At 39.2% G+C, this 57,671-nt stretch carries 56 protein-coding genes and 1 pseudogene (1 of these 57 running past the window's edge); 5 read left to right on the forward strand and 52 right to left on the reverse strand.

Translation table 11 applies throughout. The features are described from left to right. The 33 genes and pseudogenes from IEO70_RS02810 to IEO70_RS02970 form a co-directional block, all read right to left on the reverse strand. Window positions 1–1,039, reverse strand: a 1,039-nt coding sequence (locus tag IEO70_RS02810) for a transposase (RefSeq protein ID WP_190996832.1), incomplete at its 3' end; no start/stop codon positions are given. Between the two features lie 216 nt (window positions 1,040–1,255). After that, window positions 1,256–2,125, reverse strand: a complete 870-nt coding sequence (locus IEO70_RS02815) for a 3-hydroxyacyl-CoA dehydrogenase family protein (protein ID WP_190996833.1) — start codon at window positions 2,123–2,125, stop codon at window positions 1,256–1,258. Window positions 2,126–2,181: 56 nt separating this feature from the next. After that, window positions 2,182–3,318 (reverse strand): acyl-CoA dehydrogenase family protein, encoded by a 1,137-nt coding sequence (locus IEO70_RS20300; protein WP_190996834.1) that lies wholly within the window; start codon window positions 3,316–3,318, stop codon window positions 2,182–2,184. Between the two features lie 41 nt (window positions 3,319–3,359). Further along, complete coding sequence (locus IEO70_RS02825) at window positions 3,360–4,412, reverse strand: phosphotransferase family protein (protein ID WP_190996835.1); 1,053 nt, start codon at window positions 4,410–4,412, stop codon at window positions 3,360–3,362. After that, window positions 4,387–5,601, reverse strand: a complete 1,215-nt coding sequence (locus tag IEO70_RS02830; RefSeq protein ID WP_190996836.1) for an acyl-CoA dehydrogenase family protein — start codon at window positions 5,599–5,601, stop codon at window positions 4,387–4,389. The genes IEO70_RS02825 and IEO70_RS02830 overlap by 26 nt, the downstream gene beginning before the upstream one ends. 80 nt (window positions 5,602–5,681) lie before the next feature. Continuing rightward, complete coding sequence (locus IEO70_RS02835; RefSeq protein WP_190996837.1) at window positions 5,682–7,229, reverse strand: acyl-CoA synthetase; 1,548 nt, start codon at window positions 7,227–7,229, stop codon at window positions 5,682–5,684. A 58-nt stretch (window positions 7,230–7,287) separates the two neighbouring features. Then, on the reverse strand, window positions 7,288–8,055 hold the full coding sequence (locus tag IEO70_RS02840; RefSeq protein WP_190996838.1) for an SDR family NAD(P)-dependent oxidoreductase: 768 nt from the start codon (window positions 8,053–8,055) through the stop codon (window positions 7,288–7,290). Window positions 8,056–8,208: 153 nt separating this feature from the next. Beyond that, window positions 8,209–9,351 carry an amidohydrolase family protein gene (locus IEO70_RS02845; RefSeq protein ID WP_190996839.1) on the reverse strand — a complete coding sequence of 381 codons (1,143 nt, stop codon included), beginning with the start codon at window positions 9,349–9,351 and terminating at the stop codon, window positions 8,209–8,211. 48 nt (window positions 9,352–9,399) lie between these two features. Continuing rightward, entirely contained in the window at window positions 9,400–9,750 is a 351-nt protein-coding gene (locus tag IEO70_RS02850; protein WP_190996840.1) for a Rieske (2Fe-2S) protein, read from the reverse strand. Between the two features lie 103 nt (window positions 9,751–9,853). Continuing rightward, window positions 9,854–10,585 carry an SDR family NAD(P)-dependent oxidoreductase gene (locus tag IEO70_RS02855; protein ID WP_190996841.1) on the reverse strand — a complete coding sequence of 244 codons (732 nt, stop codon included), beginning with the start codon at window positions 10,583–10,585 and terminating at the stop codon, window positions 9,854–9,856. A 274-nt stretch (window positions 10,586–10,859) separates the two neighbouring features. Beyond that, window positions 10,860–11,840 (reverse strand): MBL fold metallo-hydrolase, encoded by a 981-nt coding sequence (locus IEO70_RS02860; RefSeq protein ID WP_190996842.1) that lies wholly within the window; start codon window positions 11,838–11,840, stop codon window positions 10,860–10,862. Between the two features lie 70 nt (window positions 11,841–11,910). After that, on the reverse strand, window positions 11,911–13,056 hold the full coding sequence (locus IEO70_RS02865; protein ID WP_190996916.1) for an acyl-CoA dehydrogenase family protein: 1,146 nt from the start codon (window positions 13,054–13,056) through the stop codon (window positions 11,911–11,913). 38 nt (window positions 13,057–13,094) lie between these two features. Continuing rightward, the gene (locus IEO70_RS20305) at window positions 13,095–14,234 is read right to left on the reverse strand and encodes a thiolase family protein (protein ID WP_190996843.1); all 1,140 of its coding nucleotides are present in this window, start codon (window positions 14,232–14,234) and stop codon (window positions 13,095–13,097) included. Between the two features lie 14 nt (window positions 14,235–14,248). After that, complete coding sequence (locus IEO70_RS02875; protein ID WP_190996844.1) at window positions 14,249–14,659, reverse strand: Zn-ribbon domain-containing OB-fold protein; 411 nt, start codon at window positions 14,657–14,659, stop codon at window positions 14,249–14,251. 133 nt (window positions 14,660–14,792) lie between these two features. Then, window positions 14,793–15,557 carry an SDR family oxidoreductase gene (locus IEO70_RS02880; protein ID WP_190996845.1) on the reverse strand — a complete coding sequence of 255 codons (765 nt, stop codon included), beginning with the start codon at window positions 15,555–15,557 and terminating at the stop codon, window positions 14,793–14,795. 62 nt (window positions 15,558–15,619) lie between these two features. Then, window positions 15,620–16,396, reverse strand: coding sequence for an SDR family NAD(P)-dependent oxidoreductase (locus tag IEO70_RS02885; RefSeq protein ID WP_328820853.1), 777 nt, complete (start codon window positions 16,394–16,396; stop codon window positions 15,620–15,622). A gap of 31 nt (window positions 16,397–16,427) precedes the next feature. After that, window positions 16,428–17,186: pseudogene (locus tag IEO70_RS02890) on the reverse strand (SDR family NAD(P)-dependent oxidoreductase); the annotation flags it as partial. Window positions 17,187–17,335: 149 nt separating this feature from the next. Then, window positions 17,336–17,944: a TetR/AcrR family transcriptional regulator gene (locus IEO70_RS02895; RefSeq protein WP_190996847.1), complete on the reverse strand. Its 609-nt coding sequence runs from the start codon at window positions 17,942–17,944 to the stop codon at window positions 17,336–17,338. Between the two features lie 216 nt (window positions 17,945–18,160). Continuing rightward, entirely contained in the window at window positions 18,161–19,747 is a 1,587-nt protein-coding gene (locus IEO70_RS02900) for an AMP-binding protein (protein WP_190996848.1), read from the reverse strand. Between the two features lie 42 nt (window positions 19,748–19,789). Further along, complete coding sequence (locus IEO70_RS02905) at window positions 19,790–20,212, reverse strand: Zn-ribbon domain-containing OB-fold protein (RefSeq protein WP_190996849.1); 423 nt, start codon at window positions 20,210–20,212, stop codon at window positions 19,790–19,792. A 2-nt stretch (window positions 20,213–20,214) separates the two neighbouring features. Beyond that, a complete protein-coding gene (locus IEO70_RS02910) occupies window positions 20,215–21,384 on the reverse strand; it encodes a thiolase C-terminal domain-containing protein (protein ID WP_190996850.1) in 1,170 nt (389 codons plus the stop codon). Window positions 21,385–21,445: 61 nt separating this feature from the next. Further along, window positions 21,446–22,249: an SDR family oxidoreductase gene (locus IEO70_RS02915; protein WP_190996851.1), complete on the reverse strand. Its 804-nt coding sequence runs from the start codon at window positions 22,247–22,249 to the stop codon at window positions 21,446–21,448. Next, window positions 22,242–22,856 carry a TetR/AcrR family transcriptional regulator gene (locus IEO70_RS02920; protein WP_190996852.1) on the reverse strand — a complete coding sequence of 205 codons (615 nt, stop codon included), beginning with the start codon at window positions 22,854–22,856 and terminating at the stop codon, window positions 22,242–22,244. Before IEO70_RS02920 ends, IEO70_RS02915 begins: the two co-directional genes overlap by 8 nt. A gap of 76 nt (window positions 22,857–22,932) precedes the next feature. Next, entirely contained in the window at window positions 22,933–23,694 is a 762-nt protein-coding gene (locus IEO70_RS02925; protein ID WP_190996853.1) for an SDR family NAD(P)-dependent oxidoreductase, read from the reverse strand. Window positions 23,695–23,752: 58 nt separating this feature from the next. Then, entirely contained in the window at window positions 23,753–24,826 is a 1,074-nt protein-coding gene (locus tag IEO70_RS02930; RefSeq protein WP_235973467.1) for a phosphotransferase family protein, read from the reverse strand. Window positions 24,827–24,892: 66 nt separating this feature from the next. Beyond that, window positions 24,893–26,128 (reverse strand): acyl-CoA dehydrogenase family protein, encoded by a 1,236-nt coding sequence (locus IEO70_RS02935; protein WP_190996854.1) that lies wholly within the window; start codon window positions 26,126–26,128, stop codon window positions 24,893–24,895. Window positions 26,129–26,184: 56 nt separating this feature from the next. Beyond that, window positions 26,185–28,119 (reverse strand): oxidoreductase, encoded by a 1,935-nt coding sequence (locus IEO70_RS02940; protein ID WP_190996855.1) that lies wholly within the window; start codon window positions 28,117–28,119, stop codon window positions 26,185–26,187. A 42-nt stretch (window positions 28,120–28,161) separates the two neighbouring features. Then, window positions 28,162–29,463, reverse strand: a complete 1,302-nt coding sequence (locus IEO70_RS02945) for a TRAP transporter large permease (RefSeq protein WP_190996856.1) — start codon at window positions 29,461–29,463, stop codon at window positions 28,162–28,164. Next, the gene (locus tag IEO70_RS02950) at window positions 29,460–30,014 is read right to left on the reverse strand and encodes a TRAP transporter small permease subunit (RefSeq protein ID WP_190996857.1); all 555 of its coding nucleotides are present in this window, start codon (window positions 30,012–30,014) and stop codon (window positions 29,460–29,462) included. Before IEO70_RS02950 ends, IEO70_RS02945 begins: the two co-directional genes overlap by 4 nt. 57 nt (window positions 30,015–30,071) lie before the next feature. After that, window positions 30,072–31,187: a TRAP transporter substrate-binding protein DctP gene (gene dctP, locus IEO70_RS02955; RefSeq protein WP_190996858.1), complete on the reverse strand. Its 1,116-nt coding sequence runs from the start codon at window positions 31,185–31,187 to the stop codon at window positions 30,072–30,074. A gap of 569 nt (window positions 31,188–31,756) precedes the next feature. Further along, window positions 31,757–32,770, reverse strand: coding sequence for an aliphatic sulfonate ABC transporter substrate-binding protein (locus IEO70_RS02960; RefSeq protein WP_190996859.1), 1,014 nt, complete (start codon window positions 32,768–32,770; stop codon window positions 31,757–31,759). Window positions 32,771–32,799: 29 nt separating this feature from the next. Then, window positions 32,800–33,585, reverse strand: a complete 786-nt coding sequence (locus IEO70_RS02965; RefSeq protein WP_328820854.1) for an ABC transporter permease — start codon at window positions 33,583–33,585, stop codon at window positions 32,800–32,802. Next, a complete protein-coding gene (locus tag IEO70_RS02970) occupies window positions 33,518–34,363 on the reverse strand; it encodes an ABC transporter ATP-binding protein (protein ID WP_190996860.1) in 846 nt (281 codons plus the stop codon). Before IEO70_RS02970 ends, IEO70_RS02965 begins: the two co-directional genes overlap by 68 nt. 188 nt (window positions 34,364–34,551) lie before the next feature. On the opposite strand from IEO70_RS02970, the gene IEO70_RS02975 reads away from it, so the two are divergent. Further along, complete coding sequence (locus IEO70_RS02975; RefSeq protein ID WP_190996861.1) at window positions 34,552–35,205, forward strand: Crp/Fnr family transcriptional regulator; 654 nt, start codon at window positions 34,552–34,554, stop codon at window positions 35,203–35,205. A gap of 199 nt (window positions 35,206–35,404) precedes the next feature. Here IEO70_RS02975 and nadE read toward each other — a convergent pair whose 3' ends face one another. The 10 genes from nadE to IEO70_RS03025 form a co-directional block, all read right to left on the reverse strand. Then, window positions 35,405–36,235, reverse strand: coding sequence for an ammonia-dependent NAD(+) synthetase (gene nadE, locus IEO70_RS02980; RefSeq protein WP_190996862.1), 831 nt, complete (start codon window positions 36,233–36,235; stop codon window positions 35,405–35,407). 107 nt (window positions 36,236–36,342) lie between these two features. Further along, window positions 36,343–37,869 carry an acyl-CoA carboxylase subunit beta gene (locus tag IEO70_RS02985; RefSeq protein WP_190996863.1) on the reverse strand — a complete coding sequence of 509 codons (1,527 nt, stop codon included), beginning with the start codon at window positions 37,867–37,869 and terminating at the stop codon, window positions 36,343–36,345. Between the two features lie 13 nt (window positions 37,870–37,882). Beyond that, on the reverse strand, window positions 37,883–38,656 hold the full coding sequence (locus IEO70_RS02990) for an enoyl-CoA hydratase (RefSeq protein WP_190996864.1): 774 nt from the start codon (window positions 38,654–38,656) through the stop codon (window positions 37,883–37,885). Between the two features lie 149 nt (window positions 38,657–38,805). Beyond that, complete coding sequence (locus IEO70_RS02995) at window positions 38,806–39,951, reverse strand: acyl-CoA dehydrogenase family protein (RefSeq protein ID WP_190996865.1); 1,146 nt, start codon at window positions 39,949–39,951, stop codon at window positions 38,806–38,808. 91 nt (window positions 39,952–40,042) lie between these two features. After that, a complete protein-coding gene (locus IEO70_RS03000) occupies window positions 40,043–40,510 on the reverse strand; it encodes a staygreen family protein (RefSeq protein WP_235973468.1) in 468 nt (155 codons plus the stop codon). Between the two features lie 77 nt (window positions 40,511–40,587). Then, the gene (locus IEO70_RS03005; protein WP_190996866.1) at window positions 40,588–41,103 is read right to left on the reverse strand and encodes a hypothetical protein; all 516 of its coding nucleotides are present in this window, start codon (window positions 41,101–41,103) and stop codon (window positions 40,588–40,590) included. A gap of 98 nt (window positions 41,104–41,201) precedes the next feature. After that, window positions 41,202–42,593, reverse strand: coding sequence for an alanine/glycine:cation symporter family protein (locus tag IEO70_RS03010; RefSeq protein ID WP_206711481.1), 1,392 nt, complete (start codon window positions 42,591–42,593; stop codon window positions 41,202–41,204). Between the two features lie 220 nt (window positions 42,594–42,813). Beyond that, entirely contained in the window at window positions 42,814–45,261 is a 2,448-nt protein-coding gene (parC, locus tag IEO70_RS03015) for a DNA topoisomerase IV subunit A (RefSeq protein ID WP_190996867.1), read from the reverse strand. A gap of 3 nt (window positions 45,262–45,264) precedes the next feature. Beyond that, a complete protein-coding gene (gene parE / locus IEO70_RS03020) occupies window positions 45,265–47,241 on the reverse strand; it encodes a DNA topoisomerase IV subunit B (protein ID WP_328820855.1) in 1,977 nt (658 codons plus the stop codon). Window positions 47,242–47,560: 319 nt separating this feature from the next. Next, window positions 47,561–47,980 (reverse strand): CoA-binding protein, encoded by a 420-nt coding sequence (locus IEO70_RS03025; protein WP_190996869.1) that lies wholly within the window; start codon window positions 47,978–47,980, stop codon window positions 47,561–47,563. 160 nt (window positions 47,981–48,140) lie between these two features. Between IEO70_RS03025 and plsY the strand changes: the two genes are divergently transcribed. Together plsY and IEO70_RS03035 are read left to right on the forward strand one after the other, a co-directional pair. Then, the gene (gene plsY / locus IEO70_RS03030) at window positions 48,141–48,728 is read left to right on the forward strand and encodes a glycerol-3-phosphate 1-O-acyltransferase PlsY (protein ID WP_190996870.1); all 588 of its coding nucleotides are present in this window, start codon (window positions 48,141–48,143) and stop codon (window positions 48,726–48,728) included. A gap of 408 nt (window positions 48,729–49,136) precedes the next feature. Beyond that, complete coding sequence (locus tag IEO70_RS03035; RefSeq protein WP_190996871.1) at window positions 49,137–49,424, forward strand: HesB/YadR/YfhF family protein; 288 nt, start codon at window positions 49,137–49,139, stop codon at window positions 49,422–49,424. A 41-nt stretch (window positions 49,425–49,465) separates the two neighbouring features. Here the strand turns inward: IEO70_RS03035 and IEO70_RS03040 are convergent, their stop codons facing one another. The 6 genes from IEO70_RS03040 to IEO70_RS03065 form a co-directional block, all read right to left on the reverse strand. Next, complete coding sequence (locus tag IEO70_RS03040) at window positions 49,466–49,894, reverse strand: acyl-CoA thioesterase (protein ID WP_190996872.1); 429 nt, start codon at window positions 49,892–49,894, stop codon at window positions 49,466–49,468. Window positions 49,895–50,058: 164 nt separating this feature from the next. Further along, window positions 50,059–50,202 carry an acid-soluble spore protein N gene (locus tag IEO70_RS03045; RefSeq protein WP_190996873.1) on the reverse strand — a complete coding sequence of 48 codons (144 nt, stop codon included), beginning with the start codon at window positions 50,200–50,202 and terminating at the stop codon, window positions 50,059–50,061. Between the two features lie 57 nt (window positions 50,203–50,259). Continuing rightward, the gene (locus IEO70_RS03050) at window positions 50,260–50,391 is read right to left on the reverse strand and encodes an FbpB family small basic protein (RefSeq protein WP_190996874.1); all 132 of its coding nucleotides are present in this window, start codon (window positions 50,389–50,391) and stop codon (window positions 50,260–50,262) included. Between the two features lie 142 nt (window positions 50,392–50,533). After that, window positions 50,534–51,040, reverse strand: a complete 507-nt coding sequence (locus tag IEO70_RS03055) for a redoxin domain-containing protein (RefSeq protein ID WP_190996875.1) — start codon at window positions 51,038–51,040, stop codon at window positions 50,534–50,536. A 128-nt stretch (window positions 51,041–51,168) separates the two neighbouring features. Then, window positions 51,169–52,122: an MBL fold metallo-hydrolase gene (locus tag IEO70_RS03060; protein WP_190996876.1), complete on the reverse strand. Its 954-nt coding sequence runs from the start codon at window positions 52,120–52,122 to the stop codon at window positions 51,169–51,171. A gap of 27 nt (window positions 52,123–52,149) precedes the next feature. Beyond that, window positions 52,150–52,902 (reverse strand): SDR family NAD(P)-dependent oxidoreductase, encoded by a 753-nt coding sequence (locus IEO70_RS03065; protein WP_190996877.1) that lies wholly within the window; start codon window positions 52,900–52,902, stop codon window positions 52,150–52,152. A gap of 94 nt (window positions 52,903–52,996) precedes the next feature. Here IEO70_RS03065 and IEO70_RS03070 point away from each other — a divergent pair, with 94 nt between their 5' ends. Further along, window positions 52,997–54,544, forward strand: coding sequence for an amidohydrolase (locus tag IEO70_RS03070; RefSeq protein WP_190996878.1), 1,548 nt, complete (start codon window positions 52,997–52,999; stop codon window positions 54,542–54,544). Window positions 54,545–54,650: 106 nt separating this feature from the next. Further along, the gene (locus IEO70_RS03075; protein ID WP_190996879.1) at window positions 54,651–55,436 is read left to right on the forward strand and encodes an IclR family transcriptional regulator; all 786 of its coding nucleotides are present in this window, start codon (window positions 54,651–54,653) and stop codon (window positions 55,434–55,436) included. A gap of 66 nt (window positions 55,437–55,502) precedes the next feature. Here IEO70_RS03075 and IEO70_RS03080 read toward each other — a convergent pair whose 3' ends face one another. The 3 genes in view from IEO70_RS03080 to IEO70_RS03090 are tightly spaced (at most 34 nt apart) and all read right to left on the reverse strand, a layout consistent with a single transcriptional unit that may run on beyond the window. After that, complete coding sequence (locus tag IEO70_RS03080; RefSeq protein ID WP_190996880.1) at window positions 55,503–56,228, reverse strand: enoyl-CoA hydratase/isomerase family protein; 726 nt, start codon at window positions 56,226–56,228, stop codon at window positions 55,503–55,505. A 26-nt stretch (window positions 56,229–56,254) separates the two neighbouring features. Beyond that, a complete protein-coding gene (locus IEO70_RS03085; protein WP_190996881.1) occupies window positions 56,255–57,034 on the reverse strand; it encodes an enoyl-CoA hydratase/isomerase family protein in 780 nt (259 codons plus the stop codon). A 34-nt stretch (window positions 57,035–57,068) separates the two neighbouring features. Beyond that, window positions 57,069–57,671: the 3' end of a CoA transferase gene (locus tag IEO70_RS03090; RefSeq protein WP_190996882.1), read on the reverse strand. 1,233 nt of this gene lie beyond the right edge of the window; the window shows 603 of its 1,836 coding nt (coding positions 1,234–1,836); its start codon lies off the right edge, out of view; the stop codon is at window positions 57,069–57,071.

Below are 57,671 nucleotides of genomic sequence, written 5' to 3' on the forward strand. Positions count from 1 at the left end.
CATAATTCTGTTCGCTACCATATCCGGCATCCGCGACAATGTGCTTCGGCAATTCAAAATAATGCTGCTCGATTTGATCCAAGAAAGGGATTAAGGTACGGGTATCGGTCGGATTCGGAAAAATACTGTAAGCAAGCGCGTATTGACCTTCTGTTGCGATTTGGACGTTATAACCTGCTTTCAGTTGGCCATTCTTCATATAATCATCTTTCATCCGCATAAATGTCGCATCCGGGTCTGTCTTCGAATAGCTGTTACGTTCGCCGAAGATTTCAAAGTCCCTCTGATATTTCTGTTTGCGTTCAATATAGTCCATTAATTGCTTACGAGCTTGCTTAGGGAATTTTCGTTCGCTTCTCAACGCTTTTCGCTCAGCCACATCCGCTGATGCTTCAATCTTTTTGTCATACTCGGAAACGACATGATCTACTTGTTTCACCATTTGGGTGAGTTCTTCTATTGATAATTGTTCCTCGTTTTCTCTTTCCAATTCAGGCAAGATTTCTTTCTCGAACAGCTCGGTGTATAGTTGGTTCGACTTTTCAATCAGCCCTTGATGATATTTTTCAACCGATTTCTTCCAGACGAAGGTGAATTTATTCGCATTCGCCTCGATTTTTGTGCCATCAATAAAAATAGCTTCCTGATCAATCACTTTTTCTGATACCAGTTGGCAACGGAATTGGACGAAACATTGGCGGATTAATTCTTTTACTTCCGGATGGATGCGGAAACGGTTAATGGTGCGATAGCTCGGTTCATATCCTTGCGCCAGCCACATCATGCGGATGCTGTCTTTCAATAGTCCTTCGATTTTACGTCCTGAAAAGACAGATTGCGAATAGGCACATAAGATAATTTTTAGCATCATTCTTGGATGGTAGGCAGGACACCCTGTATTTCGGAGAAATGGTTCCAGTGCTTCTTGCGGGATACTTTCTACTAAATGGTGGATAGAAAAAGCAATATCGTTATTTTGTAATTTTACTTCTAAATCTAAAGGCAAAACTAATTGATTCATGTTATAATCTTTAAACATAAGGACACTTCTTTCTATTAAAATTTTTGGGGTCAGATACTTAAATTTTAACAGATGGTGTCCTTTTTGTTGTAAAAAAAGTATAGCCGGTGGCCCTTTACTTACGTAAAATGCCACCGGCTATTTCTTGTTTAGAGGAGGGTTTTGTCCCAGCCTCTTGAACTTTTAAATAATATAATAAATTTTTACACCAGATAATTCCAAACATTAAAAAAATCAGGAGGTATATTCATAAAACCCTTTGCCAGTCTTTCGACCAAATTCTCCGTTAAAGTATTTTTCAGAAATTACTTTTTGCGGTTTTTTATTTTCATCCCCTGTTTCTTCGTACATTAACTGGCGAATATAGTAATTCACATCAATACCAGTTAAATCTAAAAGAGCAAAAGGTCCTATTGGATGATTTAATGCCTTAGTACATGCCAGGTCAATTTCCTCAACTGTAGCAATCTCGTTTTCTAACAAATATATAGCTTCATCTATGAGTGCTCCCAAAATACGATTAGCAACAAATCCTGATATCTCTTTCTTCAATAAAATTGGTGTCTTATTCATTTTCTTAACCAATTCTACTGCTGTTTCAGCTGTTAAATCAGAAGTGTGCTCTCCTTTTACGACTTCCACTAATTCCATCACAAGGACAGGATTAAAGAAATGAAGATTACATACTTTATCAGGACGATTAGTGATATCAGCAATTTTAGAACTTACAATTGTTGAACTATTTGTCGCAATAATCGCATGAGGCGGAGCTAAACGATCAACTTGCGCAAAGAGATTACGTTTAATGTCTAATTTTTCCACAATCGCCTCAATAACGAAGTCTGCCGATTGTACCGCTTCCTCAAGTGAAGTTACAAAGTGTAAGCGGGAGAATGCGTCATTTACTTCTTGGGAAGATAATTTCCCTTTAAGTACCCTCTTTTCCATTTGGAAATGCAGGAAATCTTCAGCTTTCTTAAGGCTCTCTTCTTGGATATCTTGTAAATAAACGTCTAATCCTGCTAAAGCCGTGACCATTGCAATTTGCGAGCCCATAGCTCCGGAACCAATAACTGCAATATTTTTAATTTCTGTCAACTTCATATACACCCCTTTTAAAATTAGGATTTCCTCTTAATTTATCCATCAGTACTAAACTCTTAAAGAATCGATTTTGCTACATTTTCGATTATTGATTCTTCTTTTTGTAAATCAAGTCTGGCGATTCGTATTTCCTTATACCATCTTTCAATTGGCAAATCTCCAGCGAACCCTGCCCCTCCATGAACTTGTAGAATATCATCAATAACTTTTGATACAGCTTCAGTTGCATGCAGTTTAGCCATTTGAGCACTGAGTTTCCAATCCATTTCTTGCGCTTCCACTTTCCTGGCGGCATCTAAAACCATTAACCGGGATGATTGAAGAGTTATCACTGCTTTCGCTAGTATGTTTCGGATAGTTGGAAATTCAGCTAGCGGTTTGTCGCGGGTAATTCGTCGTTTAGCGTACTTCACCCCATAATCTAATGCATTCTCCGCAACACCAATCGATCTAGCGGCAAGCAGAACCTGCGATTCTGCAAGCCACTGCTTTAACAGAATCAATCCTTCGCCAACAGCACCAATTCTTTGCTCGTCAGAAATATGATAATTTTCAAGAAGAAGGCTGTGGGTAGTTTGAGTATCCATTAACACCGTTTCTTTTAATTCCAATCCATCAGTGGAATCGAGGATAAACAACGTAGGATTTTGTTCTCCGTTGTCTAATTGGCAATTAACTAGAATAACCCCAAAAGAACTTTGATTCAAATTTTGGATATAGGCCTTTTGACCATGAATAATCCATCCATCCTCATCCTTTATTGCGGCAGTATTCAATTTTTCAATGTCATTATCTTCATGTTCCTCCCACAAAGCTACAAAACAGTTCTTCCCTTGCTTAAGTGCCGGCTTAACATATTTTTCTACTTGTTCAGCTGAACACTTGTCTAAAAAACTCGGTAAATCACTTCCAAATGCATCAGCGGCTGGATGATAGAGTCCAAATCGATGTTTGGCTGCTTCCTCCATTAAAATAGTCTTTGCAACAAAGGAAAGTCCATGTCCGCCCCATTCCTTCTTGGCAAACAACCCATATAATCCGATGTTATGAGCATCATCTTTTAAGGACATAAGTACGTCTTGAGGTAAGTACTTCTTAAAAGACAATTCAGCTGCTATAACCTTTTCTCTAATGAATAATTGCACAGTCTTTTTAAGAATCTCTATCTCTTTTTCTATTAATAACTCCGTCACCACTTTTCCTCCTCTTTTATTGATATCTTCCCTCTAGAACGTTAACGGAATATCTCTTTTCTCTGAGCTTTTGAAGCTAGTTCCAGAAGATTATTGATACCAATATTTAATCTGCTAAAACGCTCATCCTCCGCCTCCCCTATTTTCCAACGATAATAAATTTGTTGAAGAATCACTGCAATCTTATAAAAGGCAAACGTCAGATGATAATCTATATTTGAAACATCCCGGCCGCTTTTTTGGGCATATGACTCCAGCATTTCTCTTCTTGAAAAAAAGCCATCGTTAGAGGTAACGGAGTTCAAGCCTGTATCTCCCTCACCCGGTTCTTTCCAATAAGCAATGGCCGTTGCCAAATCAGTAAGGGGATCACCAATTGTACTTAATTCCCAATCAAATATACCAACCACTTCTCCGGGATTGGAGGCTGAGAACATCATGTTATTCAGTTTAAAATCATTATGGACGATAGTTGGAGCAGGCGAAGGCGGAATGTTGTTGATCAACCAATTCTCCAATTGATCTACGGATGGAGTATCATTGGTTTTGGAAAGATGAAATCGTTTAATCCAGCCATGAACCTGGCGGCTTACATACCCTTCTGGATAACCAAAAGTGCTCAAGCCTGCAGCTTCATAATCGACCTCGTGTATCCGAACCAAACTGTCAATAACGGCATTTGATACCATTGCCCCGGTGTCAATTCTCTTTTCAAATTCTTCCGGAAGTTTATCGTCCAGTACAATCCCATCCTTTTTCTCCATCACGTAGAAATGACGATCCATGATTGTAGTATCTTCACAGTAAAAGTATGGTCGAGGCACCAGAGAAAGATAACGATTCAGTTTGCTCTGAACTTCAAATTCTCTTTTCATATCATGAGCTTTTGGAGGCAATGGTCCAAAAGGCGGTCTCCTTAAAACTGCTTGCCAGTCCCCCTTACTGATAAAGTAAGTTAAGTTTGAGTAACCCGCTGAGAACGGTTTTACTTGAAGCGGAGAATTTGGGAGGTTTGGTATCTGTTCCATTATAAATTGATCTACCTTCCCCCAATCTAACTTGCTTTCTTTACTTTTGGATTGTTGTGGGTTCATAATATCTCTCCTTCGATTGAAACTCTTTTAAAACTTGTCGGGCAACAACCATTCGATGAACTTCATCCACCCCATCATAGATACGGGCTGCTCTCGCTTCACGATAAAACCCTTCTAAGGGAGTATTAGGAGTTAAACCATGCAACCCTAATACTTGAATTGCACGATCTATGACATTATTTAAGACTTGAGCACCATAAAATTTGATGAGAGAAACTTCCTTTCTTGCTTGGTCACCCTGGTCCATCTTCCAAGCTGCCTGTAATGTCAAAAGTCTAGAGGCTTGAATTTCCGCTTCTGAATCAGCAATAAAGTTTTGAATTGTTTGTGAGTCTGCCAAAGTCTTTTCCCCATCCTGTTTCGTTGAGGCATAAGCAATCATTTCATTTAGTGAACGACGAGCCACACCCAACCAGCGCATCGCATGAGTAATTCTCCCAGGACCTAGCCGTAATTGGGCCAGCTTGAATCCTTCACCACGCTTTCCAAGTAAGCTCTCCTTAGATATACGGCAATTATTAAAACGTACTTCACAGTGCCCCCCTATATAATGATCTCCCATAACAGGCACTTCACGTACTATTTCAAACCCTGGATTATCGGCGTCTACCAAAAAAAGGCTCGTTCTGTGATAGGGATCAGCGTCAGGGTCTGTGACCACCATGACGATAGCAAAAGCTGCCCCTTCAGCACCAGTGGTAAACCATTTCTTTGCATTAATAATCCATTCTTCACCATCCTTAACGGCTGTACCTTGTAAAGTTCTAGGATCTGAGCCGGATACGTCTGGTTCAGTCATAGCAAAGCATGATCGAATTTCATAGTTTGCCAAGGGATTTAAATATTTTTCCTTTTGTTCGTCTGTGGCCACGTGAACTAAAATCTCACCATTTCCAGCATCTGGTGCCATAGACCCAAAAACATATGGTCCTATCGGACTTTGACCAATTACCTCCGAAAGCAGACCGAGGGAAACAAACCCCATCCCCATCCCGCCAACTTCCTTTGGCAGGTGTCCGGCCCATAGTCCGTTGTCCTTAACTATTTGCTGTAACGGTTTTAAAATATCATCTGGCAAACCACGATGTGGAATCATATATTTCTCATTTGGGAAAACATATTTATCCATAATCTCTGTTGCTTTTTCGATCATTTTCTTTTGTTCTGCACTTTCGACAAAATTGAACATAACTAACCAATCTCCTTTTACTGGATTTACAGTTGCTTAAAAAAATTAATGTAGTGTTTAACGATTCTCCTTTTATACAACTAAACCGTCTGACTATAGTTTCTCAATTTTGTCTTCAATATTTTACCTGATGCATTTTTGGGCAGCTCATCAATAAACTCAACACTATGCGGTTTCTTATATCGAGCAATCTTTGAGGTACAGAAATTTATTACTTCTTGTTGGGTTAAAATGACTCCTTCTTTTAAAACTACATAGGCTTTTACCGTTTCCCCCCACTTCTCATGCGGCACACCAATGACTGCAGCTTCGACGATAGATGGATGAGTATATAACACATCTTCTATTTCCTTTGGATAAATATTTTCACCGCCGCTGATGATCATATCTTTTTTTCTGTCTACAACGGTCACATATCCTTCTTCATCAAATTTCACCAAATCCCCGCTATGGAGCCATCCTCCCCTGAGTGCATCTTCAGTTGCAACAGGGTTTTTATAGTATTCTTTCATCATCGTTGGACCGCGATAAATGATCTCCCCTACTTGGTTTGGAAAGCAATCATTCATATTCTCATCTACCACCCTGACATCCAAAATAGAAAACGGAAGTCCCACGGAACCAGTTTTTATTAGTGCGTCATTTGCTTTTAAGGTTGCTGTACTTCCGGACGTTTCTGTATGACCAAAAGTATCAAAGATACCCGCATTAGGGAAAGAAGCCATTAGTTCCTTCTTCAGTTCTAGAGGGGTTGATGCTCCAGCGGTACAAATAATACGCAAACTATCAACATTGTATTCTTTAAAATCAGAAACCTTAATCAGCATATTCCACATGGAAGGTACCATGAATGCATAAGTTACCTTTTCCGCTTCAATCGTTCTTAAAATATATTGCGGATTAAAACTCCGAAGCAAAACGGAAGTTCCGCCAATTAGCATCATCATGGTTAAGGCTGAGACTCCTCCAATGTGAAATAGCGGGGTAGAAATAATTTGAACTTCATCCTTAGTTAAACCACATTCCAGTACCATATTAACAGCATTCATATATACATTTTTATGTGTCAAAACTGCACCCTTCGGTTTACCGGTGGTACCAGATGTATAAACTATGAGGAAATCATCATTGTCACTTAATTCTTCCATTCTTAAAGAATATGTCTTTTTAAAAATATCGTGATACGATATGAATGGACTTGCGTCTATATCATTATTAACAATGACGACTTCTTCTAGCAGTGGGAGTTTTTCTATCATCTCTTCTATGTTCTGCATAAAATCAAAGTGTGCAATCAACATCTTAGCATCTGAATTTTGTAGTATGTATGTAACCTCCGATTTATGCATCCTGAAATTAACAGGGATAACAATAGCCCCGATTTTAGCCAATGCGACAAAACATTCTGTAAACTCAATAGAATTATAGAGCAATAAAGCGACTTTATCTCCTTTTTTAATTCCATTTATTTGAAACCAACCCGCAAGTGTACTGACCCGACTTTTGAGTGTTGCATAGGTGATTCTTCTATCTCCATCAATAACGGCTACTTTGTCAGGAAATTTATAAATAGACTTATTTAATAACTCATCTACCAGCAATTCCTTCGATCTTAGATATTCAATCATGCAAACACCCCTACTTAGAGTTTAGTACAGCAGAAATAACCGATTCACTCTATTTGATTTACCGAACCGTCCAAGCACTGTCTACGGTTAGTACTTCACCGTTAATAAACTTAGATTCATCAGAAGCAAGGAATAACGCTGCGGCAGCGATATCTTCCGGAACTCCGCTATTAAATGGACCGACGCTTTTGAACACTTCCATTCCGTAGTTGTCTACACGCGAAGGATCTTTTTCTGTCATTCCAGTTATGATCGAGCCTGGAGCAATCGCATTCGCACGGATTTTGCCGTTATTATGACCGTAAAATGCAGCTATGTGCCGTGTTAGACCTATGAGCGCATGTTTAGACATGGTATATGCTGCTCCGCCACGGGCGCCAAGAAGTCCTGCAATAGAAGACACATTAATTATCGTTCCTGCTTTTTCTTGCTCTCTAAATAATCTAACGGCACTGCGTGATGCATAGAACGGACCATTTATATTAACGGCCATTACACGTTCGTATAATTCATTTGTGCAATTTTCAAGTGAAGTCAGATTATCAGAAATTCCAGCGACGTTAGCTAAAATATCCAAGCCTCCAAATTCTTCTTTCGCTTTCTTTATCATTGCCTCTACATCTGCTTCCCTGGCTATATCCGTTTTAATAGCAACAGCTTCACCGCATGCAGATAATATATCTTCAAGCGTCTCATTCATGTTATTTTCGTTCCAATCAGCAAGAATAACTTTAGCCCCTTCATTCGCATATAACTTTGCAATTGCTCGACCCATGCCAGAGCCAGCCCCGGTAACAATAGCTACCTTGCCTTCTAATTTTCCCATAGATTTTTCCTCCAAAGTCAAATATAATTCACTTCATATTGCCAAAGGCAATGTGCACATTAGTTTTGAAAATTAACGCCTTGCTTGACTCACTTAAAGTGAAGCCAAACGAGGCGTTTATGTTATGTTTTTCTATGTTTAAGTAAAGTCAAATTAAGTATTACTTGATGCATTTTCAATAATTTTAATATCTTTTTCTGTAAGTCCTAAATAGTTAACTGGGTTTTCAAAAAGAATTTTTCTTCGAATATCTGAGGGGATTTTAGTAAATGCTGCCGTAGGAGAATCAAATTCCCAATGAGGGTAATCACTTGTAAAGATTAGTCGGTCCGTTCCAACCATTTCTATTAGTTTAAGGATATTGTTGTGATCCTCAACTGACTCGATAAATGGCTGTGTTCCAAACCAAAAATGTTCTTTTACATATTCACTTGGGTAACGTTTTACCCATGGTGTTTCAAGTCGTAAAGCTTTCCAATGCGTATCCATTGTATACATCATATTCGGCACCCAGCCAAAGCCGCCTTCAACAAAAGCAACCTTAAGCTCTGGAAACTTTTCAAAGACTCCTCCAAAAACCATACTTGCCATTTGTGCCTGAAATGTTAGGCAGTTTAGTGTTTGATATTCACCGTAATATTTTTGGGCGCCTGTTGCATGATACTTATTTTGCCCGCCAGGCAAGGAGACGTGGAAGGTACATACTAAATTGTTTCGGACGGCCGCCTCCCAAATAGGATCGTAAAATTTATCCCCATACCCTCTATGAGGTGAGTGAATAGCCAGACCTACCTGTTTCATTTGAGGATGTCCGCCAACACGATCTATCTCACGTGCAGCTGCCTCTGGATCTGCCGCTGCAATCGAAACAGTTCCTTTAAAACGCGGATCTTTGGATAACCAAACATCAATTAACCAATCGTTTAAAGCTGCCCCTATTGCTGAAGCCCAATGATCCTGAGGTAAACTATTTAAACAAAAAGTACCGTTCGGATATAATACAGCCATATTCACTCCGTGTTCATCAAGCAGTTGTTTTTTCAAAAATTCAACAGATGAACCGGGATACTCACCATTTTCGCCCCACGAATCTTTTCTCACTCCTCCGTTTGCGACGATGGCATAACTAATATTCATCACTTGTTTAAACTGTGAAGCTGAGCGGGCAAAGTTTTTCCAATGGGGATCCATATATGCAACCAATTCATCAAAAGACGTTTCTTGAACGTGTACATCACAGTCAATCACTTTCAAAGACTTCCGTTTTTTAGTTAATTCGCCTTGTTCCATAGCCATAATATTACCTCCTGTTTATTAATGATTATTTATACGATTTATTCAAACCTAAATATCAATTAACACCTCGTCATTTGTAACTTCTACGTTATAAGTCTTTAATTTATATTCAGAATCAAACAATGATACGCCGGTTGTTACATCAAACTCATAATGATGCCAGGGACAAGTGATGATTTGTCTGTCCTTTCCATAACAATAATGACCTACTTCAGATGTTGTTAAAGTGGTCCCTTTTAAATGTCCTTCCCCCATCAATGCTGCTTGATGAGGACAGATACCGCTTACAGCATGAAATTCATCTCCATTTCTAACCAAAACAATTTTTCTATTTCTAATTTCAAACGATTTCATTTCTCCCGATGCCAGTTCATCTACTTTACAAACCAATTGCTTCATATTTGTTTACACCCCTTTATAAAGGATTAAATTAAACCTACTGAAATTGTAAATTACGACAATTAAACTGCCGCAATCTATTGTATTTCAAGATAGTTACAGATTACTTAAATTCAGGTGGTTGCCCCCACCCATTTACCTCGATAATGCTTCTTACGATCGCCCGGCTTCCAGGCTCACATAAATAACCAACAACATCAGCTACATCTTTTGGATGCATCCAATCGGTTGTATCAGCTTCAGTTCCGTTGGCTAACTCTGTAAGTACATTACCAGGGCAGAGAGCTATTACACGAATTCGGTATGGCTGACATTCATCAGCCATACATTTGGTCATCCCTACAAGCGCGTGTTTAGAAGCTGCGTAAGCAGAGCGGCCGCGGGCACCCCGCAGTCCCCAAATAGAGGCAATATTTACAATAAGACCATTATGCTGTTCCATCATATTCGGGAGTACCTTTTGGCTCATTAAAAAGGCTCCCCGTACATTGACCGCAAATGTTTGGTCCCACTCAGAAATGTTATAATCTATTAAGGATTTTAATTTACCGATGCCCGCATTGTTAACGAGTACATCGATTACACCTAACTTACCGGAAATGGTTTTATATGCTCGATCCACATCTTCTTGAGAAGAAATATCCACTACTTCTGAAACACAAGGGAAACCTAGAGCCTGAATTTCTTCACACGTTTTATGGACATCTGGTGAGATATCACATAATCCTACAGCCATTCCTCTTTGAGCAAGATTCAGAGCAACTTCTCGGCCAATGCCTCTGGCTGCACCGGTCACTAGTGCAACTTTATATGTGCAATTACTATCATTTGACATATTATAACTCTCCTTATTGAAAACTAGAAAGCAAGATAAAAAAATATCCACATTATAAGCATTATCGAAATTCAGTTTCTGTAAGTTGAATCATGTTTCAATTATATTTATAAAAACAGTGATTTAAAGCGTTTTCATATTCACTTAGAAGTTAATTTATGAATCAGATTTCAAGTCTATTTTATTATAGACTTTCAAACCGTGTCAATTAACAATTGTTAAAATATGTAAATTTAACAATACTAACAGACAAGCTTTTTCATATTTTAACAGGTTAAAATGAACGATAATATGTTATACCATTTCTTTCAACCTCTTCGATTTCTTCACGATCTAAAAGAAAATCTAAATGTCCAGCTGTTTCATAGATAACTAGTATCAACTGTTCATTGACGGTTTTTGCAGGAAACAATTCGCTTACTATGTCAAAACCGCTTTTATCAGTTTGTTTGATTATCTCTTTAATACGGGCTGCACGTTTATCAATACCCTTTAACCGTAATTCGACAAGTTCCGGAAGATTTGTAACTTTAGGACCATGACCTGTCAGCACTGTGCTCGTTGGGATACTGGCACATTTTTTCAAATTCTCCCTATACTGGATTAATGGTCTTACCCTCTCTTGATTCCGTGAGAGAGGCGGTTCAATTGATGCGTTAGAGGAAATATGTTTAATGATATGGTCTCCAGCAATCAATAATTGATCTTTCTGCCTGTAAAAAGAAATATGGCTTTGTGCATGACCTTTAGTTTCAATGACTTGCCATTCCGGCAACCCCGGAATCATATCCCCTTCATTTAATTCGACACTCAGTTTTACATTATGACAAGATAATGTCTGAAGATTTTCAAAAAATTCTTTGCCTGCACCAAGCAGTTCAGCTGGTACACCAAATCCCCTGAGAAATCCCTCAAAAAATTCATGATGCCAATCCACAAATTGCTTCTCTGACAATAACCATGGCTTGTTGTTTGGATGACCTAAAACCGGAATAGGATTCACTTCTAAAATCCTATTTAATAGACCAACATGATCAACGTGATGATGCGTCAGCAATACTTGTTCAATATCAAAAATTGTTAGTTGTCTTTCTTTTAAGGCGTTAATCAAAGATCTCCAGTTTCTTTCTAAATTAGCCCCTGTATCAATGAGTGTTAACTTTTCTCCAAAAATTAGATAAGTATTAATCCCGCCAACAGGTGATCCGGTATCTAGTTCAATCAGCTCAACACCATGATTAGATATGTTAAACATCTATAATCCCCCTTTATAAAAACCCCCTAACAATAACTATTAAAAGAAATAAACCGGATGTAAGTCTGTATTAAAGCCCCAATCTTTTAGCAATAATCGTCTTCATAATCTCATTTGTTCCGGCATATATAGAAAGCGCTTGAACATCTCTAAACCTTCTAGAAATCTCATATTCTTCCATATATCCATATCCGCCGTGGAGTTGTAAACATTGAGCAGCTACCTTTTTCGCAAGCTCCGTAGTCCACCATTTGGCCATGGATACTTGGGTTACAACATCCTTTCCTGCCATATGGTTTACTATTAAGTCATCCACAAAAGTTCTAGCAATTTGAAGTTCTGTAGCCATTTCAGCAATTTTAAATTGAGTGTTTTGCAACTTACTAATTGTTTTGCCGAATGCTTCTCTTTTTTTCACATAATCAATCGTAATTTCCAGCACTTTCTCAGATGTTGCAACGGCACCGACAGCTACAAGCAAACGTTCCTGCTGCAGCTTTTCCATTAAATAATAGAAGCCTTTGCCTTCCTCACCCAATAAATTGGTAACTGGTACGCGAGCATCCTCAAATATGAGTTCAGACGTATCAGAAGAATGTTGGCCCACTTTTCCAAGCTGTTTTCCTTTCTTAAAACCAGGGGTATCCTTTTCAACCACAATTAAGCTAATTCCTCTATGAACGGGTTCAGCTTTCGGGTCTGTTTTACAGGCCACGACAAACAAATCTCCCACAATCCCGCTCGTAATGAATGTTTTTTCACCATTTATAATATAGTGATCTCCTTCTCGAACAGCCGTTGTCTTCAAACCTGCGACGTCAGAACCTGCCCCAGGTTCCGTCATGGCAATTCCTGAGATAATATCTCCAGTTACACAGCCTGGCAGCCATCGTTGTTTTTGTTCCTCATTCCCAAAAGTATTGATATACGGAACAACAATATCATTATGATTATTTATGCCTACTAGTCCTCCTCCTACTCGTTCTAATTCCTCGTTAATTATCACCGAATACCCAAAATCAGCATTGGCTCCTCCATATTTTTCATCAACCCATGGAGCAAGGAATCCTTGTTCGCCCATTTTTCTCCAAAAAGAACGAGGGACAATTTTATCTCTTTCCCATTGTTCAAAGTTAGGCACTGCTTCCTTTTCCAAAAATCTTCTTATAGCTTTCCGAAAAATTTCATGTTCCTCTGTTAAATAACGGCTCATAATTCTACCCCTTTTATTTTTATTAATTTAACTATTTCATCCTATATTTTCAATATTGTTACACAAGAATTTCCGCCAGCACCTTCACTATGGCTAAGTGCAACCTTTGCACCTTCAACTTGATTTTGACCAGCATCCCCTCTTAACTGGCGAGTTATTTCAACGATTTGCCCAAGGGAAGATGCTCCAACAGGTTCACCTCTTGATAAAATCCCTCCGCTTACATTTATCGGGATTCTCCCTCCAATGGATGTTTCTCCCCTTAATGCACGAGGGCCCCCTTCACCAATCGGGCAGAATCCAAGGCTTTCGGAATAAATAATTTCCGAACCAGCATCTACATCTTGTATTTCAGCTACATTAATTTCTTCAGGCCCAATCCCTGCCATCTTATAGGCAGATTGAGCTGCCCGCTCAGCAAGAGGCGGGTAGGATGTTTTTGCAGGAGCAGAAGCTGCAGGAACAAACATATCCCCTCTACGTCTAGTTTCAAGGACAGAAGCAGCTATCGTAACATAATTGCTTGTGAATTTTCGGGCTGTTTTCTTACTACAAATTACAGCTGCAGCCCCTCCATCATTTGGTGCACATAGCATATAAAGTGTTAATGGATCCGAAATCATTCTTGCATTTAATATACTCTCAATCGATATTTCTTTTCTAAACATCGCATATGGATTGTGAACAGCATATTTATGACTTTTATATGCAATGTGAGCTAATTGTTCTTTAGTTGTTCCATATTTGATCATGTGTTCATGTATACTTAAAGCAAAATACGATGGATTAGCTCCTAAACCAGTTGCTTCCTGCCAAGGGTGCCATCCAGCCCCGTGGAGGAAACCCCTTGGACTCTTTTCAAAACCTACAGCAAGAACGATCTCGTAAACTCCTGATTTTATAGCTTGATATGCTAGTCGCAGTGCCGATGCACCGCTTGCGCACGCATTTTCTACATTTACAATCGGGATTCCAGGTAAACCTAGCCTCTCTAACACATTGTGACCTGATGCCGAAACTTCATAAACATTTGCAGAAAAAGCAGCCTCAATATCCTTTATTGTCATATTGGCATCCTCTAAAGCACGTTTTGCTGCAATCGCGCCCAATTCCCGATAACTTTTATCATCGAATCGACCAAACTCATGCATACCAATACCTGCAATTACAACTTCATCCACCCAAAACCCTCCTTTTATTCAGCTGGTTTAAATTTATAAGTTAAATATTCTTTGCCATCCTCTACAAAGGCCGTATCAATAATCACATTAACTTCCATTCCAGGTACTAATCTGTCAATGGTTCTTTCCGTTGTAAGTCCAATAATTTTAATTCCTTCAGGAAATTCAACAATCCCAATGGTATAGGGAACAGTTCCTTTATACCCTGGTGGTGGTGCTGTAATTTCAGTATAGCTCCTTAATTTTCCTGTTGAATGGATTATTATAGGCTCCATCGTTTCTGTACAGCATTCCGGACAGAAGTCTTGGGTTGGAAAAACCAATTCTTCACAAACTGAGCATTTTGAAACAATCAATCCTTGGGGGGGATTCGGCCAATTAAAGAGACCATCCTGAACAGGTATTTTCTCTTTTACATTCTCCAAGTTTTATTCCTCCTTTTAATGCTTTCTATAACTGTTTTGTGCCGTTACCTCTTTTGAACAAAACGAAAGGTGAATCATGTTTCACTTATAAAGATGATAAATGATAACATTATAGCTCTATAAGTAATCCTTCCTATAAGCCTTCGACATGCGCCTTAATTCGAAGTCCTCCATCTATGCGAATAACTTCTCCATTGACCATTTCCATATTGTCAGAACAAAGTGTGACGATAACCTTAGCTACATCTTCAATTTCCATTGGACGTTTATATGGAATTTTAGTATTAGTCGCTTCTATTCTTTCTTTAAAATTCGGATTTAATTTTCGTAACGATTCAGTATTCAATGTTCCTGGTGAAATAGTATTAGAGGTAATTCCATGAGGTCCAAACTCAACAGCAAAATAACGAATAAGCGCCTCCATAGCTGCCTTTGGCACACCAACTGCGGCATAATCTTTGACTGCAAATTCGGATCCGAGACTGGTAATTGCAAAAATTCTTCCCCACTGTTTTTTTTTCATAGCAGGTGTTAGTTCTTGCGCGCCAATAAGCAGGGGGTCAAGATTGATATTAAAAGCGTGTCTCCATAAATCAGGAGATATAGTTGACAGATCTGATTTAATTGCATGAACAGCATTGTGAATAAAAATATCTATGGTTCCCATTCTTACAATCGATTCTCTGCATAACTTGACCATTTCTTCATAATTTCCTACATTGGATTTTATTAACTCAACCTTTGTTCCATAAGAAGATACTTGTTCGTATGTTTCGATTGCCGACTGTTCATCATTATAATAATTCATAACAACATTTGAACCATTTCTTGCAAAAGCCAATGCTAATTCTTTTCCTAACCCCTTTGTTCCACCCGTAATTAATACGCTTTTTTTCATTAAAGACACCCTTTCAAAAAAGCTTATACTCGTAAACAAAGAAATAGAATGGATTTTTTGTTTTAAGTTGCAAGAGCGCCCCCATCAATTGCCAAGTAGTGCCCCGTCATATGAGAAGCAAAGTCAGATCCAAGGAAAAGAACTTTATGAGCTATTTCTTCAACCTCAGCATATCTGCCATCTGGAATAGCATTTTCTCTTGATGATAAAAATGTTTCCGGATTAGATGGAGAAGCCTTTTTCTCAATTGAGCGCATCATGCGGGTATGAACAGCGCCAGGACAAATAGCATTTACCCGAATACCATCACGCGCAACTTCTAAAGCAGCTGTTTTTGTCATCCCTATTACTGCATGCTTGCTTGCTGTATAAGCTATAAATCCAGGGGCACCAACTAATCCTGCAGCCGAAGCTGTATTAATAACTGACCCGCTTTTTTGGCGTATCATTTCAGGTAAAACATATTTTAAGCCTAAAAACACACCTTTCACATTAATATCCATCACCTTATTAAACACATCTTCTGGATACTCAATTGTAGGTATGATAGCCCCTTCCCAACCAGCGTTGTTAGAGAATACGTCGATCCGTTTGTAACGAGCAATCGTTTCCTTAACATAATTTTCTGTATCAGAAGCATTAGAAACATCAGCTTGAATGAAGAATCCATTTCCTCCTTCTTTCTTTATCAAGGATACTGTCTCCTCCCCCATATGCTCGTCAATATCAACACACGCGACGTCTGCACCTGCTCTTGCAAACTGAATGCAGATAGCTCTCCCAATCCCAGAGCCTCCTCCTGTAACTAATGCAACCTTGCCTTTATAATCAATTTGCACTATGTTCACCCTCTCTATAAATTTACTACGCTTAAGCGCTATAGCCGCCATCAACATTGATAATCTGTCCGCTCACATAACTTGAAGCATCTGATACAAGGAAAGAAACGACATCAGCTATTTCTTTTAGTTTTCCTCGGCGCGATAATGGAGTTTGATTAAGAACAGTAGTCACTAAATTACGAGTTATTTCATCTCCAAAATCAAAGTTTTTATGAATGCTGTCCGTTTCGGTTACCCCTGGTGCAACCCCATTAACTCGAATCCCATCTGGGCCATATTCACGAGCTGCCATTCGAAGAAGTCCTTCAACAGCCATTTTAGGAATAGTAGACAAACCATCGTATTCAACTGTACGCCTAATCACATTTGTCAGGAAAAGTACAATCGAACCTCCTCCTTCTTGCTGGAGCAACGGTATTCCATACTTTAAAATATTATAAGTGCCAATAACATCTGTCTCGATAATAGAGCGAAATAAATCATCTTCGTATTCTGTGATTTTCTTAATCTTAAACGGTGTTCCAATCGCAGAAACAATTGAATCGATTCCGCCCCATTGTTCTTTCAGTAAGTTGTAAAAGGAAATGACAGATTCGCTGTCATTAATATCAACTTTACCAATGTTCACTTCTCCGCCTTTAGCCCGGATAGCTTTAGCTGTGGCTTCTGCTTTTTCCCTATTGGAATTATAGGCAATCATAATTGCTGCATTTTCAGCGAGTTTTGCTGAAATAGCCCCACCTTGCGCACCGCTTCCTCCAAAAATTACAATTCGCCTTTTATTATTTAAAGTATTCGTAACATTTCACCTCTTATCGGATTTTAATATATTTACACTTAATAATTTGATTATTCAGATAAAAGTCTTAAAAATGGTGCTGGAAGGGGCTACAGTGTTTACTGTATTCCCCCTTGTTCTTTCCGCATGGAAAAGAGTTAATTAGAGGATTCATTTGGCATAATCCCATACTTTATAAAATCCATTACTTCATCAATTAATTGATCATCAACTTCCTTTTCATCCCACAAAACCCATTTCAACCCAATGTAATTTGTAATGCCCATAAAACTATATACAAGCATTTCTGCATTAACTGCTCTAATCTCTCCATTTGCTATGGAATCTTCAAGACGGGCAATGTAAGGTTTTGCAAACTTCTCTATTATTCTGCGGTGAAGTTCTTTGTCAACATATTCTGCTTGCGGAAATAGACTCAGCCAGTATGGTCTTGCTTTTAGGAACTCAAAAAATGCTTTAAACCCTTCTCTTTCGATTTCAATTCTATTTTCTAGTCCTGCTGTCCGTCTTTTTAATTTATGCATCAATTCTCCTTGCATATCTAAAAGAAGAGCTTCAAAGATTTGATATTTCGATTCGAAATAAGTATAAAAGTTTCCGAGTGATACCCCCGCATGCTTAGTAATTTCTGTAATGCTGCTTTGATGGTACCCTTCTTTTCCAATTATATATTCCGCTGAGCGCAGAAGCTTATTTCTTGTTTGAATTCCTCTATTCGTTTTAGGCATTAAATGCTCATTTGACAATTGATTTCCCCCTCGATAATTATAACTTGAATCAGGTTTCAATTATAATTATAAGAGAGGATTTAGGTTTTCTCAATAATTAAATATTTTCTGCATATAGTTATTCATTGCTATCATTGACTTCTTCCTAAACCTCTTTCCGTAATTTTTATAAATCTTATTAAATGAATGACTTGATCCGCGGTTTATTAAGGGTAAAATCATTTTATTCAAAAATTAACGTAACACTTTAAAGCCGACACTTTCACGATCCCATGTATCTTCAGTTATACCTTCCTCACGCAACTTATATTTTTGTACTCTTTGAGAGGGGGTTCGAGGGAACTCTTTAACGAATCTGACAAAGCGAGGAATTGCAAAGTAAGCCATTCGCAGCTGACAAAAATTCAGCAGTTCTTCTGGTGTAAGTTCCTCTCCGTCTTTCACAATGACAACAGCCATTACTTCTTCTTCACCCAAATTTGACGGAACACCAATTGCGGCTGAATCAAGGACTTTTGGATGATCATTAAGAACTACTTCAACTTCAAATGAAGAAATGTTTTCACCGCGTCTTCTAATAGCATCTTTTTGGCGATCAAGAAAATAAATATACCCATCTTTGTCCATCCGGCCTCGATCCCCAGTGTGGAACCACAAATTCTTCCAGCTGTTTATCGTTGCTTCAGGCATTTTATAATATCCCGTAAACATGATGCCTGGCTCTTTTGGTCTGACAACAATTTCTCCAGCTACACCAGGAGGGCACGGATGGCCTTCTTCGTCATGTATTTCTACATCGTAATAAGGTGCGGCAATTCCGCAAGACCCTATGCGGAATGTTTCAGACGGGTTATTCGTTACAGTTCCAAGCTCAGTTAAACCATATATTTCACTAATTTGAACACCGTAGCGTTTTTGAAAGTCATCATAGAGATCAAGCGGCGTAGGTCCTCCAAAAGCTTTACGTACAACATGATTCTTGTCATCGGGGCGTTCTGGCTGTTTCATAAGCATGGTGATCAGCGATCCCATAAAATTAAATGCAGTTATCTTCTCTTTTCGGCAAATATCCCAGAATCTTGATGCTGAGAACTTATCATGTAAAACAACATCACAATCTGCTAATAGTGCAGCAAGAACGGTTGTATAACGGGCATTTGCATGAAATAACGGAAATACAGTAAATAATCGATCGTTTGGACCATACTTCATTACATCACAACAGTTTGAAGCATTCCTGAAATTTGATTTATGTGTAAGTACAACGCCCTTAGATGGCCCTGTAGTTCCCGAAGTAAAAAGAATAAGAGACGGGTCAGTCGGTTTGATATCTGCATCTATGTTCGCATCACTTGCTCTATCAAGAATATTATTGAAAGAATGAGCAGTAATGAAACTTGGAATGGCTTCATCATAATCTCCTACAATAATGATATGGCGGATATATGTCAGATCGTCTAGTATATCAATTAAGCGATTAAACCATTGTGAAGATATAATAATTGCTTGACACTCGGCTTTATTTAAGATATATGTCAGCAGCTTTCCCCGGAACGCAACATTAATCGGAACTTCAATTACTCCAATCTTCGCCAATCCGAGCCAAGTATATAAAACTTCCGGAGAGTTCGGAAGCATCGAGGCACAGGTTTGACCTTTCTCAAGCCCTAATCCGCTTATAAAATTGGCCACTTTATTTCCGTTGCGATTGAATTGGTCATAAGTAATTTCTGTATTTTCAAAACGAACAAATCTAGCATGTGGTTTTACTGATGCGCGATGCTCCACTACAGCCTTAAATGTTTCTACTCCACTGTACATAGTATCACTCCTCTTGTACTTTTTCTCTATTCACTATATTTATTAAGCTTTTGAAAAACCTAAGTACGTTTGAGAACCTCTCTTATAGTAGACAGCTTTCACAGGCATACCCGCATATAAATTTACACACTCTTCACTAGGAATGAACCTGCCCAAAACACGTGGACCTTCAGTTAATTGAACGGTTAAGATTGTATAAGGCACATCATCTGAAAAAGCGGGATCAAAAGCACGATGAATTCCTACCCAAGAATAGACTTTTCCTAATCCAGATGCCTTTTCCCATTTCCAGTTTGTACTTGCACAGTATGGACAACGTTGCATAGCAGGGAACCAATGCTTTTCACAGTCACTGCAAGACTGTACATAGAGTTTGTGATTATTGATCCCTTCCCACCAGAAAGCACTTTCCGGTGTTTTTTCTATATGAATCTCCTTGTTTCCTATGTTTTGTTGATGAGCCACCCTTAATCCCTCCTTAATAGTAGAGCCGAGCCGTCAACTTGGTTGCCGCTTGTTACTACGCCGATATTAGCTTTTGGAACTTGTCTAGCACCGCCGCGCCCTTGTATTTGCAGAACAGCTTCAGCTAGCGTGTTCATCCCATGTACATATCCTTCGCAAAGAAGTCCGCCGTGTGTGTTAACTGGAAGACGTCCATTAAGACCTGTTTCCCCTGCTCTAATAAACGTACCTGCTTCCCCGCGACCAACAAGACCTAATCCTTCCATGGCAAATAAAACTGAACTAGAAAAACAATCGTATAATTCCGCAAAATCCACATCGCTTGGCTTAAGTCCTGCACTATCAAATAGTGGTTTCGATAATATATTTGTGTAATTTGTTGAAATATCGTTCCATAGTAAACTATCATTCATATCAAGACCTGATCTATGTCCGCGAACATAAGCTGCACCCTCTATAACGGCTGGCGTATGCCGTAACTTACGAGCATTCTTTAATGAAGTTACTAACATGGCACAAGCTCCATCTACCTCCGAAGTACAATCTACTTTTCTGAATGGATCGGCAATCATCGGACTTTCCAAATAATCTTCAAATGTCAAAGGCTTTTTAACAATGGCACGCTCATTCAGCATAGCGTATTTTCGCTGCGCAATAGGCACAGCTGCAATATCCTCTGTCGTTGCCCCAGTTTCAATCATGTATCGTCTCGCCCACATAGCTCCATAGGCCGGCTGCCCGATGTATCCGATAGGATCACGATATTGTGCTGCATCACCTGCAACGTGCATACCACCGATACGTTTACCGCTTCGTCCGTTTAAGGCTCGAAAGACTAATACATTTTCAGCCAAACCTGCTTCAATCGCCATTGCTGCTAGCATGACAGTATATGCCGGGGCCTGACCGCCTATATTCAAATTAAGAATATAATTTTGCTTCGGCAAAGCTAACCCTGTAGCTACAGTTTCACTTGATACGGAGTCACCTAACACACTAAAACTAATAACTCCATCCACCTCTTTTAATTCCATACCGGCATCAAATACTGCTTTGGAACAGGCTTCAGTAGCAAGATCAAGAACAGATCTACCTGACTGTCTTGTAAATTCCGTATATCCTACCCCAACAATGGCGGTGTTTCCAAGAAAATCTGGTCGTTTTTTTGTCAAAAACCGTTCACTCCTAACTTAATTAATATAGAGTTTGCAAAATACCGAAAACCTTTCCTTTTTAATCTACGTTTCTAGTATATTGGCTAGCTCCTTGACCTCCATCAATCGGAATCACTACGCCGTTTATAAACGAAGCTTCTCCTGATAAAAGAAAAGCAACTAAACGGGCTACTTCTTCTGGTTTTCCGAGCCTTTTAGCCGGGATTTGATCAGCATGTTTTTTGGCCAGGAACTCCCAACCTTCGGAATTCATAGATTTAAAATTCTTTATAAGCATATTTGTTAAAATTGGACCTGGTGCAATCGCATTTACACTTATACCAAACTCGGCATATTCGATTGCAGCTGATTTTGTTAATCCAGCTACCCCGTGTTTTGCTGCTACATAGCCAGGCTTATCTGAAATCCCGCGGATGCCCGCAACAGAAGCTGTGTTAACAATAAACCCCTTCTCTTGCTTCTTCATATACTTGAGTACGTATTTTAATCCATAAAAAACAGCATTCAAATTAACAGCAATTAATTTTGAAAACAGCTCACTATCATATTCGGCTGTCGGGGCATTTTCACCAGACATACCGGCATTATTGAAAAAACCATGAATTTCACGGTATTCATCAATGGTATTTTCAACATATGTTTTCACCGATTCCTGATTGGTAACATCTGCTTGTGTAACGATAATTTGGGTATCAAGTGCACTCTCTAAAATCAGACTCTTTGTCTCATTAAGTGTTTCTAAGTTTATATCTACAAGAGAAAGTTTCGCTCCCTCAGAAGCCAATTGAATAGCTGCAGCACGGCCCAAGCCTGATCCAGCCCCTGTAATCAACACTGCTTTATCAGTAAAACGTTTAACCATGAGTTTCCCCCCTCTGCTTAACAATCCCATTTTTAATAAAGTCCATTATGTCATCTATAAACTTCTCATTAATCTCTTTTTGATCCCATAGTACCCATTTCATCCCGACATAATTAGTAATTCCCATAAAAGAATACACGAGCATTACTGAGTTTAAATTTCTAATCTCTTCATTGCTCATCGATTTCTCAATTCGATGAATATATAAATCCGCAAACTTTACTAAAACTTTACGGTGAAGTTTTTTATCGACAAACTCGGCTTGCGGGAACAAACTATACCAGTACGGTCTTTTTTTCAAAAAGTCAAATAATGCTTTAAAACCTTCTCGCTCTACATCTATCCTATTTTCTATTCCCTCAGTTCTTTCTTTAATCAGCTTTATAAGTTCCCTCTGCATTTCCCAGAGGAGGCATTCAAATATTTGATATTTCGATTCAAAATAAGTGTAGAAGTTTCCAAGTGACACTCCCGCTCTTTGTGTGATTGCAGTAATACTGCTATTGTGATAACCGTATTTTCCAATGATGTATTCTGCAGATAGCAGAAGTTTTTTCCTCGTTTGATGACCTCTATTTGTTTTTGGTTTTAAATTTGTTTGTGACAAAAAGCAGGCCTCCTCTTTACATAGTCACTCCCTTGCTTCTTTTAAAATTGGATTCTGCTGTAATAGTTCCAATATATTATTCTGAAGTTACCCCTCCATCAATGCTGATTGTTTGACCGGTCATAAAATTAGAAGCATCCGATGCCAAGTACAATGCCATGGCTGCAATATCAGAAGGTTGACCTAAATGCCTAAGCGGAATCATCCTCAACATTTTTTGTAACAGTTTTTCATCTGAGACCTCTTCTGTATTTATGTCAGTACTGATGAGCCCTGGCGCGATTCCATTCACAAAAATTCCATATCGGGCCCATTCAGAAGCAAGAGATTTAGTCAAGTGGATAACAGCAGCTTTACTGGCACCATAAGGGGCAATTCTTTTGAATGTCTTTATTCCCCCTATGGAAGAGACATTGATGATTTTGCCTTTTTCTTGCTTTATCATGATTTTAGCCGCTTCCTGACAAGAGAAGAACAGTCCCCTAATATTAATATCAAACATCGTATCCCAATCTTCTTTTGTAACTTCAATAGAAGGTTTAGTGATACTAACACCAGCATTGTTAACCAGTATATCTAATTTCCCAAATTCATCTTCTATTTGTTTATACATATTAGCAATGTCTTCTAAGTTCGCCATATCACAGCTGATTGCCATTGCATTCCCGCCTGATTGAATTACTTCTTCCGCAACCTTTTGGCAATCATTTATATTACGGCTTGCAATAATAACAGTAGCTCCTTGGGCAGCATAGGTTTTAACAATCTGTCTCCCTATACCGCGACTGCCTCCTGTAATTAATGCGATTTTATTGGTCAAATTAAATAGTTCGTTCAAATGTCTAACCTCCTCTAAATATTAATAACTGCCAAAGGCCATAAGCTCCTAAATATTTTTAAAACTTTTTTGTGGTGATGATTTCATTCGCATACTCCATCAAACTTCTAACAGAGTGATCTAGTGTGGCAAATCGGCTGTCGTTTGTCTGTCCATGAAACCATCTATAATATATTTGTTGTGTGACAACAGCAATTTTAAAATAGGTAAATGCCATGTAGAAATGAAGTGGAGGTATATCTTGGCCAGTTTTTAATGAGTAACGATGAATGTACTCATCACGAGTAATGAATCCTGCAGATGTGCTCAAAGAAGGTAAACATTCTTTTACGCTTTCCCAATCATTAGGTTGCGTCCAATACCCTAATGCGGCAGCTAAATCAAATAACGGGTCAGCAATTGTGGCCAATTCCCAATCAAATACAGCTTCTACTTTCCCGACATTTTGTTCCGAAAACATCATATTGTTAAGTTTGTAATCATTGTGAATGATTGTAGCATTATGCGAAGAAGGGATATTTTCGACGAACCATTTTCCAAGCACCTCGAAATAAGGAATATTATGTGTTTTACTTCTCTCATACCTTTTTATCCAATTGTGTACTTGTCTTTCAACGAAACCTTCAGGACGACCGAAATTCTCTAAGCCTGCTTCCCTGTAATCAATTTGATGAAGTTGTACTAGTGTATCAACAGCCGCATATGATATTTGTTTGCATTTTTCTTCTGTTACAGTAAAGCCTTGCGGAAATTTTCCATCAAAAACTAAACCATTTTTCCGTTCCATCACATAGAACGGAACACCAATTAATGATTCATCGTCACATAAAACGTATGTTTCCGGAACATACGGAAACACCGTATACAGCTTATCTAATAATGAGAACTCCCTTTTCATATCATGCGCTCTTGGAGGTAAAGGTCCTAAAGGAGGGCGCCGCATGACTGCTTCGACACCTCCGCTTCGAAGCAAATAAGTTAAATTGGAATACCCTGCTGAAAACTGAGTTACCTCAAGTGGTTCATCTGGCCACCAATCCAGATATTTCAATAGAAAGGATTGAATCGCTTCCCGATCAAAGTCTTCTCCTTCTCGAACAGAAGTGGTCACATTCTTCTCATTCATATTCATTTTATGACCGCCTTTCATCAATTTTATTTAACCTGGTGAATTCTAAAAATAGCTAGGTGAAATATTTTAGTGTTTTAATGAATAGCTCCGTTTCATATTAAATTGTTTTATTTCTTGTTTTGCGACTGCTTCACGATGTACTTCATTCGGGCCATCAGCCAGTCGGACAATTCGAGCATAAGTCCAATATCTAGCAAGAGGAAATTCTTGGCTGACCCCTCCTCCACCATGAACTTGAATAGCACGATCAATTACTCTTTCAGCCACTTCTGGTGCAACAACTTTAATCATGGCAATTTCTTTTTTAGCTTCCTTATTCCCTAATTTATCCATCATATCCGCAGCATGCAAAGTCAAGAGTCTCGCTTGATCAATTTCCATCCTTGAATCGGCAATCCATTGTCGGATTACGCCTTTATCAACGACGGCACTTCCAAAAGCAACCCGTTTTTGCGCTCTATCAATCATTAATTCTAGTGCTCTTTCTGCTAAACCAATCATTCGCATACAATGATGAATTCTACCAGGACCTAGCCTGCCCTGTGCAATAGCGAAGCCTTTCCCTTCTCCTAAAAGCATATTACTTGCAGGGACGCGAACATTTTCAAACAAAACTTCCCCGTGCCCATGAGGAGCATCATCATATCCATAAACATTTAAATTACGAATGATTTTGATTCCTGGGGTATCCATGGGCACTAGAATCATAGATTGCTGCTCATAGGTTGGTGCATTTGGATTCGATTTCCCCATAAAGATAAGGACTTTACAGCGAGGATCGGGCGCACCTGATGTCCACCATTTTCTTCCGTTTATTACATATTCATCTCCATCCCTGACGATGCTTGACTCAATGTTTCTTGCATCAGATGATGCAACAAAAGGCTCAGTCATAGCAAAAGCAGATCTAATCTCCCCTTCTAACAAAGGAATCAGCCATTGTTTTTTCTGTTCTTCAGTACCATAGCGAACAAGCACTTCCATATTGCCGGTATCCGGTGCACTACAGTTAAATACTTCAGGCCCTATGAAGGGTGAACGCCCCATTATTTCCATTAAAGGTGCAAACTCATAATTTGTAAGACCTCGCCCATATTCACTTTCAGGCAAAAATAGATTCCATAACCCCTTCTCTTTGGCCTTATTTTTCAATTCATCTATAATGGGAGGAACAATCCATCTAGAAGGTCCTTCCTCCAGTTGTTTATCATAAACCTTCTCATTCGGATAAACATATTGTTCCATAAAATCATTCACTTGATTTATTAGCCCCTTGACCTTATCTGAATATTCGAAATACATACCCGACATCTCCCTGCCTATTAATTTTATTTCCGAAAATCTAATATCCATAACTGTCAAATTACTCTGCCGATTCGATGCGCTTCAAGAATTGCGTTGTTAATTCGCCGAGGCGAAATACAATCGCCCACACAATACATTGAAATTCCAGTTCCGCTAAGTTCCTGGGCAAGGGTATTTTCTTGGCGTCTTCCAGTTTCCATTACGAGTAAATCAGCTTTCAAAACAGTCTCTTTCCCGTTCAAAATATTGCAGACCTTGAAAAAACGATTATCAGATCCTGTAATTCGGTGAAGAATCATAAAGTTTACGCCAACATTTCCAAGCCTTTTTAAGAGTGGTTGAATACTTTCATGGGGAATAGAATTCCCAATTCCATTCGAATGAGTAACATAAGTAACATTAAATCCATTCGTTTCCAGACGTTCTGCCACACTTAATGATGGCCAAAATCCCAATCCATCATCAACTACAATAGCACTATCACCATCTATTTCTGAAAAGTCATCCACTTTAAGTGCTTCATATACTGAGATAACTTTAGCTGACGTATTCCCAAAAACTTCGGGAGGTTCCGGCATTGCGCCAGTAGCAATAACTATTGAATCAAAGCCGATCAAATCACTAACATTAGCACACTGACCGAGATGAATTGTAACACCCAATCTTCTGACTTCAGCTTCCAAATAATTAATAATCTCTAACAATTCGCTGCGATTAGGCTCACGGGAGGCTAAACGAACCTGACCTCCTAAATAAGACTCTTTTTCATAAAGTACAACGGAATGTCCTCTTAATGCCGCCACTCTTGCTGCTTCTAATCCAGCAGGTCCTCCACCCACTACTCCAATCCTTTTTATATTATTACTGGGTTGTATATCAGTCCCTAATTCAAATTCACGTCCTGTCATCGGATTCACCGTACAGAATAGATACGGATCAAATGAACGACATTCTTGATTACATCCGATACATGGAACAATTTCAGCACTTCTGCCGGACTTAGCTTTGTTAGGCCATTCAGGATCAGCAATAAATGCTCGAGCAGAACCAACCAAATCAGCAGAACCATTTGCCAATATTTGTTCAGCCATGACTGGGTTCTTAATCCTTTGACTGACAAGAATAGGAATATTTGCAGCATCTCGAATAGCGCGTGCTGCTTCAACTGCAGTTCCTTGAGGTGTGGTCAAATCTTTTACATATGCCCCTCGAACACCTACTGTTATGTTCAAATAATCTACATTTTTAAGGTCTCCAAGCATAGCAGCTAACTCAATACTGTCGGACAAATGCAGTCCATCAATTATTTCTTCATCAGCACTTAACCGTATTCCCAGCAAAAAATCGGGCTCAGTCGTTTTACGTATAGCTTCAATGATTTCCAACAAAAATCTTAGTCGCCCCTCTAAAGATCCGCCATATTTATCTGAACGGTGGTTTGTTGACGGTGAGAGAAATTGTGCTACTAAATAGCCATGGGCAGCATGTATTTCCACACCATCATAGCCTGCCTTATTCAAGTTGGATGCAGAAAGAGAAAAAGCATTAACTATTTCAGTTATATCCTCATGAGTTAATTCAGTTGGTCTGTATTGAGAGCGAGGAGATTTGATGGACGATGGTGCCATTAAAGGATAATCTGATTCTCCTCCGATCATTTCACGTCCCAAGTGTACAATTTGGCCAATTACTTTTGCTCCATGAGAATGAATAACCTCTGCCCTTTTACGGAATCCAGGAATAGATTCCTCCAGGAATGCTTCATTTAACATTCGCCTTCGCAGAGTAGAGGTTGGATGTACTACCGTACCCCCGGTAATAATGAGACCTGCACCGCCACGGGCAACTTTTTCCCAATAAGCAATATCTTCATCCATCACAATTCCATCCAAAACTTTTGCAGTGCCATGTGCAGTAGCGGCAATTCTGTTTTTTAGTGTAATTGAACCAAGTTTATACGGAGAAAATAAATGTGGATATTCCAGCAATAACTACTCATTCCTTTCTCTCTAGGGAATAATAAAATTTTTTTATCCCGACATTAAATTTGGCAGCCACGTTACTATATCTGGGAAAAATAGCAACAGAATTATTACCGCTAACTGAATTACCATAAAAATCATACAACCCTTAAACACTTTAAAAATATCAATCTCAGGTGCAATACTTTTTAATGAATAAGCTACGATTCCAAATGGCGGACTAACCATACCAACTTCTACCATCGCAACAACCATTACACCAAACCAAAGTCCGTCATAACCTAACTCTGTAACGATAGGGTAATAGATTGGAATAGTTAAAAGCATCATTGTTACTCCATCCAAAAACATTCCTAATATAAAGTAAGTAGCCAAAATCCCTAATAAAATGACAATTGGAGGCACATCTAAATTGGAAACTGTAGCAGAAATCATACTTGGAAGACCGGAAAAAACTAGGAGTTTAGAAAACACATATGCACCAAGAACAAGAAAAAGCAGTGAAACAGTTGTCGAGGCGGATTCCACACAGGAGCTGATAAAACTCTTAAAAAAACCTTTTTTAGTTTTAATTACAAGTAAGATCAAGGCGATAAAAGCTCCCCATGCTGCTGCTTCTGAAGCGGTAAAAAAACCACTGAACATTCCGATGAAGATTGTTCCGAATATAGCAAATACCCCCCAAGTCTTTGGTAAGGCAGCGAACTTTTCTTTCCAAGAGTACTTCTCCTGAACCACCGGCGCTACACTTGGCTTTACTTTAGCAATGGCAATAATACCTAATGAAAAAGATAAAGCAACAATAGCACCTGGAATAATTCCTGCAATCAGTAGTTTTGAGATAGATTCCCCAGTTGCAAGACCGTATAGCACCATCATCCCGCTAGGGGGTATCATAGAAGCTAGCAAACCTCCTGCTCCGGATACACCGACACTTAAAGTATCACTATAACGATTTTTTCTCATTTCCGGTATAGCCAGTTTCCCCATAGTAACTGCCCCTGCAATACTAGAACCAGAACAAGCTGCAAAGACAGATGAAGCCGCTACAGTCGCAACGCCTAACCCTCCTGGCAGTTTCCCTAACCATAGGCGTGCTGCAGTAAATCCATCTTTTGCAATTCCAGCTGATAATGCAAATGCACCGATCAGTATGAACAGCGGCAAAGCAGCGACATCGTTTGATAATACCCCTCTTAGCGGAGCAAGGTGGATAACTGAGTTGGCTACTTCAAAGCCTTTAAGATACCAAATCCCTATAAATCCAACAATAAATAATGAAAACGAGATAGGCATTTGCAGAAATATAAGCAAGAATAATACTAATATAGCAATTATTGAGATCATCATTGCTCCGGTACCTCCGTTTTATCATTTCCAGTTATATTGGCAGGCCCTTCATTTTGTTTTGAGAATAACGATTTGAATTCCTTTACTGTATCAATGAATAGCTGTATTGTGAGCAATCCTAAGCCGAATGTCATCACTATTTTCAAGGGAAATAACGGTATCCTTGTTATACCTGTTATTACTTCACCGGTAACATAAGATTCAATGGCCTTGCTCCCCAAAAGATATGTTAACCATCCAAAGAACACCATTGACGCAGTGTATATTGATAATAACAAACTAGAAACGAGCTTAGTCGGCAAGTATTGGCTGAGAATATTGACACCAATATGCTGTCTTTCCTGTTGAGTTTTTGCCAGACCTAAATAAACGGTCATCCCTACTAGAAAACCCTGTAATTCGTAAACTCCATAAATCGGTATTTTAAACCATCTCATAGTAACATCAAGGACTACTGAAAACATCATTATGACGATTAAGATTGTTGATATAACACTTGAAGTAAGAGAAATTTTTCCAAAAATTCTCTGGGCAACACCCAAACTTTTCATTAATTCCCCTCCCCACTCTGGTAAATTAGAATATACTAGCTTTCTATCGTAAATGGGTTAAATTTCCCCTTTTTCTTCTAATTCTAAAAACTGTTCAACAAGTGTCTTGTTTGAGTTCTTTTTAGCTATTTCTTCCAACATTTTGCTTGCCTCTTCAATTATTTCTCGAACGTCCTTATAACCGGCTTCTTCAGCTGCTTTAATGGCTGGTTCCCATACAGAAGGAGGATTAATTGCTTCCTTCCAGCGAGCTGATTCTTCAGGTGAAAGTTGAACTATTCGTGCGCCCTCCTCTCTAGCAAGTTTTAATCCAGCCATAGCATCGTCATAATATGCTTTACCCTCAACTTCTGCCGGAATTATATTAATATCTTCGATAACTTGCTTGACATCATCAGGCAGACTATTATAGACATCGGAATTAAATGCGATTCCAACCCATAGAAAAGCACCATTATGGCGGAAATCAGTAACCTGTTTTGAGACCTCTGCCATCTTATTAGATACTAGTGCATAAGGCGGAAATGGCACCACGTCAACAGTTCCTTTTTCAACTGCTCCATACGCATCACCAGAAGAAATGGAAACTGGGATCCCCCCCAGATTTTTCATAGCAATAGAATCCGCTTCACCTATTCCTCTAATTTTTTTTCCTTTAAGATCTTCTAGCTTATCAAATTCAAAATTACTCATTAGTATATTATTGCTCCCGTTAAACCACGCTACCGGTTCTACATTATGCTGTCTCCATTCCTCTTTTAATTCTGGAACTGTTTCCCACAAGTGAGTTTGCACTTCCAATCCATTTACCGCCAAGTCATCTAAAAAGATTGGTTGCAGAGCATTTGATAGCGTTGTTTGACTTGGATTATAGGCACTTGATATAAAAGCAACATCAACAACCCCATCCCCTAATCCTTCAAGGGTACTAGCAGCATCAAGGGTAACTCCCCCAAAGCTGATATCAACTTTGACTTTACCAGCAGTTCTTTTTTCGAGCTCCTCTGCCCACGCTATCATCCCCTTTGAATGAGCTGCTGATTCAAAAATCGGAGAGGAAGCTGTGAGCGTTATTTCCCCATCCTTAGAAGATTGACTAGCGCCGCCTGAACACCCAACAACAACTATCATGATAAAAAATAAAATAATAGAACTCGTGGCTAACTTTCTCATTCTTTGTTCCCCCTTATAAATAATTAGACAAAGTACTTCATCTTCATTGGAACTTTGCTTGCTTTTCCAAACTTAATACATGAATCACTTTTCACTTTAGGTTTAAAAAAAATACCTGAATATCTTCAGAACAAATCGATCCTAAATACCAACTCGTGAGTCTTTATATGTCAATTATTTTGTTAGCGTTTTCATAAGTTTCCATAAAAAAATTGCATGTAATTTCTTCATTATTCGAAAGCTTAACTAAAATAGCAATGTAATATTAATTGAACCGAGACATACATTACTTTCCACTAGATTCTAAATGTTAATAATTCTAGAATTAAATCACCTACTTTGTTAATTTTGGTAATTATGGATATTTTTTGTTAAAGATATCATATTAAATTACCATAAAATTGTCAATTGTATATTTCCATTTTTTGCATATTGTTGCAGTTCGTTTATAGCAAGCTATATAAGAACAAATAATGAATAATATTAAAGATATGTAGATATTAATGAACTTAAGACAAGTATTTTGAAAAACACGACAGATTCCCACCTGTCGTGTTTTATGATGCCCTTTATTTATCTACTTCTGCCAAATACTCTTTATTAACTAAACCATCAATATCATCACTCGTAATATAACCTGCATCTTTACTGATTTTCGCCATTTCTTTTATAACATCTTCGTTCAATGCATATGTCGGGATTGTTCTTTCCATCGCTTTTGTCACTTCTTCTAAGGATAATTCTTTACCTGTAATTTCTTTAATGTGATTAATAAACAAATCAATAGCTTCTTCTTTATTTTCATTAATGTAATCAATTGCTTTTACATGAGCTGCTAAAATTTTCTTCGTCAATTCAGGATTAGCTTTTGTAAATTTGTTTGTGCCGACAAATACTGTGTTTGTTGAATCTTTTCCCCAAGCAAATTCGTCTGCATCAAGCAATACTTTCGCATTGGCATTCGTTTCTAAGTTCACGCCCCAAGGCTCTTGTGTAGCCGCTGCATCCACATCTTTTTGTAAAAATAACGTTGCAGTATCCGCAGGAGCTTGCTTCATCGTTTCAACTGTTCCACCACTCGTCTTAACATCCAATCCCGCATCTTTCAATGCTTTCATTAACATAATATCTTGTGTCGAACCGATTGTCGGTATCGCTACACGTTTACCTGCTAAATCTTCCACACTTTCGATGCCTGCATCTTCACGTACCACTAGAACTGCTCCAGCATTTACCGCACCGGCTAAAATTTGATGTGCCGGATTTTTAATGTAGTTATTTAAAACTGGTGTAGGCCCGACTGTTCCAACGTCAATATTGTTTGTCGACATCGCTTCCATAAATGCACTTCCATCTGGGAACGTTTTTGTTTCAATTTTAATCTCTTCGCCTAACTCTTCTTCAAAATAGCCTTTTTCCAAAGCGACAATTGTTGATATATGCGTTAAGTTAGGAAAATAGCCGATTCTTACTTTGCTTGCTTCTCCGCCTTCAGAAGCTGTATCATCACTATTACCGCATCCCGCTAAAATCATACCTATACTTAAAAGTAAAACTAGCAAACTTATTTTCAATCGTTTCATGTTTATTTACCCCTTTATTGTAAGTTAAATTAAATACTTGCTTGCAAACCCCATTTTTTCGCCACTTTCTTCTCCATACGCAAAAACACTAAATTATCCATGATTGTTCCTATTACACCAATAATAATCATAATGCTTAGAACAAGATCCATCGCCTGCAAAGAACGGCCCATATCCAACAGTTGACCAAGTCCGCCGCTGCCGCCTAACAATTCACCCGCCATAATCGCTCTCCACGCGAATGCCCAAGCAACACGCAAACCGGAGATTAAGTGCGGAACTGATGATGGTAAAACGACCGTTCGGAACAAATGAAATCCGGATGAACCCATCGTTTTCGCCACTTTTAAATGAAGCGGAGAAACATTTTTAAACCCTGTGCTTGATGTAACGGTCATCGTCCATGTAGCTCCGATTGTCACAATAAACATGATTGACGTAAAACCTAATCCAAACCAGACAATCGCCAACGGAAACCAGACAATACTTGGTATTGATTGCAGTGCTGTCACCAAAAAACCGATTGTATCATCCAATAATTTATATTTTGTAATCAAATAACCTAACGTTAAACCAATCGTAATCGCAATCGCAAACCCCAACAGCAAACGACCAAAAGTAATCAATGTTGCTTCCAAAATAAGACCGGATGCAAACCCTTCTACTAATGTTTTCATTACCGATACGCCACCCGGTTCATTAGGAATGATGATCGGCGGCCATAAAAAGGCCGGAAACATACCTGACTTAGATATCGCTTCCCAAATTACGATTAGGATCGAGATGAAGATAATTCTTCTTAAGGCTGTAATCACTTCCCATTTCCTCCTTCAACACTTTCTCCATTTCCTTTTCCAGTTCATTCAATATTTTGTTTTCGAGATCGACCAGCACACTGTCAGAGGCAACTCGCGGTCTGGCCGCTTGTACTCTGAATTCTTTTTTGATTGTTCCCGGACGAGTTCCCATTAACACGATGCGATCCGATAGCATAACTGCCTCACGAATGTTATGAGTGATGAAAATAATCGTTTTCCCCGTCTCCAAATAAATCGATTCTAATTCTTTATGCAAAACCATTCTCGTTTGCTCATCGAGTGCTGCAAACGGTTCATCCATCAATAAAATATCCGGATCCATGACGAGCGCTCTGGCAATCGCGACACGCTGCTTCATTCCGCCTGATAATTCATGGGGAAAAGCATGAATGAATTTTCCTAAATGGACCATTTGCAGCCCCTCAATCGCTTTCGCTTTCGCTTCTTCCTTTTTCATTTTTTTCAATAATAAACCGTACATGACATTATCTAATACACTCATCCACGGAAACAGCCCGGATTCCTGAAAAACGACTATACGATCCTGTCCCGGACCTTTAATCGCCTTGCCTTCAACGAGCAATTCTCCCGAACTGGCTGTCTCTAAGCCGGCAATTAAATTGAGAATCGTCGATTTTCCGCACCCCGAAGGTCCTAAAATTGAGATAAATTCTCCTTTGTCAATCATTAAATTTATATTATCCAAAACATGCAATGTTTGGTTTTTACCATTTTGAAAATCTTTATTGATTTGCTGCAAAACAACTTGTAACATGATGCTGATCCGCCCCTTTAACCTTCACTTTTAAAACCAAGTTAATAGATATGAATTATAAGTGTTATTCTACAGACAATTCTGTTTACTTTCTGTCGGATATCCGACAATTAGGCAAAAAATATAACTTTTTCAGGAATAAAGTGTAGAATAAAGAAAAAGTTGGCGTTTCAAAGGGGAGCAGGAAAATGGAAAAAGCGGACTATAACGAGCTTAAAGCCGTCATTAAACATTATGGGGTTATAAAACAGTACAAAAAGAATGAATATATTTTTCAAATAAACGATCCTGCTAATCATATATATTTGCTGGAAAATGGCTGGGTAAAAATTGCTCAAGACTGTGGAGATGGAAATGGAGTCACTCTTTCGCTCCATCAAGCAGGCAACATGTTCGGCTTAGCAGAACCTATGGTTCAAATGGCACAGCGAACAAAAGATGCCCGCTGTTTGACCGATTGTCACATTATCTCTTTAGATACAACAACGCTTTACTCACTCATTAAACAGCATCCGGAATTATCGCTTTCTATTACCGCTGTTTTATCACACAATATTTTGCATACGCAAAACCTCGTCGGCTCGTTGATTAATAAACCTGTTCCGACAAGGTTAGCTTCATTGCTAATGCAATTTTCTGAAGAGGTAAATGATAAACGTTATGTCGAACTGCCGATTACTCATGAAGAAATCTCTTTTTTAATCGGCTGCAGCAGACAATCTGTCACCGAGATATTGAATAAATGGCGAACGCAGCAGTATATCGACTACGATAGAAGGAAAGTCGTGATTCATGATTGTGACGCCTTATTTCAACAAAAAAGCGACCCATTTCATATCTGAATGGATCGCCTTTTTGTTCAATACACTATAAGAATGGTTATAACAAGTGTATCAACGTGCAGCTCCAGCGCCTATTGCCCTTCGGCACCCCCCTGCGATAAGTCAACATCGAATCACTGTCGTACTTCGAGTTTCCTATATCTTGGTCGGCGGCCTCCAGTTCATAAGGTGCTAGACAGGGACGCTTGCGCTTTTATTCTTATTGCCACCAAGTATCAAAAACAGTAATTGGTCCGTATCGTTTATGTTCAGTCTTTTTGTACCAGCCCTCTATTTTCGCTTTTGCTGTATCCTCGACTGGCTTTCCTTCTAGATAATCATCAATATCCTCATACGTAACGCCAAGCGCAACTTCATCAGGCAATTGTGGCTTATCATCTTCAAGATCTGCTGTCGGCTTCTTTAAGTATAAATGCTCAGGACAGCCAAGCATTTTCAAAATAGCTTTCCCTTGACGCTTCGTTAAACGATACAACGGCGCCAAATCACATGCTCCGTCACCATGTTTTGTGAAAAATCCTGTTAATGCTTCTGCTGCATGGTCAGTTCCTAAAACAGCACCGTGGTAAATGCCTGCTAAATCATATTGAACTTTCATGCGCTCACGGGCTTTGACATTCCCTTTAAGAAAATGACTAAGCTGCTTGCCTGTTGCATCTTCGACAGATGCCACGCTTGCATCGACAGCAGCTTTTATATTCACCGTTACCGTCAAGCTCGGCTCAATCCATTTAATTGCATCTTGGCAATCATCCTCGTCCATTTGCACACCATACGGCAGGCGCACTGCAACAAATGTATATTCATCGCTGCCTGCTTCTTCATTTAGTTCATTAACCGCTGTCTGCGCCATATAGCCGCAAAGCGTTGAATCCTGGCCTCCGGAAATCCCTAGAACCAAGCTTTTCAAAAAAGAATGCTTTTTTAAATATGATTTCATGAAGTCAACACTTCGTCTGAATTCTTGTTCCGGATCAATAGTAGGTTTTGTTTTTAATGTATGTATAATTTCTTCTTGAATAGTTTTCATATTTAAAACCTTCTTTCATTTAGCTTGGTTCTAATTTTACCATAAGTAATATGCTGTTTTAACCCATTGGAACAAACATTTTATTCCAAATGTCAGATTTCATCACATTACACAGGATATACCCCATGCTTTCTGTCTGTAAAAGAAATCTGCTTGCTCCTGTACGCAGCAAATCGTTCAATCAGTTCTTGGCGCAAATTATTCGGATGAACGATGCAGTCGACGATCATTTCTGACGCCAAATGATAAATATTGATGTCTTTACGATATTCTTCCCGTTTTTCTTCAATAAATGACTGTCTTTGCTCAGGTAGAAGCGATTGGATTTTCTTCGCATAAACAGCATTCACCGCCGCCTCAGGACCCATAACGGCTATATTCGCTGTCGGCAAGGCAATACAACAGTCGGGCTCAAATGCAGGCCCTGCCATCGCATAAAGACCTGCTCCATATGCTTTGCGGACAATAACAGATATTTTCGGGACGGTCACCTCACTCATTGCCGCAATCATTTTTGCTCCATGACGGATAATACCAGCCTGCTCCACTTTCGAGCCAATCATGAAACCCGGAATATCAGCCAAAAACAATAGCGGAATATGAAAGGCATCGCATAATGCTATAAACTTCGCCGCTTTATCTGCGCTGTCATGGAACAAAACGCCACCTTTTACACGGGGCTGATTCGCTATAATGCCAACTGCTTGACCATTCAATCTGGCCAAACCGGTTATCAATTCAGGAGCATATAGTTTCTTAATCTCTAAAAAGCTATCACAATCTACGAGATGATTGACCAATTCATACATATTAAACGGTACATTTTGATTAGCAGGAATTATTTGTTCCAATGTTTTCTCACCGTTGCACCCTTTTGCTTCTTCTTCAGGAGGTGCTTCTTTATAATTTTGTGGAAAATAACGAATATAATTTTGAGCAAATCGCAGCGCTTCTTCCTCAGACTGAACTAACACATCTCCGCACCCGGAAACCGAGCAATGCATTTTCGCGCCTCCCATTTCCTCTTCTGTCACTTTTTCACCAATTACCATTTCCGCCATTCGCGGAGAGCCTAAGTACATGGAGGCATTGCCCTTCACCATCACGACGATATCGCAAAAAGCCGGAATGTACGCGCCGCCTGCAGCTGAAGGGCCAAATAACAAGCATATTTGCGGGACACGTCCTGAAAGCTTCACTTGGTTGTAAAAAATCCGTCCTGCTCCGCGCCTCCCTGGAAACATCATCACTTGATCGGTAATACGTGCGCCTGCAGAGTCGACTAAATAAAAAATCGGAGTATTCAGCTTCATAGCTGTTTCTTGAATACGGATGATTTTTTCAACTGTACGCGCTCCCCATGAGCCCGCTTTTACTGTTGAATCATTCGCCATCACACAAATTTTGCGTCCATGGATTTTACCGATAGCTGTAATGACGCCGTCAGAAGGCAAATCCGCTTGATCGCAATTCGCGAAAAAACCGTCTTCCAACATTTCGCCATCATCAAATAAAAGTTTCAATCTTTCTCTCGCATGAAGTTTGCCTTTTTGTTTATTTTGTTCGTGATATTTTTCCGCTCCACCTTGTTTAATACGCTCGACTGCTTGCGAAAACAGATCTGTCTCTGACATATTTTTTAGCTCCTTATTTTCCTTTAAATTCGGGCTGTCTTTTTTCCGCGAACGCTCGCAATCCTTCTAGGCGATCCATTGTAGGAATCGTTGCGTCGTAGCACCATTCTTCAATCTTAAGACCCGTGTGTAAATCTGTCTCCATCCCGTAATGAATTGCTTTTTTAGCTTCTGCCAATGCGATCGGTGCATTCTTAATGATTGACCTGGCCAGCAATAACGTTTCTTGCGGAAGCTCTTCAACTGAAACCGCTTTTGTTATTAAGCCCAATTCCTCTGCTTCAATACAATTCAGCCTTCTTCCCGTGAATATCAATTCTTTCGCCCTTGCCACTCCTATTAATCTTGGCAACCGCTGTGTGCCCCCTGCTCCGGGTATAATGCCCAGTGACGTTTCCGGCAATGCGAACTTGGCATTTGTAGAGGCTATTCGCAAATCGCACGCCAACGCAAGCTCAAAGCCTCCTCCAAGCGCCAAACCATTCACACTTGCAATGACAGGTTGCGGCATTGATTCAATTACCGACAATGTATCTCCAATTAAAGAAACCGCATTTCTGACAGACGATTCAGGCAGTTCTTTTCTTTCTTTTAAATCCGCTCCGGCACTAAATACTTTGTGTCCTCTTCCGGTGATGATTATACAACGAACATGGCGATTGCTCCTCAAGTTGATAAACGTCGCTTTTAATTCCTCCAGCAAATCTCTGCTCAGCGCATTTGCTGCCTTTGGACGATTTAAGGTGATTGTCACAATCGCTTCTTCTTCATTAGTCACTAAAGTCATCTGCAACACCTCACTACCTTAATCAGCTGATTGTCAAAATAATGTCGCCTTCATTTGACAAAATTGCCTTCTTTCACTAGAAGCTTAAACACAACGTGCAATCGAGGCTTGGATGCCCACCAAATAGCTATCCCCTTTTTCCTCATGCTTTATCTGCAGCCGAACTGTCTCGCGATGACAAGTCTCTGGATTTCGGATGTACCTTCACCTATCTCAAGAAGCTTGACATCCCGCAAAAATCTCTCAACCTCGTATTCTCTCATATACCCGTAGCCACCGTGAATTTGTATCGCCTGATTGCATACTCGAAATGCCATTTCCGAAGCAAAAAGCTTTGCATAGGCGCTTTCTTTCGTAAATGGTTTCCCTTGATCCTTCAGCCAGGCCGCTTTATAAACCATGTTTCGCGCTAATTCGATTTCCATCGCCATATCTGAAAGTTTAAATTGAATTGCCTGAAAAGATGATATTGTTTGACCAAACTGCTTTCTTGTTTTTGCGTACGCCAAAGCCCGTTCAAATGCTGCTTGGGCTAATCCGACAGCTAATGCTGCGATTGAAATTCTGCCCCCGTCTAATGTATAAAGAAATTGTTTAAAGCCCTTCTTGCTATCACCTAATATATTCTCTTTGGCCACCCGCACATCTTCAAGGACAATTTGTGTTGTATCCGATGCGCGCACGCCCATTTTGTCATAGGGCGCTGTGATTGTCATACCTTTAGTGCCTGCCGGAATGATGAAAGCAGAAATAATATTTTTCCCTCTCTCATCCTTTCCAGTTACTGCTGTTACCGTAACTGTCTGCGCATAAGTTGCATTGGTGATCCAGCACTTCTCGCCATTAATAACATATTCATCATTTATCAAAACAGCAGTTGTTTGCGTGCCTCCAGCATCTGAACCGGCATTCGGCTCTGTCAGCCCGAAAGAAGCAATTGCTTTTCCGCTTGCCAGCGGGACTAAATATTTTTGCTTTTGCGCTTCTGTACCAAAATAAAAAATCGGACCGGCCCCGAGCGAAACAGCTGCAGCATAACTTAGGCCGGTACCTCCGCAAACCTTACCGATTTCCTCTACTGCGATTGCATAAGAAATCGTATCACCGTCAGAACCGCCATACTTTTCAGGAAAAGGAATGCCTAACAGACCGAGTTCGCCCATCTTCAAAAAAACCTCATAAGGAAATTCAGCTTTACGGTCCCATTCGATCGCATAGGGCCGGATTTCCTTTTGCGCAAAATCCCGAACCATCTCTTTAATCAGCATTTGTTCTTTAGTCAATGAAAAGTCCATCTTTCTCCTCCTTTCGATCAATTAGTGTATCGAAAAAAGACAATAGCTGTTCATTGTAAGCATATGAAGTTATCTGACCGGGAATGACATTTTAATATGATTGCTTAGTTAAATAGTCGCGGGGAATTCCATATTGAAGAACATGATTGTACGTCGGATTAATGCTTTCGAAATGTATATAGATTGGAAATTCCAAAAACCACGGAAAATAACGAAAAAAAGTCTTATCTCCTTTTACAATCGCATGAAGCGCTTTATCCATCTCCCTTTTGAAAATCATATAGCGCAGGCGCGTTTGATTTTCATCATATTCTCCTCCAGAAACATACACTCTCCCATAAAGCACATATTGTCCAACGTGGGGAATCCATTCAGCTAATACTTCATCACGAAGCTTATTTATTTTGCCGTAATCATATTCATGACCAACTGTCACAAATATTTCACCGGTATTATCATCATGTGTCACAGTATATTTTCTGCCTTCTACAGGAGAACAAACCGTGGCCGGGGGTAAAATGGTTGTTTCAATCGGGTTTTTGGTCATATCGCTCATCATATCGCACTCCCTATTCAAAATGGCATTTTAGTGCATCATATGACAATAGCCTTTGTTTGTGCTCAATATAAAGAAGCCTAGTTTGAATCCCCCATTTCAATATAATGATACATTTTCTTATAATTGCTGGTATATTCTATATCTTGAAGCATCCATTTCCCTTCCCGGTAATACCATACAGAAACAATTTCTCCGAGTGACTTGTTCGGTATCACTCCTTGAACCCTTTGTACTCCTCTTATGCCTTTTCCCGCAGTAGTAATAATCGGTTTCAGCTGCACATAATCACTGACAATCAGTTGCTCCTCTTTTTGCAATCGTCCATTTTTATACAAGTCCATCTGCTCCAAAACTTTTTTACTCGCTTTTAAATCGATTATGTATACTTGATTGAGCACTTTTAATTTTGCCTTATAATCATTCAATAATTGTCCGTTCGTTTCAACAAGCGGAGGAACAGACAGGTTTCTAGAAACGTGTTCTTCTCTTTCGACTCCTTCTGCTAATTCTATGTGATCATTTGCATAAATTTTGCAATCGTCCATAACGAAAAACAAACCGGCAGCAAAAAGGATTGATACATATTTTTTCATGGTTCACACCTCAGCTTATGTATTTAATATTCCTATCTTATCCATTTACAGCCAATAAAAAACCGGACAGAGTGATTTCTGCCCGGTTGCATTATTATTTACTGTTCATCCCAGCACTCCACACCGGATGCATCTTCCAATACATCGCGTGAGAATACAGGATCTTTCCCTTGCTTACGCTGTTCTTTATAATCCTTTAACGCTACAAGAACTACTTTATATAATAGGAAAATAGCGACTAAATTAATTAAAGCCATAACACCCATGAAGATATCTGCTAAAGTCCATACGACACCTAAGTTCGCAACAGCACCAAAAATGACCATAGCAATTACAGCTACACGATAAACATAAAGAATCGTTTTGTTATCACGAATAAATTCAATGTTTGTTTCCCCGTAATAATAATTGCCGATAATTGAACTGAATGCAAATAAGAAAATAGCGATTGAAACAAATGTGCCGGCCCATGAACCAATGTGCTCACTTAAGGCCATTTGAGTCAAGTTAATGCCCTCCGCACCGCTGCTGGCTGCATCAGACAATAATATAATAAATGCAGTCGCGCTGCAGATTAAGATTGTATCTAAAAATACACCTAATGTTTGAATAAGTCCTTGTTTAACAGGATGAGTAACTGCAGCAGTCGCTGCTGCATTCGGAGCGCTACCCATACCGGCTTCATTCGAAAATAAGCCTCGCTTTATACCAAAAAGGACAGCAGCACCCATACCGCCTCCAAAAGCTTGTTCTAAACCGAAAGCATTTTTGAAAATCATCGCAATCACCGATGGAAGCTCTGTAATGTTCGTCACCATAACAACTAAGGCTAATATAAGATAGGCAACTGCCATAATTGGCACAATGATTTGCACAACGTGCGCTATTCGCTTAACACCGCCAAAGATGACAATCGCTGTTAATACAGCCAAAATGATGCCGACTGTTAACGTATTCAATCCGAATGAATTTTCCAGCGCCATCGCAATTGTATTACTTTGTACGGAGTTAAAAATTAAACCGAAGCTTAAAGTAATAGTTATCGCAAATGTAATCCCCATCCAACGGCTTTTTAAACCTTTTAACATGTAATACGCTGGACCGCCTCTGAAGCCATCGCGATCCTTCACTTTATATATTTGCGCCAATGTACTCTCGATAAAACTTGAAGCTCCTCCGATAAAGGCGATAAGCCACATCCAAAATACAGCTCCCGGTCCTCCTAGAGTAATCGCAGTTGCTACACCGGCTAAATTTCCGGTTCCAACTCGTGAAGCGGCACTAATACAGAAAGCTTGGAAAGAAGAGAGTCCCTTTTTTCCGTCAGAAGATACCATTGCTTTATCTGTAAGCAATCTAATCATTTCCCCAAAATAACGAAATTGTATAAACTTTGTTTTAAAACTGAAAAGCAGACCAAGAATAAGTAATACTGCAATCAGTATGTACGACCAGATAATATCATTTAATCCATTTAAAAAATCTAACAAATTACGTCCTCCATTTCCCAAAATTATACGCAATTTTTATTTCAGTATAACAATATATACACCTTAATAATCTATCATTGGTTTATAAGTTTAATCAATGTTTAAATTATGGAATCCGTTGCACTAATGGTTTTAGCTTTCCCAATGTTACACTTTTTTAAAAAGGATAAAAAGCCGTTTTCCGGCTCATATTAACCGGAAAACGGCTTTAGTTTAAAAATTACTCACTTTTATCTTCGTCTGCATCTTTTGTCGGCAGTTTCAGCATGCTCGTTACATTTCCTACTTCAGCAACATCAATGATGAACGACCCGTTTGAATATCGATCGGAATAGCTTAAAGACTCTATTGAAATCGGCTCTTCCAATCCACGATCTGTTAATAAAAGAATCTCGTCCTTATTAGTAGAAACACTCATACCTGTTACACGATGAGGATTATTTTTCAACTCACGCAACATAACTACCCCACGTTTTGCCCGCGAAGTCTTTTCAAATTCCTTCAATTTCATCTTTTTCATAGCGCCACGTTGAGTAGCGAGAACAATAACATCATTTTGCGGATCACGAATTATATCACCATATACAATTTCGTCTCCGTCTTTCAAATTAATGCCTTTAACTCCGGCAGCCCGAATGCCGACCACATTGATTTCTTCTTCATTAAACCATAGGCCATAGCCGTATTTCGTAGCTATGAAGACATCTTGCGTACCATCGGTAACATGAACTGCCAATAACTCATCATCGCCTTTTAAATTAATGGCCACCAGCGGTTTAGAATATCGCTGCGCCTGATAATGAGATAACTCTGTTTTCTTAGTCATGCCATTTCGAGTAATGAATAATAAATAATCTGTTGTATTGAAATCTTTTACTGTAATGGCTTTTATAATCGTTTCATCACGTTCAGTCGGTACGATACTTGCGATGTGCTGTCCGATTTCTTTCCAGCGGATGTCCGGAAGCTGATGAACCGGGCAATAAATGTAGTTGCCTTTGTTCGTAAACAGCAACAGATTATCAGTCGTATTGACCTCTTCCTGATAGAGCAGAAGATCGGTTTCTTTCATGCCAAAATCCTGACCGCCGGAAGCAGCGTAGGAACGCGGTGAAGTCCGTTTTACGTATCCTTCCTTCGTAACTGTTACAATAACGTCTTCACTAGCGACAAGCACTTCCAGATTGATTTTAATTTCTTCGATTTCTTCTTCAATTTTAGAAAGTCGCTCGTCATTATATTGCTTTTTAACGGATTTTAGTTCTTTCTTGATGATGGAAAGCAATTTCTTTTCGCTTTCCAAAATTGATAATAATTCCTCAATTTTATCCTTCAATTCCGCTTGTTCCTGCTGCAGAGCTGTTATATCGGTGTTTGTCAGACGATATAATTGCAAGGAAACAATCGCTTCAGCTTGCGCTTCTGAAAAGGCGAATTTCCCCATCAAATTATTCTTCGCATCACGTTTATCGACAGAAGCACGAATTGTCGCGATTACTTCATCCAAAATAGAAAGAGCCTTCATAAGACCTTCTACAATGTGCTCACGGTCTCTCGCCTTCTGCAGCTCATATTTGGAACGGTTCGTAACAACTTCTTTTCTATGCTCTATGTACGCATCGAGTAAAGCTCTGATGCCCATTAGCTTCGGGCGTTTTTCATGAATCGCTACCATATTGAAGTTGTATGGCACCTGTAAATCCGTATTTTTGTATAAATAATGAAGTACCCCTTGGGGATCAGCGTCTTTTTTTAGTTCAATGACGATTCGCAAGCCCGTACGATCTGTTTCATCACGCACTTCTGAGATGCCTTCTACTTTTCGGTCAAGGCGAAGTTCATCAATTCTTTTTACTAAATTCGCTTTATTGACTTCATACGGAATTTCAGTCACAATGATTTGCTGTTTGCCGCCACGGATCGTTTCAACTTCCGCTTTGCCTCGAATAATGATTTTTCCTTTGCCTGTTTCATAAGCCTTCTTGATACCGTCTACCCCTTGAATGATTCCACCGGTAGGGAAATCCGGACCTTTTATGACAGTCATTAGCTCGTCCACTGTACATTGCGGATTGTCTATTCTCATAACCGTAGCATCGATTACCTCACCAAGCTGATGAGGCGGTATTTCAGTAGCATAACCGGCCGAGATCCCTGTTGAACCGTTAACAAGCAAAGCAGGGAACATCGCCGGCAATACAACAGGTTCTTCTTCTGTATCATCGAAGTTCGGAATGAATTCTACTGTATTTTTATCGATATCTTTTAAAAGTTCGCTTGCAATTGCAGCAAGGCGCGCTTCTGTGTAACGCATCGCAGCCGGCGGATCGCCGTCGATGCTTCCGTTGTTGCCATGCATTTCTACAAGTACTTTTCTCAATTTCCATGTTTGGCTCATCCGCACCATCGCATCATAAACAGATGAATCGCCATGCGGATGATAATTACCAATTACATTACCGACTGTTTTAGCCGATTTACGGAACGGTTTTTCGCTCGTGTTTCCTTCTGTGTGCATCGCGAATAAAATACGGCGCTGTACCGGCTTTAAGCCGTCACGGGCATCGGGCAGAGCACGATCCTGAATGATATATTTACTGTAGCGCCCAAAACGGTCGCCAATGACTTCTTCTAGAGGCAGGTCGCGAAACTTTTCTTGAGCTGACATATTTTACACACCTTCCTCTGTAATAATCATATTTGCATTATCTAAAATATTCGCATCGTCTTCCAAACCGAATGCGACGTTGGATTCAATCCATTTTCTTCGCGGTTCAACCTTATCGCCCATCAAGGTTGTAACTCGTCTTTCCGCTCTTGCCGCATCATCAATCAATACGCGGATCAATGTTCTAGTTTCAGGATTCATCGTTGTTTCCCATAGCTGGTCGGCATTCATCTCTCCAAGACCTTTATAGCGTTGAAGAATATAACCTTTACCGACTTTAGCAGTCACTGATTTCAATTCATCGTCATTCCATGCATATTCAATGATTTCTTTCTTGCCAGTTCCCTTGCTCACTTTATATAAAGGCGGAAGCGCGATAAATATTTTGCCGTTCTCAATCAGCGGCTTCATGTAGCGATAGAAGAATGTCAACAGAAGTACTTGAATGTGGGCTCCATCGGTATCGGCATCGGTCATAATGACAACTTTGTCATAGTTGATATCTTCAATATTGAATTCAGGCCCGACTCCCCCGCCGATTGCATGAATAATTGTATTAATTTCTTCGTTTTTAAAGATATCTTGCAGCTTCGCTTTTTCCGTATTGATTACTTTACCTCTTAACGGAAGAACAGCCTGGAAACGTCTGTCACGACCTTGCTTGGCAGAACCGCCGGCAGAATCACCCTCTACAAGGTACAATTCATTTTTTTGCGGATTGCGCGACTGCGCAGGCGTTAGCTTACCAGAAAGGATTGTTTCGCCTTTTTTACGTTTTTTTCCGGTTCTGGCTTCTTCACGCGCTTTTCGGGCTGCTTCTCTTGCCTGGAACGCTTTAATGGACTTGCGAATTAGCAGATTAGCCGTTTCAGGATTTTCCTGCAAGAAGTAAGCCAAATGCTGTGAAACAACGCTGTCAACACTTGATCGGGCACTGCTTGTACCAAGCTTCCCTTTTGTTTGCCCTTCGAATTGCAACAGCTCTTCGGGAACACGCACAGAAATAATCGCTGCCAAACCTTCACGAATATCTGTTCCTTCAAGATTCTTATCTTTTTCCTTCAGTAAACCGGCTTTACGGGCATATTCGTTAAAAACACGAGTCATTGCTGTTTTCGTGCCAACTTCATGCGTACCGCCGTCTTTCGTCCGGACATTGTTGACAAAGCTCAAAATATTTTCTGAATAGCCGTCATTAAATTGAAAAGCGAAATCAATCTCAATGCCGTTTTCTTTTCCTTCAAATGAAACAACCTCATGCAAAGCATCGCGTTCTTCATTCAAGTATTGAACGAAGGCTTGAAGGCCGTTTTCATAGTAAAAAGTTTCTTGGCTATCGTTCCGGTCATCGATCAATTCGATTTTCATTCCTTTTAAAAGGAATGCTGATTCCCTCAATCGCTCGCAAAGCGTTTCAAAGTTAAAAATCGTAGTCGAGAAAATTGTCTTATCCGGCTTGAAATGAATCGTTGTACCCGTCCCATTCGTTTTGCCTTTTTTCTCTAAAGTCGTTTCCGGCTTTCCTCCTTTATGAAAACGCTGCTCATAAATATAGCCATCTCTTTTAATGGTTACAACAAGCCATTCCGACAATGCGTTTACAACTGATGCACCAACCCCGTGCAAGCCGCCGCTCGTCTTATAGCCGCCTTGACCAAATTTCCCGCCGGCATGCAGCACCGTCAAAATGATTTCAGGTGTCGGTTTCCCCAGTTTATGTATACCGGTCGGCATTCCTCGCCCTTTATCGGAGACACTAACGCTATTATCTTTATGAATTTTGACTATTATATGATCACCGTAACCGGCTAACGCCTCGTCGACAGAATTATCCACTATTTCATATACTAAGTGATGAAGACCTCTCGCATCGGTGCTTCCGATGTACATACCCGGTCTTTTACGAACTGCCTCCAGTCCTTCGAGAACGTGAATCGCATCATCATTGTATTCTACTTTTTTTAAATTGCTATTAGCCACTAACATTCTCCTTCCAACAGCTTACCTTCTTCATACGTGCTCTTATCACTAAATAAAGCAGGCAACTTCCCTTATCCGCTTTTTACTTAATTTTTATTATGTACAACCATTATTATAACATAAAAAGAACATTCGTTCGCACGTGCGGTGATATGTAATTCTACGAAGGTGATTGTAACGTTTATTTATTTTTTCGCAACTACTGTTATGATAAGCTTTCAAATTTGTTCGCTACAAGTGATATTATCATAAAAAATGAGATATTCTCATAAATTTTATAAAACAGATAAGAAAAAGGAGCAGATTTGCTCCTTTCCTACTACATATTTTTCGTTAAAGCATGCTCTACTTTAATACAACGGTCCATAATGACAGTATAACCTTTTTCTTTCAAAAATTCATATACTTCTTCATTAATTATGCCAGATTGTGCCCAAAAAACCGGACAATCGATTTGAATGAACTCCTCAGCTACCGGCAATAAATCTTCTGCCCTGCGGAAAACATTAACAATATCGACCGAACCTTCAATCTCCCTCAAAGAAGCAACAGCAGGAACCCCAAGTGCTTCTTTAATTCTCGGATTTACCGGGATAATTTCGTAACCATTGTCCATCATAGCTTTTGACACCATGTTTGAAGTTCGATCCGGTTTATCAGATAAGCCGACAACAGCAATGCGCTTCGCCTGCTTCAGTAATTCCCCCAGTTGTTCTCTTGTTGGATTTTCAATTGTCATACCACGTGGACCTCCTTTTAATCGCTAATTATATACATTAATAGCATATCGCATACAAGTTGTAAAACCCGACTTTAGCTGATATTATGACTTTTGGTCATGGTATTTTCAAATTATCATGATAAAATGTATACATGAATAAAAGAAAGGGCTTTATATTATGTTAATTGTATTAGTACTTTTACTTGCTTATTTAATAGGGAGCATCCCTTCCGGTTTATGGATTGGCAAAATTTTTTACGGCATTGATATAAGAGAGCATGGCAGTGGAAACCTAGGCGGAACGAATACGTTCAGAACGCTCGGAAAAAAAGCCGGATTTGCCGTAACAATCATGGACGTACTGAAAGGAACGCTCGCAACACTTCTGCCTGTCTTCTTTGGTATTGATGCTGAGCTTCATCCGCTTATTACAGGTACAACGGCAGTCGTTGGCCATATGTTTCCTATTTTTGCCGGATTCAAAGGTGGTAAAGCGGTAGCAACTTCAGGCGGCATTTTGCTCGGTTATGCACCAATACTATTTCTGATTATATTTGTTGTCTTTTTTATCAGCTTATACATATGTAAATATGTTTCACTTTCAAGTATGATATGTGCGGTTGCAGCCTTAATTGTCACAATAATCATGCGGGATATACCGCTTATCATTGTTGTAGCTGTATTAACGACTTTTATTTTATACAGGCACCGAGCTAATATTAAACGAATTAAAGACGGCACCGAACCAAAGGTAAAATGGATTTAATAAATAAGCCTCTAAAATGGACACGTTTTAGAGGCCTTATTTTTTCCGAACAAACTTACTAAAAAGAACCCGCTGCTTCATTCAGTGTTTCTGCTTGGTCTGCAACTAGACCGAAAGCATATTTAACAATATTATCGATAATATGGATTTGAGTTTAAAATGATACAGAGGAAGTGGAGACAAGCCTGGAATATTTCCTGCATTTAATAGAGGAGATAGCATCGTCTGTTTGCCATTTCAAACTCATCCGTACCTGTTTTAACAACGTCTTGTCTTGAACTTTAGCAACAGCTGATTGTACCTCTTCCATAAACTTACTCGATTGCTCCGTTTTAAGTCTATTCGTTGACAATATGAATTTATCATTGTCAAAATATAAACAAAGATAAAGGGAAAGGAATAAAGACAATGAAAATAATAATATCGGATGAGGCCGCAAGATGGTATGAAAATGAATTATCTTTAAAAAGCGGGGATTATGTCCGTTTCTTCGTCCGCTACGGCGGAAACAGCACAATTCAAACCGGTTTCTCACTCGGTTTAGCTATTGAAAAGCCTCTTTCCTTAGGAGCTATTTATAAAGAAAACGGAATAAACTATTTTATTGAAGAGGCAGATTTATGGTATTTTGATTCGAAAGATTTGCTCATTCAGTTTGACCAAGCCGTATCAGAACCTATTTTCACTTATCTTTAGTACGAATAAGGTCCTCTGCCATAGAGGACCTTGCAGGTTCATTATTCGCTATGTTGCTTTTTATTTTTTTCGTACGCCGCATGCCACTCCGGATAATGTCTGCGTAACGAAATTGGTCTGAAATTTTCTTTTTTCACACAAGCATGCCATGTTTTTGCTGTAACAGCCACTTCGCCTTCTTCATTGTATATTTCATAGCCATATACTGTTTTTATACCGTTATATTCTTCTATCCAAGTATGTACTGTTGCTGTTTGACCGTATGTAAAAGGTTTTTTATAAGCTATTTGAACTTCCATTACAGGCGATACAATTCCATCTTTCTCCATGTCGATATAATCGAAACCAAGCTCTTTCACAAGTTGTGAGCGCCCTAATTCAAGCCAAACTAAATAATTGGCATGATACACAACGCCCATTTGGTCCGTCTCTGCATAACGCACTTCAATCTCTTTTTTTGCAATAATCAATATAACTTCCCTCCTTTTCTCAAGATTATTTTAACATAAGGAATCCCTTGATGGATAAAAAGGATGTGCTTCCATTAAAATACGGAAAGCCTCTTGCAGTTATCGCTAACTTTTAAGAGGCTTTTCATTTTAATATAAATAATCATTGTAATACAGTAGTTTCTTTATTCACCCTTCGTTTGAATAACTTGCGGGTGCTGCCCAGACTGATCCTGCATTTGTTTTCCTTTATTATTGCCGGCAGAGCGAGATTGTGTACCGATATGACTCGGAACAAATGGTTTTGAGTTCTTTTTAGGATTTCCCATGAAATTCCCTCCTTTTCACTCTTATTATGAATCGGAAGGAACAAATTCATGTATGTACTACTCTGCTTTTTGCATATACTTTTTTTCCAATTTTGCTTCAATTCTTTCGAGAGCTTTTAAATCTTTCAACAGCTCATTTTTATTTTCAAGCACTAAATCTGCAAATGAAAGCTTTCTTCTTCTCTTCATGATTTCACCCACTTAACATTTTCTTAACAATAGCTTTGCCATATTTGCACCACTTTATGTCACTATTAATGCAAATACCATAATTATCTATATTCAGATTAATATGAAAAGAAAGGTGATATCAAAAATGTGTTTTTATTACTCAGATTTCATTCAACACATCTTCAAGCTGTTCATCTGTAATCTGTCCGAGATGTTTTTTCGCAATTTTGCCGTCCACATCTATAAAATATGTGGTCGGTAAACTTATTACTTGGTAGCGTTCTGATACTTCATCTTCCTCATCTAATAAGACAGGGAATGTTACAGCATATTGATCGGTAAATCCTTTTACATCATTGTGGGCGTCCATATTGACAGCCAATATGACAACATCTTCTTTATTTTCGGAATAAACAGCCTGTAAATCCGGCATCTCTTCTCTGCAAGGTTTACACCATGTAGCCCAGAAATTCAAAACGACTTTTTTCCCCTCATAATCCGACAGTTTTACACTCTCGCCATTAAGCGTCTGCAAACTGAAATCCGGCGCCTTTATTCCCGTTTTCAAACCTGGTGAAGTCTCCTCCTGCTCCGCCTCTAGCGCCTGGACCATCGCGATTACAATCAGGAGCACTAATACTGCACCAGCAGCGACTTTCTTGACCATACGTCTCCCCCTTAAAATTCCATTCTTTCTTTATTTTAGCTGACAAACAAATGATGGACAAATGAATTATCTTTGTCATACTGCTTACCGCTTAAAAAAGAACCTTGGTTACCCAAGGTCCGCGTCTATCATGTATTGAGAATGGAGTAATAATAAAACACACCGTCCCGCTCTTCCATCGTTATTTCTTTCACTGAAGATAAGTAAATCAAATTAGTGATTGTTTGTAAAAAGCCGGAAATTTTCCTGTCTGCCGGTTGGTCAGCACCATATATGCTTTCAGATATTTGGAACGCTGTTTTCTTGCCTTCTTGAACAGCTAAAATAATTTGATTCCATCTTTTCTTGTAATGTAATCTCATATCCTCTAGTCTAATTGTCAAATTAGGGATTATGTCACCATGGCCAGGTAAAACATACTGTACTGATAGCGACTGCAACTTCTCAAGTGACCGCAAATATAACTCCAATGGATTTTCTTTCATATTGGTGGCCATTACAATAGGATTTAACGCTTGTAAAATATGGTCCCCGATGAACAATACTTGATTGTTTGAATCATAGAATGAAAAATGATCAGGTGAATGACCCGGTGTCCAAATACTCTCATAGCAGCTATCACCGATTAATATTTGTTCTCCTTCTTCAAATAGATAGTTCGGCTCAAATAGATAGGAAGTATAATTGTAATAGGTATTATTCTGATCCAGTGGCGGTCCGCCATTAGATAGAGAGAGTGAGGTGAGCGGATTTGAATATACGTTCCCTTCAAATGCGGACAAAATCTCTTGAATTTCTTTAAACCCGACTTTTGAAATCCATACTTCAGCATTATATTTTTTTTGAAACCAGCCGGCTAAACCGATATGATCTGTATGCGAGTGAGTCAGAACCACTTTTTCAATAGGCTTATTATTAGGAAATATAGCTTCCCATATCGCAATTGCCTCTTCTGTATGATCTCCTGTATCAACAATGGTATAACCATTGCTTCCTTCTACTATATAACAATTTACTGCACCTAAATCATAGGGAATAGGAATACTCAATTGATGAATATGGTCTGTTATTTTTTTTAGCATAAATGCTAAAGACACCCCTTCCTATATTTAGCGAGCTTTAACGGTTCCTCCATCCACCATTAGAGTATGCCCTGTTATATAATTAGCATCATCGCTTGCAAGGAATACCGCTACTCTTCCAATATCTTCTTCGCAATCCCCCATTCGGCGAAGCGGTATTAATGAAATCATTTTCTCATATGCATTCGGATGGGTTTCCTGCATCCGTTCTACTCCAGGTGAATTAGCTAATGGAGCAATAACATTCACATTAATCCCGAATCGTCCCCATTCATTTGCAGCGACACGGGTTATTGCACGAACGGCCTCTTTTGATGCAGCATATGATGCTTGTCTGGCTAACCCATCCAAACCGGCACCTGATGCAAAATTGATTACTTTTCCTTTTGTTTCCTTTAGATAAGGAAGCGAGCTTTGCATTAATGTAAAAGTAGCCCACAGGCCTGTATTTAAGGATAAATCCATAATTTCTTCTGTTGTTTCTTCAATAGTAGCCATTTTTGATGAATGCGCATTATTGACTAATATGTCTAATTTCCCGAATTTTTCAACCGTCAGCTCAATCAAACCAGACAGGATTTTACGATCAGACAAATCCGCTTGGACATACAGGGCTTCGCCTCCTAGTTCCAATAATTCCTTCTCCGTTCTTTTACCTTTTTCTTCATTTAATCCAATAAATACGATGGAGGCCCCTTCTTTTATAAACGCACGACAAATGCCGCGCCCTATTCCTGAAGAACCGCCTGTAACGAAAGCAACTTTACCTTTTAATTTCATATTCCCTCTCCTTTTGTATTTTTTTGTCATAAAAAATATGGTTATATATAAATAAGCAAACGTTTTTCTTGAATGACAAGGAGGTTCTAATGCCATGCAGCAGCCTGCTGATTTAGTAATTGAAAATATAATCGTCATTACGATGGACTCAACGCGACCTGAAGCCAAAGGTATTGCCGTTTTTGATGGGAAAATTATTGGTCTACTAGAAAATGATCATACCCCATGGCCATTAACCCCGAATGGGCAAAGATTAGATGGTAAAGGGATGACTTTGTTACCCGGATTAATCGATGCACATTGCCATCTTCGTGCTCAAATTGGCTATAATCAAGCTGTGCGATGCGGTTTCCCAGATGTAAATAGCATAGATGAAATAATCCTCTTACTTCGAAATCAAGCAAACAAACTAGAGAATGGAACCTGGATTAAAGCCAATGGCTACGATCCTTTCTATCTTAAAGAACAGCGGCATCCTACACGATGGGATCTCGATTGCGCAACTGAACAACATCCTATCAGGCTTCGACATATAACACGCCATGTATCTGTATTAAATAGTAAAGCACTATCAATTGCGGGAATTGGACCCGATTCAATCGACCCGCCAGGAATTACAGTAGAACGTATAGGAAATAGCGGTATCCCAACCGGTATTATTTATGGAGGGGATGCATGGTTATCTCAACATTTTGTAACATCGGCTTCTTCGGAGCAACTCCGAAAGGGTGCACAAAAATTACATTGGCAACTAATAAGCAAAGGCATAACTTCCGTACATGATGCGACTCCTACAAACACATTAACTGATTTACAATTTTGGATCGACTGTATAAAAGAATTTTGGAGCATTTCTATTTCATTAATGTCGAATATCCAAAATCACCACATCCTCAAAGAGCATTATTCAAAAGAAACAACAAACGAAATGATAACCAAACTGGAAATGGGTCCAATTAAAGTTGTCATAGAAAATATCCCTGATTTGCTACCTAGCCCGAATGAATTGAAAATGATTGCAGTAGAAGCCGCCAAGCGAAAAATACCATTAGCAATTCATGTTGTGACACCTGAAATGGTTTGGGCTGCATTAGATGCTATCCAATATGCAAAAGAAGTCCATCCGAATGATCTGGTTAATCGTTTGGAACATTTAAGTTTATGCCCGGAAGGACTTTTATCCGATATAGAAGCGTTAAACTTATTAGTTGTAACAAATCCTAGCTTAATTTATGACCATGGGGACCGATACTTAAAAAATGTAGATCCGACAGAGCACAGTTGGCTTTATCGAATGAAAAGCATACAAGATTACGGTATAATTCTTGCAGCCGGATCAGATGCACCTGTCGCAACAGTCGATCCATGGATTTCTATTGCGACAGCGTGTTCCAGAAAGACTAAAAGCGGACAAACGCTTTCACTGGGTGAGAAGCTTACTCGTTGGGATGCAATAGCTTTATACACAACTAAAGCGGCTCTAGCTGCCGGCTGGGAAACAAAGCGCGGCATGATTCGTCCTAACTTTCATGCTGACTTCCTATTAGTGAATCATCATCCATTAACATGCTCGCTTGACAATCTTTATAAAATGCAAGTTCAGCAGACGTGGATTGATGGACAACTTGTATACGAAAAATGATTCGGTACGCCCTCCCCAAATACCAAGAATTGTTATTCATCGGCAAGTAAAGTATAATGAACTAATATATACAGAAAATTCAGTCTTCTGAATAACGGAGGAGCCTATGTCTTCGAAACAAACAACACATCGATTAAGTACAGTAGATAATGCAATGTCGCTATTAGCCTTATTTCTAAAATATGAATCTGTCGGATTAATTGATATAGAGCGTGAAACCGGTGTAAGTAAAACGGCTGCATTTCGTTTAGCAGCAACGATGGTCGATCGCGGCTTTTTAGTAAAAGATGCAAGAACGAAACGCTACTATCCTGGAACAATCCTTTTTCAATTGGTTCACAAATTTCAAATGAATGATATTGTTAAAGTTTCAGAACCTTTTATACAAGAGTTGGCCCATAAAACGAATGAATCCGTATATTTATCGATTCGCTCAGGTAATCATTATATACATTTAACCGGGGTGCCTAGTACATATCCTGTTAAAGTGACCAGCCCTATCGGCAATGAAATCCAATTACATATAGGTGCTGCTGGTAAAATCCATCTGGCTTACATGGCTTCTCCAGATTATGAGAATTATATTAATAAAACAGACTTAAAAACGTATACTCAAGAAGCCATTACTGACCCAACTCTCCTCAGCCATGAGTTACAGCACGTAAAAGATAAAGGCTACGCACTCAGCTTAGGTGAAGGTTTTCCCGACAGCGGCGGAATATCGGCACCTATATGGGGCTTAGGAGAAGAACCAGCCGCCTCATTAAGTATATTAATTCCTTTAACACGGCTTACAGAAGAAAAAATCCAAGAATTAATCAGCCTTGTTGTAGAATACTCTGATAAGATTACAATCGAATTCACATCCAAAAATCGAACTGAATCACAGTAAAAATAGATTTCATATTCTTTAAGCGACTTATCTTTAATGTGCTGTCCAATATGCTAGGATGAGTCGCTATTTCATTAACCATGATCTTTCTACAAGAATCTTTTCTCTCAAGATACCTTGCTGTAAGGATACATCCATACTGTCAGCTACTAATGATTTGATCATCGCTGACGATTTTGCATTTTTCGCAACCACTTTTTTCATATAATGAATGGCTGTTTCCAATAATACTTCACTATTTATTATTTTGCTGATTAGTTTCTTTTTATAGCCTTCTACTGCAGTTATTCGATTGCCATTGAAAGCAAATTCTAACGATAACCCCTGTGGCATGAGTCTAGGGAGACTTTGTGTACCTCCTGCTGCCGGCAACATACCTAGTTTAGCCTCTGGCAATGATAGTATTGTATCTGGCGCTGCAAATCTGAAATCACAAAGCATGGACATCTCTAATCCTGAACCAACCGCAAAACCATGAAGAACTGCAGCTATAGGCTTCGGAAGTCTGCGAATTTCTTCCCATAAATCTCTTTGCAACCTTATTCTGCGCTTTTCAATGACGGTTGGACGGGTGCCGAATTCTGTTAAATCTGCTCCTGCACAAAATCCCTTTCCGGCTCCGCATATAACCACAGCATAGACCGTTGGATCGTCTTTGATCATCAAAATTATTTCATATAATTGATCTCTCATTTCCACATTAAAAGCATTCAATTTCTCGGGACGATTTAACGTAATAACGGCGATTTGCCCATTCTTCTCAAGTTTGACCACGGGTTCAATAACACTCATAATTCCCCTTCTTTCTCCTGAGAATTCTAACTTCCTTTAAAATGAGGTGACCTCTTCTCCAAAAAAGCTTGAACGCCTTCAATGCGATCCTCACTCGTCTGCAATAGCATATAAATATCCAATTCTAAACGAAGTGCTTGCTCAAATGTCAAATCACTTCCCTTGATAATACACTCTTTCGTATATTGCATTGATAAAGTTGACATCTCTTCTAATAGAGTTGCTTGTATACAGGCCTTTTCCCATAAACAATCGCTATCGATTTTGTTGTTAATAAGCCCAAGTTCCAATGCTTCTTTAGCACCGATAACTTCTCCACCCAACAACATATTCATTGCAGGTCCTTTGCCAATCAGTTTAGGAAGTCGCTGCGTTATACCTCCTGCTGGAACGAGTCCCCATGCTGCTTCCGGCATAAAAAATGTGGAAGTGGATGAAGCATAACGAATATCACCTACACACGCTAAGCTGACTCCTAGCGAGGCGCAGTCACCATTAATTGCAACAATTACTGGATACGGAATTCGGCTCCACTGTTCAATAGCTGAACTTGCTAAAGCGATAGAAGAATAAGACTCTTCCACATTATCGTCCTGTAAAAAGTCCTTGTTCATACCTAACGAAAAATGCGGTCCATTTGCACCTAACACAACGACTTTAATATCCTCATGATTTATTAGTTCATTCGCCACATACAAAAGCTCCTGCGACAATTCCGGAAGAAAAACATTATCATGCGCAGTGTTATTCAGCCTGACAAAAGCAATTTGGTTTTTATGCCATACTTCAAGATAGTGATATTTCATAAGCTCCCCCCGCTTCTTAAAAAATATGTAAAATCTACAAACTATTAAATAATTCTTCTGTATGCTGTCCTAATTCAGGAGCAGGATTCGCAGACACTTTCCATTCTTTACTCTGCCAAGGCGTCCCGATCAACGAAGTTTCACCTGTTATAGATAGCTTGTGCACGCCGCTATCATCTGCGATACTTTTCAGATTCCTGATTTGTCCTTCCGCCTCCGTTTGGCTATCTGCACATCCTTCAAAAAAACAATCTCCAACCAACTGGCAAGCTACCTCATATTGTGACAAATCAATCCTAATTCCTTCTCCGTTGCGTTGACGGCAAATCAAGCTTGCAGCCAATACGAAAGCACCATGTATACCCGCTCCTATATCACTAACAGAAAAACCGGGAAGCCATGGTTTTCCATCATCATAATGTGTCAAAGCAGCGATTCCAGACATCGCTTCCAAAGTCGGCCCGTAGCCCACAAAGTCTCTATAAGGTCCCGTTTGCCCAAAAGCAGATAAAGATAGGTTAATAAGTTGAGGCTGATACTTCCACAACTGTTCATATTGCAGACCAAAATTAGGCATTACGCGCGGACTGAAATTCTCGACAATCACATCACTTATTTCCACTAATTCCAAAAATTT

Source organism: Peribacillus faecalis (assembly GCF_014712675.1).
Classification (GTDB): domain Bacteria; phylum Bacillota; class Bacilli; order Bacillales; family DSM-1321; genus Bacillus_AD; species Bacillus_AD faecalis.

Coding starts and splice junctions, on each gene's coding strand:
- IEO70_RS02815 (WP_190996833.1), bottom strand. CDS start 2,125: ATGAAGTTGACAGAAATTAAAAATATTGCAGTTATTGGTTCCGGAGCT.
- dctP (WP_190996858.1), bottom strand. CDS start 31,187: ATGAGAAAGTTAGCCACGAGTTCTATTATTTTATTTTTTATCATGATA.
- IEO70_RS02830 (WP_190996836.1), bottom strand. CDS start 5,601: ATGTTCAATTTTGTCGAAAGTGCAGAACAAAAGAAAATGATCGAAAAA.
- IEO70_RS02845 (WP_190996839.1), bottom strand. CDS start 9,351: ATGGCTATGGAACAAGGCGAATTAACTAAAAAACGGAAGTCTTTGAAA.
- IEO70_RS02930 (WP_235973467.1), bottom strand. CDS start 24,826: ATGAATATGAATGAGAAGAATGTGACCACTTCTGTTCGAGAAGGAGAA.
- IEO70_RS02900 (WP_190996848.1), bottom strand. CDS start 19,747: ATGTACAGTGGAGTAGAAACATTTAAGGCTGTAGTGGAGCATCGCGCA.
- IEO70_RS02950 (WP_190996857.1), bottom strand. CDS start 30,014: ATGAAAAGTTTGGGTGTTGCCCAGAGAATTTTTGGAAAAATTTCTCTT.
- IEO70_RS02825 (WP_190996835.1), bottom strand. CDS start 4,412: ATGAACCCACAACAATCCAAAAGTAAAGAAAGCAAGTTAGATTGGGGG.
- IEO70_RS03065 (WP_190996877.1), bottom strand. CDS start 52,902: ATGAAATTAAAAGGTAAAGTTGCTTTCGTTACAGGCGGTTCTTCAGGA.
- IEO70_RS03035 (WP_190996871.1), top strand. CDS start 49,137: ATGAAAATAATAATATCGGATGAGGCCGCAAGATGGTATGAAAATGAA.
- IEO70_RS02970 (WP_190996860.1), bottom strand. CDS start 34,363: ATGTTACAAGTTGTTTTGCAGCAAATCAATAAAGATTTTCAAAATGGT.
- IEO70_RS03060 (WP_190996876.1), bottom strand. CDS start 52,122: ATGCTAAAAAAAATAACAGACCATATTCATCAATTGAGTATTCCTATT.
- IEO70_RS02835 (WP_190996837.1), bottom strand. CDS start 7,229: ATGATTGAATATCTAAGATCGAAGGAATTGCTGGTAGATGAGTTATTA.
- IEO70_RS03045 (WP_190996873.1), bottom strand. CDS start 50,202: ATGGGAAATCCTAAAAAGAACTCAAAACCATTTGTTCCGAGTCATATC.
- IEO70_RS02850 (WP_190996840.1), bottom strand. CDS start 9,750: ATGAAGCAATTGGTTTGTAAAGTAGATGAACTGGCATCGGGAGAAATG.
- IEO70_RS03050 (WP_190996874.1), bottom strand. CDS start 50,391: ATGAAGAGAAGAAGAAAGCTTTCATTTGCAGATTTAGTGCTTGAAAAT.
- parC (WP_190996867.1), bottom strand. CDS start 45,261: ATGTCAGCTCAAGAAAAGTTTCGCGACCTGCCTCTAGAAGAAGTCATT.
- IEO70_RS02880 (WP_190996845.1), bottom strand. CDS start 15,557: ATGAAAAAAAGCGTATTAATTACGGGTGGAACAAAGGGGTTAGGAAAA.
- IEO70_RS03005 (WP_190996866.1), bottom strand. CDS start 41,103: ATGAAAAAATATGTATCAATCCTTTTTGCTGCCGGTTTGTTTTTCGTT.
- IEO70_RS02840 (WP_190996838.1), bottom strand. CDS start 8,055: ATGGGAAAATTAGAAGGCAAGGTAGCTATTGTTACCGGGGCTGGCTCT.
- IEO70_RS03075 (WP_190996879.1), top strand. CDS start 54,651: ATGTCTTCGAAACAAACAACACATCGATTAAGTACAGTAGATAATGCA.
- IEO70_RS02990 (WP_190996864.1), bottom strand. CDS start 38,656: ATGACTTTAGTGACTAATGAAGAAGAAGCGATTGTGACAATCACCTTA.
- IEO70_RS02945 (WP_190996856.1), bottom strand. CDS start 29,463: ATGATGATCTCAATAATTGCTATATTAGTATTATTCTTGCTTATATTT.
- IEO70_RS03055 (WP_190996875.1), bottom strand. CDS start 51,040: ATGGTCAAGAAAGTCGCTGCTGGTGCAGTATTAGTGCTCCTGATTGTA.
- IEO70_RS02960 (WP_190996859.1), bottom strand. CDS start 32,770: ATGAAACGATTGAAAATAAGTTTGCTAGTTTTACTTTTAAGTATAGGT.
- IEO70_RS02985 (WP_190996863.1), bottom strand. CDS start 37,869: ATGTCAGAGACAGATCTGTTTTCGCAAGCAGTCGAGCGTATTAAACAA.
- IEO70_RS03085 (WP_190996881.1), bottom strand. CDS start 57,034: ATGAAATATCACTATCTTGAAGTATGGCATAAAAACCAAATTGCTTTT.
- IEO70_RS03000 (WP_235973468.1), bottom strand. CDS start 40,510: ATGATGAGCGATATGACCAAAAACCCGATTGAAACAACCATTTTACCC.
- IEO70_RS03070 (WP_190996878.1), top strand. CDS start 52,997: ATGCAGCAGCCTGCTGATTTAGTAATTGAAAATATAATCGTCATTACG.
- IEO70_RS02975 (WP_190996861.1), top strand. CDS start 34,552: ATGGAAAAAGCGGACTATAACGAGCTTAAAGCCGTCATTAAACATTAT.
- IEO70_RS02860 (WP_190996842.1), bottom strand. CDS start 11,840: ATGTTTAACATATCTAATCATGGTGTTGAGCTGATTGAACTAGATACC.
- IEO70_RS02855 (WP_190996841.1), bottom strand. CDS start 10,585: ATGTCAAATGATAGTAATTGCACATATAAAGTTGCACTAGTGACCGGT.
- IEO70_RS02915 (WP_190996851.1), bottom strand. CDS start 22,249: ATGGTTAAACGTTTTACTGATAAAGCAGTGTTGATTACAGGGGCTGGA.
- IEO70_RS02995 (WP_190996865.1), bottom strand. CDS start 39,951: ATGGACTTTTCATTGACTAAAGAACAAATGCTGATTAAAGAGATGGTT.
- IEO70_RS03080 (WP_190996880.1), bottom strand. CDS start 56,228: ATGAGTGTTATTGAACCCGTGGTCAAACTTGAGAAGAATGGGCAAATC.
- plsY (WP_190996870.1), top strand. CDS start 48,141: ATGTTAATTGTATTAGTACTTTTACTTGCTTATTTAATAGGGAGCATC.
- nadE (WP_190996862.1), bottom strand. CDS start 36,235: ATGAAAACTATTCAAGAAGAAATTATACATACATTAAAAACAAAACCT.
- IEO70_RS03025 (WP_190996869.1), bottom strand. CDS start 47,980: ATGACAATTGAAAATCCAACAAGAGAACAACTGGGGGAATTACTGAAG.
- IEO70_RS02935 (WP_190996854.1), bottom strand. CDS start 26,128: ATGTATTTCGAATATTCAGATAAGGTCAAGGGGCTAATAAATCAAGTG.